At 64.2% G+C, this 55,110-nt stretch carries 55 protein-coding genes and 4 pseudogenes (1 of these 59 only partly in view); 22 read left to right on the top strand and 37 right to left on the bottom strand.

Features of this window, described 5'->3' with window-relative positions; genetic code table 11:
* Window positions 1-1,754, top strand: the 3' portion of a protein-coding gene (locus tag BLR51_RS18485; RefSeq protein WP_089849742.1) for a type IV secretory system conjugative DNA transfer family protein. It extends 202 nt beyond the left edge of the window; 1,754 of the gene's 1,956 nt are visible here — the last part of the coding sequence; its start codon lies off the left edge, out of view; the stop codon is at window positions 1,752-1,754.
* 276 nt (window positions 1,755-2,030) lie between these two features.
* On the opposite strand, the gene BLR51_RS18480 is transcribed toward BLR51_RS18485, so the two are convergent.
* The gene (locus BLR51_RS18480; RefSeq protein ID WP_224953406.1) at window positions 2,031-2,387 is read right to left on the bottom strand and encodes a c-type cytochrome; all 357 of its coding nucleotides are present in this window, start codon (window positions 2,385-2,387) and stop codon (window positions 2,031-2,033) included.
* Window positions 2,388-2,559: 172 nt separating this feature from the next.
* On the opposite strand from BLR51_RS18480, the gene BLR51_RS18475 reads away from it, so the two are divergent.
* The 6 genes from BLR51_RS18475 (at window position 2,560) to BLR51_RS18455 (ending at window position 9,085) form a co-directional block, all read left to right on the top strand.
* Window positions 2,560-2,955 carry a hypothetical protein gene (locus tag BLR51_RS18475; protein WP_010141886.1) on the top strand — a complete coding sequence of 132 codons (396 nt, stop codon included), beginning with the start codon at window positions 2,560-2,562 and terminating at the stop codon, window positions 2,953-2,955.
* A gap of 74 nt (window positions 2,956-3,029) precedes the next feature.
* Window positions 3,030-4,574: a multicopper oxidase family protein gene (locus tag BLR51_RS18470; RefSeq protein ID WP_089849739.1), complete on the top strand. Its 1,545-nt coding sequence runs from the start codon at window positions 3,030-3,032 to the stop codon at window positions 4,572-4,574.
* 121 nt (window positions 4,575-4,695) lie between these two features.
* Complete coding sequence (locus tag BLR51_RS27800; protein WP_165616879.1) at window positions 4,696-4,833, top strand: hypothetical protein; 138 nt, start codon at window positions 4,696-4,698, stop codon at window positions 4,831-4,833.
* Window positions 4,833-6,185, top strand: a complete 1,353-nt coding sequence (locus BLR51_RS18465; RefSeq protein ID WP_010139851.1) for an APC family permease — start codon at window positions 4,833-4,835, stop codon at window positions 6,183-6,185. The genes BLR51_RS27800 and BLR51_RS18465 overlap by 1 nt, the downstream gene beginning before the upstream one ends.
* 49 nt (window positions 6,186-6,234) lie before the next feature.
* A complete protein-coding gene (locus BLR51_RS18460) occupies window positions 6,235-8,568 on the top strand; it encodes a heavy metal translocating P-type ATPase (protein WP_066707454.1) in 2,334 nt (777 codons plus the stop codon).
* A 31-nt stretch (window positions 8,569-8,599) separates the two neighbouring features.
* The gene (locus tag BLR51_RS18455) at window positions 8,600-9,085 is read left to right on the top strand and encodes a DUF411 domain-containing protein (protein WP_036745186.1); all 486 of its coding nucleotides are present in this window, start codon (window positions 8,600-8,602) and stop codon (window positions 9,083-9,085) included.
* 35 nt (window positions 9,086-9,120) lie between these two features.
* Here BLR51_RS18455 and BLR51_RS18450 read toward each other — a convergent pair whose 3' ends face one another.
* Genes BLR51_RS18450 through BLR51_RS18385 form a run of 14 tightly spaced genes read right to left on the bottom strand, consistent with a single transcriptional unit; the run spans window position 9,121 to window position 20,391 of the window.
* Window positions 9,121-10,146: a TrbL/VirB6 family protein gene (locus tag BLR51_RS18450; protein ID WP_089849735.1), complete on the bottom strand. Its 1,026-nt coding sequence runs from the start codon at window positions 10,144-10,146 to the stop codon at window positions 9,121-9,123.
* On the bottom strand, window positions 10,146-10,565 hold the full coding sequence (locus tag BLR51_RS18445; protein WP_089849732.1) for a hypothetical protein: 420 nt from the start codon (window positions 10,563-10,565) through the stop codon (window positions 10,146-10,148). Before BLR51_RS18445 ends, BLR51_RS18450 begins: the two co-directional genes overlap by 1 nt.
* Window positions 10,566-10,580: 15 nt before the next feature.
* Window positions 10,581-11,615 carry an ATPase, T2SS/T4P/T4SS family gene (locus BLR51_RS18440; RefSeq protein ID WP_089849730.1) on the bottom strand — a complete coding sequence of 345 codons (1,035 nt, stop codon included), beginning with the start codon at window positions 11,613-11,615 and terminating at the stop codon, window positions 10,581-10,583.
* A gap of 1 nt (window position 11,616) precedes the next feature.
* Window positions 11,617-12,942 carry a TraB/TrbI/VirB10 family type IV secretion system protein gene (locus BLR51_RS18435; protein ID WP_089849727.1) on the bottom strand — a complete coding sequence of 442 codons (1,326 nt, stop codon included), beginning with the start codon at window positions 12,940-12,942 and terminating at the stop codon, window positions 11,617-11,619.
* Window positions 12,939-13,640: a TrbG/VirB9 family P-type conjugative transfer protein gene (locus BLR51_RS18430; RefSeq protein ID WP_164213297.1), complete on the bottom strand. Its 702-nt coding sequence runs from the start codon at window positions 13,638-13,640 to the stop codon at window positions 12,939-12,941. Before BLR51_RS18430 ends, BLR51_RS18435 begins: the two co-directional genes overlap by 4 nt.
* Window positions 13,637-14,284, bottom strand: coding sequence for a VirB8 family type IV secretion system protein (locus BLR51_RS18425; RefSeq protein WP_089849825.1), 648 nt, complete (start codon window positions 14,282-14,284; stop codon window positions 13,637-13,639). The genes BLR51_RS18430 and BLR51_RS18425 overlap by 4 nt, the downstream gene beginning before the upstream one ends.
* 14 nt (window positions 14,285-14,298) lie before the next feature.
* Window positions 14,299-15,096, bottom strand: coding sequence for a type IV secretion system protein (locus BLR51_RS18420; protein WP_028095516.1), 798 nt, complete (start codon window positions 15,094-15,096; stop codon window positions 14,299-14,301).
* A complete protein-coding gene (locus tag BLR51_RS18415; RefSeq protein WP_089849725.1) occupies window positions 15,093-16,259 on the bottom strand; it encodes a lytic transglycosylase domain-containing protein in 1,167 nt (388 codons plus the stop codon). Before BLR51_RS18415 ends, BLR51_RS18420 begins: the two co-directional genes overlap by 4 nt.
* A 4-nt stretch (window positions 16,260-16,263) precedes the next feature.
* On the bottom strand, window positions 16,264-16,479 hold the full coding sequence (locus tag BLR51_RS18410) for a hypothetical protein (protein WP_089849723.1): 216 nt from the start codon (window positions 16,477-16,479) through the stop codon (window positions 16,264-16,266).
* On the bottom strand, window positions 16,476-18,860 hold the full coding sequence (locus tag BLR51_RS18405) for a VirB4 family type IV secretion/conjugal transfer ATPase (RefSeq protein WP_089849720.1): 2,385 nt from the start codon (window positions 18,858-18,860) through the stop codon (window positions 16,476-16,478). Before BLR51_RS18405 ends, BLR51_RS18410 begins: the two co-directional genes overlap by 4 nt.
* Entirely contained in the window at window positions 18,850-19,128 is a 279-nt protein-coding gene (locus BLR51_RS18400; protein WP_009574151.1) for a VirB3 family type IV secretion system protein, read from the bottom strand. Before BLR51_RS18400 ends, BLR51_RS18405 begins: the two co-directional genes overlap by 11 nt.
* A 9-nt stretch (window positions 19,129-19,137) precedes the next feature.
* Complete coding sequence (locus BLR51_RS18395; protein WP_054540759.1) at window positions 19,138-19,428, bottom strand: TrbC/VirB2 family protein; 291 nt, start codon at window positions 19,426-19,428, stop codon at window positions 19,138-19,140.
* Window positions 19,425-20,108, bottom strand: a complete 684-nt coding sequence (locus BLR51_RS18390; RefSeq protein WP_089849717.1) for a lytic transglycosylase domain-containing protein — start codon at window positions 20,106-20,108, stop codon at window positions 19,425-19,427. Before BLR51_RS18390 ends, BLR51_RS18395 begins: the two co-directional genes overlap by 4 nt.
* Window positions 20,065-20,391, bottom strand: coding sequence for a hypothetical protein (locus tag BLR51_RS18385; RefSeq protein WP_010138156.1), 327 nt, complete (start codon window positions 20,389-20,391; stop codon window positions 20,065-20,067). Before BLR51_RS18385 ends, BLR51_RS18390 begins: the two co-directional genes overlap by 44 nt.
* Window positions 20,392-20,636: 245 nt before the next feature.
* On the opposite strand from BLR51_RS18385, the gene BLR51_RS18380 reads away from it, so the two are divergent.
* Window positions 20,637-20,864 (top strand): hypothetical protein, encoded by a 228-nt coding sequence (locus BLR51_RS18380; RefSeq protein WP_057796709.1) that lies wholly within the window; start codon window positions 20,637-20,639, stop codon window positions 20,862-20,864.
* Between the two features lie 14 nt (window positions 20,865-20,878).
* Here the strand turns inward: BLR51_RS18380 and BLR51_RS18375 are convergent, their stop codons facing one another.
* Both BLR51_RS18375 and BLR51_RS18370 read right to left on the bottom strand, forming a co-directional pair.
* The gene (locus tag BLR51_RS18375) at window positions 20,879-21,199 is read right to left on the bottom strand and encodes a type II toxin-antitoxin system RelE/ParE family toxin (RefSeq protein ID WP_089849714.1); all 321 of its coding nucleotides are present in this window, start codon (window positions 21,197-21,199) and stop codon (window positions 20,879-20,881) included.
* A gap of 5 nt (window positions 21,200-21,204) precedes the next feature.
* Window positions 21,205-21,447 carry a type II toxin-antitoxin system ParD family antitoxin gene (locus BLR51_RS18370; RefSeq protein ID WP_089849711.1) on the bottom strand — a complete coding sequence of 81 codons (243 nt, stop codon included), beginning with the start codon at window positions 21,445-21,447 and terminating at the stop codon, window positions 21,205-21,207.
* A 461-nt stretch (window positions 21,448-21,908) separates the two neighbouring features.
* Here BLR51_RS18370 and BLR51_RS18365 point away from each other — a divergent pair, with 461 nt between their 5' ends.
* Complete coding sequence (locus tag BLR51_RS18365; RefSeq protein WP_226562355.1) at window positions 21,909-22,562, top strand: hypothetical protein; 654 nt, start codon at window positions 21,909-21,911, stop codon at window positions 22,560-22,562.
* Between the two features lie 232 nt (window positions 22,563-22,794).
* Window positions 22,795-23,637, top strand: a complete 843-nt coding sequence (locus BLR51_RS18360; protein WP_089849706.1) for a hypothetical protein — start codon at window positions 22,795-22,797, stop codon at window positions 23,635-23,637.
* A 341-nt stretch (window positions 23,638-23,978) separates the two neighbouring features.
* On the opposite strand, the gene BLR51_RS18355 is transcribed toward BLR51_RS18360, so the two are convergent.
* The 3 genes from BLR51_RS18355 to BLR51_RS18345 are packed head-to-tail and all read right to left on the bottom strand — an operon-like array spanning window position 23,979 to window position 27,396.
* Window positions 23,979-24,914 carry a plasmid partitioning protein RepB C-terminal domain-containing protein gene (locus BLR51_RS18355; RefSeq protein ID WP_089849704.1) on the bottom strand — a complete coding sequence of 312 codons (936 nt, stop codon included), beginning with the start codon at window positions 24,912-24,914 and terminating at the stop codon, window positions 23,979-23,981.
* Window positions 24,911-25,804 (bottom strand): ParB/RepB/Spo0J family partition protein, encoded by an 894-nt coding sequence (locus BLR51_RS18350; protein ID WP_089849702.1) that lies wholly within the window; start codon window positions 25,802-25,804, stop codon window positions 24,911-24,913. The genes BLR51_RS18355 and BLR51_RS18350 overlap by 4 nt, the downstream gene beginning before the upstream one ends.
* Window positions 25,798-27,396, bottom strand: a complete 1,599-nt coding sequence (locus BLR51_RS18345; RefSeq protein WP_278184866.1) for a recombinase family protein — start codon at window positions 27,394-27,396, stop codon at window positions 25,798-25,800. The genes BLR51_RS18350 and BLR51_RS18345 overlap by 7 nt, the downstream gene beginning before the upstream one ends.
* 103 nt (window positions 27,397-27,499) lie before the next feature.
* Between BLR51_RS18345 and BLR51_RS18340 the strand changes: the two genes are divergently transcribed.
* From BLR51_RS18340 to BLR51_RS18320, 5 genes and pseudogenes are all read left to right on the top strand, one after another.
* Window positions 27,500-27,802, top strand: a complete 303-nt coding sequence (locus BLR51_RS18340) for a helix-turn-helix domain-containing protein (RefSeq protein ID WP_089849698.1) — start codon at window positions 27,500-27,502, stop codon at window positions 27,800-27,802.
* A gap of 112 nt (window positions 27,803-27,914) precedes the next feature.
* A complete protein-coding gene (locus BLR51_RS18335; RefSeq protein ID WP_089849696.1) occupies window positions 27,915-28,169 on the top strand; it encodes a ribbon-helix-helix domain-containing protein in 255 nt (84 codons plus the stop codon).
* A gap of 4 nt (window positions 28,170-28,173) precedes the next feature.
* A complete protein-coding gene (locus BLR51_RS18330) occupies window positions 28,174-28,485 on the top strand; it encodes a type II toxin-antitoxin system RelE/ParE family toxin (RefSeq protein WP_089849693.1) in 312 nt (103 codons plus the stop codon).
* 359 nt (window positions 28,486-28,844) lie between these two features.
* A complete protein-coding gene (locus BLR51_RS28535; RefSeq protein ID WP_199672162.1) occupies window positions 28,845-29,060 on the top strand; it encodes a hypothetical protein in 216 nt (71 codons plus the stop codon).
* Window positions 28,954-29,409 (top strand): annotated as a pseudogene (locus tag BLR51_RS18320) (IS5 family transposase); the annotation flags it as partial. The gene BLR51_RS28535 and the pseudogene BLR51_RS18320, both read left to right, overlap by 107 nt.
* A gap of 39 nt (window positions 29,410-29,448) precedes the next feature.
* On the opposite strand, the gene BLR51_RS18315 reads toward BLR51_RS18320, so the two are convergent.
* Window positions 29,449-29,946: a type 2 periplasmic-binding domain-containing protein gene (locus tag BLR51_RS18315; protein ID WP_089849690.1), complete on the bottom strand. Its 498-nt coding sequence runs from the start codon at window positions 29,944-29,946 to the stop codon at window positions 29,449-29,451.
* A 91-nt stretch (window positions 29,947-30,037) separates the two neighbouring features.
* Between BLR51_RS18315 and BLR51_RS18310 the strand changes: the two genes are divergently transcribed.
* Both BLR51_RS18310 and BLR51_RS18305 read left to right on the top strand, forming a co-directional pair.
* Entirely contained in the window at window positions 30,038-30,865 is an 828-nt protein-coding gene (locus BLR51_RS18310; RefSeq protein WP_089849687.1) for an IclR family transcriptional regulator, read from the top strand.
* 10 nt (window positions 30,866-30,875) lie between these two features.
* The gene (locus BLR51_RS18305) at window positions 30,876-31,499 is read left to right on the top strand and encodes an isochorismatase family protein (RefSeq protein WP_018065867.1); all 624 of its coding nucleotides are present in this window, start codon (window positions 30,876-30,878) and stop codon (window positions 31,497-31,499) included.
* Window positions 31,500-31,535: 36 nt separating this feature from the next.
* On the opposite strand, the gene BLR51_RS18300 is transcribed toward BLR51_RS18305, so the two are convergent.
* From BLR51_RS18300 to BLR51_RS18270, 7 genes are all read right to left on the bottom strand, one after another.
* Window positions 31,536-32,129 (bottom strand): MarR family winged helix-turn-helix transcriptional regulator, encoded by a 594-nt coding sequence (locus BLR51_RS18300; RefSeq protein WP_242656776.1) that lies wholly within the window; start codon window positions 32,127-32,129, stop codon window positions 31,536-31,538.
* A gap of 99 nt (window positions 32,130-32,228) precedes the next feature.
* Window positions 32,229-33,989, bottom strand: coding sequence for a thiamine pyrophosphate-binding protein (locus BLR51_RS18295; protein ID WP_018065869.1), 1,761 nt, complete (start codon window positions 33,987-33,989; stop codon window positions 32,229-32,231).
* A gap of 35 nt (window positions 33,990-34,024) precedes the next feature.
* Window positions 34,025-34,954 carry a DMT family transporter gene (locus tag BLR51_RS18290; protein WP_018065870.1) on the bottom strand — a complete coding sequence of 310 codons (930 nt, stop codon included), beginning with the start codon at window positions 34,952-34,954 and terminating at the stop codon, window positions 34,025-34,027.
* Window positions 34,955-34,976: 22 nt separating this feature from the next.
* Entirely contained in the window at window positions 34,977-35,420 is a 444-nt protein-coding gene (locus BLR51_RS18285; protein WP_018065871.1) for a hypothetical protein, read from the bottom strand.
* Window positions 35,421-35,433: 13 nt separating this feature from the next.
* Entirely contained in the window at window positions 35,434-36,426 is a 993-nt protein-coding gene (locus BLR51_RS18280) for an ABC transporter substrate-binding protein (protein ID WP_018065872.1), read from the bottom strand.
* 11 nt (window positions 36,427-36,437) lie between these two features.
* Window positions 36,438-37,601, bottom strand: coding sequence for a Gfo/Idh/MocA family oxidoreductase (locus BLR51_RS18275; RefSeq protein WP_018065873.1), 1,164 nt, complete (start codon window positions 37,599-37,601; stop codon window positions 36,438-36,440).
* Window positions 37,602-37,611: 10 nt separating this feature from the next.
* Window positions 37,612-38,553, bottom strand: coding sequence for a PDR/VanB family oxidoreductase (locus BLR51_RS18270; protein WP_018065874.1), 942 nt, complete (start codon window positions 38,551-38,553; stop codon window positions 37,612-37,614).
* 112 nt (window positions 38,554-38,665) lie between these two features.
* Here BLR51_RS18270 and BLR51_RS18265 point away from each other — a divergent pair, with 112 nt between their 5' ends.
* Window positions 38,666-39,943, top strand: a complete 1,278-nt coding sequence (locus tag BLR51_RS18265) for a Rieske 2Fe-2S domain-containing protein (protein WP_018065875.1) — start codon at window positions 38,666-38,668, stop codon at window positions 39,941-39,943.
* 100 nt (window positions 39,944-40,043) lie between these two features.
* Here BLR51_RS18265 and BLR51_RS18260 read toward each other — a convergent pair whose 3' ends face one another.
* Window positions 40,044-40,835: a helix-turn-helix domain-containing protein gene (locus tag BLR51_RS18260; protein ID WP_089849683.1), complete on the bottom strand. Its 792-nt coding sequence runs from the start codon at window positions 40,833-40,835 to the stop codon at window positions 40,044-40,046.
* Window positions 40,836-41,174: 339 nt separating this feature from the next.
* On the opposite strand from BLR51_RS18260, the gene BLR51_RS18255 reads away from it, so the two are divergent.
* Window positions 41,175-42,161 (top strand): 3-hydroxyacyl-CoA dehydrogenase family protein, encoded by a 987-nt coding sequence (locus BLR51_RS18255; RefSeq protein WP_089849681.1) that lies wholly within the window; start codon window positions 41,175-41,177, stop codon window positions 42,159-42,161.
* 61 nt (window positions 42,162-42,222) lie between these two features.
* On the opposite strand, the gene BLR51_RS18250 is transcribed toward BLR51_RS18255, so the two are convergent.
* The 7 genes from BLR51_RS18250 to BLR51_RS18220 form a co-directional block, all read right to left on the bottom strand.
* The gene (locus BLR51_RS18250; protein WP_089849679.1) at window positions 42,223-43,683 is read right to left on the bottom strand and encodes an aldehyde dehydrogenase family protein; all 1,461 of its coding nucleotides are present in this window, start codon (window positions 43,681-43,683) and stop codon (window positions 42,223-42,225) included.
* 56 nt (window positions 43,684-43,739) lie between these two features.
* Window positions 43,740-45,050, bottom strand: a complete 1,311-nt coding sequence (locus BLR51_RS18245; RefSeq protein WP_089849677.1) for a TRAP transporter large permease — start codon at window positions 45,048-45,050, stop codon at window positions 43,740-43,742.
* Complete coding sequence (locus BLR51_RS18240) at window positions 45,043-45,552, bottom strand: TRAP transporter small permease (RefSeq protein ID WP_018065880.1); 510 nt, start codon at window positions 45,550-45,552, stop codon at window positions 45,043-45,045. The genes BLR51_RS18245 and BLR51_RS18240 overlap by 8 nt, the downstream gene beginning before the upstream one ends.
* Window positions 45,553-45,666: 114 nt before the next feature.
* Complete coding sequence (dctP, locus tag BLR51_RS18235) at window positions 45,667-46,668, bottom strand: TRAP transporter substrate-binding protein DctP (protein ID WP_018065881.1); 1,002 nt, start codon at window positions 46,666-46,668, stop codon at window positions 45,667-45,669.
* Between the two features lie 189 nt (window positions 46,669-46,857).
* Window positions 46,858-47,133: a putative antibiotic biosynthesis monooxygenase gene (locus tag BLR51_RS18230; RefSeq protein WP_089849675.1), complete on the bottom strand. Its 276-nt coding sequence runs from the start codon at window positions 47,131-47,133 to the stop codon at window positions 46,858-46,860.
* Window positions 47,134-47,211: 78 nt separating this feature from the next.
* Window positions 47,212-49,119, bottom strand: a complete 1,908-nt coding sequence (locus BLR51_RS18225; RefSeq protein ID WP_089849673.1) for a TRAP transporter permease — start codon at window positions 49,117-49,119, stop codon at window positions 47,212-47,214.
* Complete coding sequence (locus BLR51_RS18220) at window positions 49,116-50,099, bottom strand: TAXI family TRAP transporter solute-binding subunit (protein ID WP_018065884.1); 984 nt, start codon at window positions 50,097-50,099, stop codon at window positions 49,116-49,118. Before BLR51_RS18220 ends, BLR51_RS18225 begins: the two co-directional genes overlap by 4 nt.
* Before the next feature lie 433 nt (window positions 50,100-50,532).
* Here BLR51_RS18220 and BLR51_RS18215 point away from each other — a divergent pair.
* The 3 genes and pseudogenes from BLR51_RS18215 (at window position 50,533) to BLR51_RS18205 (ending at window position 54,394) form a co-directional block, all read left to right on the top strand.
* Window positions 50,533-51,560, top strand: a pseudogene (locus BLR51_RS18215) (IS110 family RNA-guided transposase).
* Between the two features lie 390 nt (window positions 51,561-51,950).
* Window positions 51,951-52,804 (top strand): annotated as a pseudogene (locus tag BLR51_RS18210) (IS5 family transposase).
* Window positions 52,805-52,954: 150 nt separating this feature from the next.
* The gene (locus BLR51_RS18205; RefSeq protein WP_024099412.1) at window positions 52,955-54,394 is read left to right on the top strand and encodes a hypothetical protein; all 1,440 of its coding nucleotides are present in this window, start codon (window positions 52,955-52,957) and stop codon (window positions 54,392-54,394) included.
* Window positions 54,395-54,824: 430 nt separating this feature from the next.
* On the opposite strand, the pseudogene BLR51_RS18200 reads toward BLR51_RS18205, so the two are convergent.
* A pseudogene (locus BLR51_RS18200) lies at window positions 54,825-55,110 on the bottom strand (IS5/IS1182 family transposase); the annotation flags it as partial.

Here is a 55,110-nt window from a genome sequence, read left to right as displayed (position 1 = left end):
GCGGCTTCGGCCTGGCATCGCTGATGCTGAGCGTCACGCTTCTGGGGGATGCATTGACCCGCTTCGGGACGACGCATTGGCAGACTCGCAGCGAGATGAAGAGGAACGGCTTCTTTGCCAAGCCCGGCGGCGGCTTCCTTCTGGGCAAGCTCGGCTCCCCGAAATCCAAGCGCCCGTTCCTAGTTTCAAAAACCTTCCCCCACGCGCTGATCGTGGCGCCTACGGGCCGGGGCAAGGGCGTGGGGTTCGTGATCCCGAACCTGCTGACCTACAAGGGCTCCGCCGTGGTGCTCGACGTGAAAGGCGAGAACTTCCGCGAGACCTCGCGCTTCCGAGCCAGCATGGGGGACAAGGTTTTCCGCTTCGCGCCGACCGACTGGGACCGACCGACACATCGCTATAATCCGCTGGCGCGCATTGCTGCCATGACCAACCCCGACCGGCAGCAGATGGAGTTGAAACTCACCGCGAAGCTCTTCCTGCAGACCGACAATGAAAAGCTGAGCGGGCTTCTGGCCGGGGGCATCGACTTGTTCGTGGCGGCCGGTCTTCTGGCCTTCGAGCGCGGCGTGCCGACCATCGGCGAGATCTATCGCATCACAGCCTCGGGGGGCGACAAGCAGAAGGAATACCTGAAGCGTTCGCAGGAGGTGAAGAACAAGTCGGCCAAACTGATCTTCGAGCGTATGGCATCGACCAACAACGACACCCTCACTTCCTACCTCTCCCTCCTGATGACATCGGGTCTCGACACTTGGGACAACCGCGCGATCGACGCGGCCACCGCGACCTCTGACTTCTCATTCCGGGATATCCGCCGCCGCCCACATGCGATCTATCTTGTGGTCGAATCCGAGATGATCCGACCGCTTGCCCCGCTGATCCGTCTCTTTTTCTCGGACCTGATCGCTTCGCTGCAAGCACAGGAACCTGGCGATGACGAACCTTGGCCGGTCATGATCATACTCGACGAGTTCGACCGGCTCGGGAAGATGCCGATCGTCGCCGAGAGCATCAAGACGCTGCGCTCGTTCGGCGGCAACCTCGCGATCGTGACCCAGACCATCCCCGCGCTCGATGAGATCTATGGCGAAAACACCCGCCGGTCGCTGCAGGGCGGCGCCGGGGTAAAGCTCTACCTCACCCCGTCCGAGCAGAAGACCATCGAGGAATTGAGCCAGGCTGTCGGCAAGACCACCAAGCGTGTGGTGACCCGCTCCCGTGCTGTTGGACGCAATCCATTCGAAGGGCGCAGCGTCTCGGAGAGGACAGAAGATACCCCGCTCCTGACCGAGGATGAGGCCCGGCGCATGGACCTAGACGAGGTCATCCTCGTGATCGACGCGCAGATGCCGATCCGGGCAAGAAGGGTGAAGTATTTCGAGGACCCGGTGTTGAAGGTTCTGCACGCCGGTCAATCGGGAAGCTTCCCGTATCCGGATGAGGAAGGCCTTCGGCGGGACCGACAGATGTCCGAGACTCGCGAGACGGTCGAGAAGCTGAAGCAGGAATTGCAGGAGGTTCGGGCGGCTGCGGGACCGCGGGAAGTCGACCCGAATGCGCCTAACGCGGCGAAAACTGACCCTGTCAGCGCAGCGAAGGTTCGAGGCCGCGCGGCTCGTGCTGCTGGAAGCGGAGGTGGCCAGGGACAGCTGTCGCTCGATCTCGCAGGAATGGGTCTCAACCATGCAGGCAGATCAGAACTGGCAGCGGCAGTGCAAACGACGCGGGCGATCATTGAAGCGCATGGATGACTAATGGCCGCCGCCTCTCTGGCGGTATTATGCTGGCTCCCAGAGACGTGCACACGGATCGCACATCGCCGTCACAGGGCGTTGCGAAGTCGGTCCAATCTGCCCGAAAAATCCGAGGTTTCCCTGCAACAACGATTTGCTTGGCGACCGCAGGACGGGATGGACCCGATATCCAACCAACTCCACGTTAAACTATTGTTTCTGAATCGCTTCCCAAAACGCTCCGCCCACCACTGACGTTGTGACCATGCCCCGCATCAGCTCTACTTGGAGCATCTAGTTTCCCTGTGACATGCTTTCTTGATAGTTCCGCTCGCCCTCTGGCCATGTGCTCTTGATGTAGGCTAGCACCGCGCGGATTTCCGCGTCGCTCAGAACGCCTCCGAACCCCGGCATGTCGCTCTCGTAGCCGCCGCCGACGATCGCGGCCGTGCCTTCCTTTACGATGCGGAACAACACATCGTCGGGATGGTGCCAGGTGTGACCGCTGGCGTCATGGGGAGGCGGCGGCAACCGGCCCGAGGGAAGCGGCGAGCGCCAATCAGGTTGGCCTTCGAGATCCGTTCCGTGGCATGCGGCGCATTGATCGGAATAGATCTGCCGTCCTTGCGAGACGACCTCTACCGAGGCGATACCGCTGGTTGAAGCACTGCGATAGTGCCAGCCCGCAATCACAATGCCGCCAGCGGTCACACCTGCCACCGCTATTCGGACGCCTCTTCTCAAGTGTTCGGTCCCGATCGCTTTAGTAATTTATCGCCTTCACGCTGAGGCCGAATCAGCCAGAGATCTATCGCCGGCGGCAATGGACATTTTTGCGAGCAATGTCTATCTTTCTGGCATGTTCGCCCGAGTCCTCTCCATACTTGCCATAATCTCGATCGCCGTGGTTACGACGATCGGCGCAGCCCATGCTACGCGAATGGGCGGTATGCAGCTGGACCATACGGATCATCTTGGTGCGATGATGCACGCGTCCGGCGACGCTCATCCATCCTGTGACGGCAACCAGCATTGTGGAGCGACCGACGCCTCCATTTGCGAGTTTGTTTGTACAGGTCTGTCGGTTTTCCTGGCGATGCCGGGGGTGGAGACCGGACACGCCTTCGAGCCCGCGGACCACGACTCTCCCGCCGGGGCCGTCCACGTCAGCCATATGCCAGGACTGAACGAACGACCTCCCAAGCTCCGTCTCCTCTGATAGCGCCCGGGCCGACGCCCGCGGCGTCCCCATAGGCATTTTTGTACGGGACGGAATGTCCCGAGGAGACGACCATGAACACCCTTTCACGACGCGGTTTTCTTGCCGCAAGCGCGGCCGCCGTTGCAGTTGCGCACATGCCCCGGTTTGCCCTTGCGCAAACCCCTGACTCACTTCGCCTAGCCGCGGCCACGCGCACGCTCGACATCGACGGACGCGCGGCTTCAGTCTTCGGCCTTGCCGGTTCCGGCGGCCAGGGACTGGTGCTCGATCCCGGACAGCGGTTCCGGGTCGATCTGACCAACGATCTCGACATCGGCACGATCATACACTGGCATGGGCAGATCCCGCCCAACGCGCAGGACGGCGTGCCCGACATGCCGATGCCCCTGCTCGCGCCGGGCGAGACCCGATCCTACGACTTCGAGGCGCGGCCCGGCACGCACTGGATGCACAGCCATGTGCCAACCCAGGAGATGCAGCTGCTCGCCGCGCCGCTGATCGTGCGCTCGGCCGAGGATGTCGCCGCCGACCGGCAGGAGGTCGTGATGTTCCTGCACGACTTCTCGTTCAAGTCCCCGGAAGAGGTTCTGGCCGAGATAAGCGGCGGTCACGCGGGCGGCGGCCACGGCGCACACGCGCATCACGGCGGTGCTCAACCCATGCAGGGGACGCCCATGGGCGGCATGGGCGCCATGCCGGGCATGGATCACGGCGCGATGGGCGGCATGCCAATGGACCAGATGCCGGGTATGGGCGGGATGATGGGCATGGGCGGCCAGATGGGCGGCATGGCCATGGACCTGAACGACTACGACTGGGACGCCTATCTCGCCAACGATCGCACGCTATCTGACCCCGACGTGGTGCAGGTCGAGCGCGGCGGTCGCATCCGGCTCCGCGTCATCAACGCCGCGGCGGCCACGGTGTTCTGGATCGATACCGGGGCGGCCGGGGCGCGCCTCGTCGCGGCGGACGGTCACGCGGTGCAGCCGCTTTCCGGCAACCGTTTCGGGCTCGCCATGGGACAGAGGCTCGATCTCGAGATCGACCTGCCGAACGAAAACGGAGCCTGGCCGATCCTCGCGCTGCGCGAGGGGGCGAGGGAGCGCACCGGTCTGATCCTCGCCACGCCCGGTGCCGAGGTGCGGCGCGTCGATGCCGTGGCGGAGGCTGAAGCGCCCGCGTTCGACACCGATCTTGCGCAGGAAGCACGGCTGATCGCGGTGGACGCCCTGCCGGAGCGCCCCGTGGATCGCAGCCAGATGCTGATGCTGGGCGGCTCGATGCAGCCCTATGTCTGGACGATCAACGGCGCCGTCTGGGGCCAGCACCAGCCGGTCACGGCGCGCAGAGGCGAGCGGGTTGTGCTCTCCTTTCACAACATGTCGATGATGGGGCACCCGATGCATCTGCACGGCCACGTGTTCCAGGTCGTCGGGTTGAACGGACGCCGCGTGGCAGGCGCCTTGCGCGACACGGTCTACGTGCCGCCGATGTCGATGGTGGACGTGGCGCTGGACGCGGGCGAAGCCGCGCGCTGGATGCTCCATTGCCATCACATGCCGCACCTGGCGACCGGCATGATGACCGAGTTCGCGGTATCGGCTTCGGTCTGACCGCAGGCGGGGCGTTCGCTTCGAGCGCCCCGACGTCCCGATCGCTGCGGTTTCGCTCCACCACCTTCTCGCGAGATCCGCAGAGACGGGCCTCTCGCAGCCCGGAAAACAGGAGGACGACATGATGAACTGGAACGACATGGGCACCGGTATGGGGTTTGGCTGGCTGTTCGGCCTGCTGATCCTTGTGCTGCTGGTTTTGGCCATAGCAGCGCTGATCTGGGCCGCGACGCGAGGGAAGGCAGAAAGGAAGAAGTGATGGCCCAGCAGTATCAGAAGAACAGCCTGTCGCTCTTCGACACAGTGGCAATGGGAACCGGCGTGATGATCGGAGCGGGCATTCTCGCACTGACCGGGCAGATTGCAGAACTTGCGGGTCCCTTGTTCCCCCTTGCCTTCGTCGCTGGCGCCGTGGTGACGGGATTCAGCGCCTATACCTACGTCAAGATGTCCAACGCCTGGCCGTCTGCGGGCGGGATCGGGATGATCCTGACCAAGGCCTACGGTCCGACGACGGTCGCGGCCGGTGCCGCGCTGCTGATGGCGCTGTCGATGGTCATCAACGAAAGCCTCGTGGCGCGGACATTTGCGACCTACCTCCTGCGGGGGCTCGATCTGAAGCCCGAGGGCTGGCTGGTCCCTGCCATCGGCGTGGGCCTCATCGTCTTCGCCTACCTCGTGAATGCGGCAGGCAACCGCTCCGTGGGTCTTCTGTCGCAGCTCATGGCGGTCCTCAAGGTGGGCGGCATCGCGGCCTTCGGCATTGCCGCGCTCTGGGCCGGCGGCTTCTCTTTCGAGGCGGCGGAAGGCGCGGATGGCGGTGCGGTTGCGGGCTTCCTTGCCTCGGTGGCGCTCGCGATCCTGGCCTTCAAGGGCTTCACGACGATCACCAACAGCGGCGCCGAGGTCACCGACCCGCACCGCAACGTCGGGCGAGCGATCATCATATCCATCGCGATCTGTGTCGTCGTCTACCTTCTCGTCGCCTTCGCCGTCGGCGCCAGCCTGCCGCTCGATCGGATCGTGGCGGCAAAGGACTACGCGCTCGCCGAAGCGGCCGAGCCCGCCCTCGGGCGGATCGGCTTCTACCTGACAGTCGCGCTCGCACTGGTCGCGACCGCCTCGGGCGTGATCGCCAGCATCTTCGCTGTGTCGCGGATGCTGGCCATGCTGACCGACATGAAGCTGATCCCGCACAGCCATTTCGGTATGCCGGGCACGATCCGCGACCATACGCTCGTCTATACGGTGGTGATCGCCAGCGCGCTGACGATCTTCTTCGACCTCAGCCGGATCGCCTCGCTTGGCGCCTTTTTCTACCTCGTGATGGACATCCTGATCCACTGGGGTGTCTGGCGGACTCTGCGGGAGGAGATCGGCGCGCATGGATGGGTCCTGCTGACGGCGATCGGACTGGACGCGGTGGTCCTTGCGGCCTTCGCCGCGCTCAAATGGCAGAGCGACCCGCTGATCGTCGTCATCGCGATCGCCGGCATGACCGCCGTTTTCCTGTTCGAGCGCATCTTCCTCGCGCTCAACCCGCCATCGCACGAACCGGCGCATGGCAGCCACCATTCCGCACAAGAAGAAAGACACGAGCCCACCTCTTGACCTTCCAACGACTGGAGGCCGCACACCGGGACAGAAAGGACATCAATCCATGGCCAACCATCATCACCATCACGCTACCTCCGACACCAAAACCGGCGCAAAGACCGCGACCGACCCAGTCTGCGGGATGCAGGTCGAGATCAAGGAGGGCGCGCGGACGCGCGACTACGGCGGCGAGACGTTCCACTTCTGCTCCGCCGGGTGCCAGGAGAAGTTCGACGCCGATCCGTACTTCTACGCCTCCGGCAACGCGAAGAAGGCCGGACAGAAGGCCCAGCCCGGCACGCAATACACCTGCCCGATGCACCCCGAGATCGTGCGTGACGAGCCGGGGAGCTGCCCGATCTGCGGCATGGCGCTGGAACCCATGGTGCCTTCGGACGAACCGAGTCACGAGCTCGTCGATTTCACGCGACGCATGTGGATCTCGGCGGCGGCGGCGGTGCCGCTCATCATCATCACCATGGGCGAACTCGTCGGGCTAGACGTGCGTGGGTGGATGGGGCACCGCCTCTCGGTCTATGCTGAGTTCGTGCTGGCGACCCCGGTGATCCTCTGGGCCGCGCTGCCGTTCTTCCGGCGCGGGATCGACTCGATCCGCAATGTCTCGCCGAACATGTGGACGCTGATCTCGCTCGGCGTCGGCGCGGCCTATCTCTACTCGCTGGTCGCGACCTTCGCGCCGGGCGTGTTCCCGGCCGAATACCGGATGGGCCACGGCGTCGGTACGTACTACGAGGCGGCCGTTGTCATCGTGGCGCTTATCTTCGTCGGTCAGGTGCTGGAGCTACGCGCGCGGGAGCGGACGGGCGACGCGATCCGCGCGCTTCTGGACCTCGCGCCCAAGACCGCGCGGCGCATTTTGGCAGACGGGTCGGAATACGACGCACCGCTCGAGAACATCGTCGAGGGCGACCTTCTGAGGGTCCGGCCCGGAGACAGCGTGCCGGTGGACGGCGAGGTGGTCGAGGGCCGGTCGTCGGTCGACGAGAGCATGATCACGGGCGAACCGGTCCCGGTGGAGAAAGTCGAGGGCGACCGCGTCACCGGCGGCACGATCAACAAGAACGGCACGCTGGCGGTGCGCGCGACGCAGGTGGGCGCTGACACGGTGCTGTCGCAGATCGTAGAGATGGTCGCCGGGGCGCGGCGGTCGCGGGCGCCGATCCAGGGACTCGCGGACAAGGTCTCCTCGGTTTTCGTGCCGACCGTCGTTGTGATAGCCATCATCGCCTTCGGCGTCTGGCTCTGGGCCGGGCCCGAACCGGCGCTGGCCTTCGCGATCGCCTCGGCCGTTTCGGTCCTGATCATCGCCTGCCCCTGCGCACTGGGGCTCGCCACGCCGATCTCCATCACCACGGCCGCCGGCCGGGGCGCGCAGGCGGGCGTCTTGATCAAGGATGCCGAGGCGCTGGAACGCATGGCGCGGGTCGATACGGTGATCGTCGACAAGACCGGCACGTTGACCGAGGGCAAGCCGCGACTGACCGATGTGGTGGCGCTTCATGGCGACGAGGCGGAGGTACTCGGCCTTGCCGCTGCGCTCGAGCGCGGGTCGGAGCATCCGCTCGCCGAAGCGATCGTGGCCGGGGCGAAGGACCGCAGCCTGTCGCTCGAGACTGCGGAGGACTTCGAGGCGGTCACCGGCAAAGGGGTCCACGGCACTGTCGGGGGACGCAGGGTCGCGCTCGGCAATGCGGCGATGATGACCGATCTCGGGCTGTCGACGGACGAGGCCGAGGCAGAGGCCGACACGCTGCGCGCGGACGGCAAGACAGCGATGTTCGTCGCCGTGGATGGCACGCTCGCCGGGATCGTCGCCGTGGCGGACCCGATCAAGGAGACGACCGAAGCGGCGATCCGCGATCTGCACGCGCTGGGTCTCACCGTCATCATGGCCACCGGCGACAACCGGCGAACGGCCGAGGCGGTGGCCTCAAAGCTCGGCATCGACGAGGTCCGCGCCGGCGTCCTGCCGGAGGACAAGCAGAAGCTGGTCGAGGAACTGCGCGCCAAGGGCAAGTCGGTCGCCATGGCCGGTGATGGCGTGAACGACGCTCCTGCGCTCGCGGCCGCGGACGTCGGCATCGCCATGAGCACCGGCGCCGACGTGGCCGTGGAAAGTGCCGGGATCACGCTCATGCGCGGCGATCTCGTGGGGCTTGTCCGCGCGCGGAAACTGGCCGTCGCGACGCTCAGGAACATCAAGCAGAACCTGTTCTTCGCCTTCGTCTACAACGCCGCAGGCGTGCCCGTCGCCGCGGGGGTGCTCTATCCCCTGACCGGCCTCCTGCTCTCGCCGATGATCGCGGCGGCGGCGATGAGCCTCTCGTCGGTCTCGGTCATCACCAATGCGCTGCGGCTCAGGCGGATCGACCTCTGAGCGCACCTGACTTCAACCCATGGAGAACGACATGACACAAGACACCCTCACCCGACGCGGCCTGCTGATCGGCAGCGCGGCCCTTCTTGCAGGGCTCCCCCAACTGTCGCTGGCGCAATCCGGAGGACCGTCGATACACGTCCTGAAGGACCCGAATTGCGGCTGCTGCTCGGCCTGGATCGAGATCCTGGAGGGTGATGGCTTCACCGTCACGACCGAGGCGAGCATGGGCACGATGCTGATGCGCTACAAGTCCGACAATGGCATCCCGCAAGAGATGGTCTCCTGTCACACCGGCCAAGTCGAGGGCTACATGATCGAGGGCCATGTGCCGGCCGCTGATATCCGGCGGCTGCTGGCCGAGCGTCCCAGCGCCGTGGGTCTGGCCGTTCCGGGCATGCCCTACGGTTCCCCCGGCATGGGGCCGGAGAGCGAACGCGAGGCTTACGACGTGTTCCTCATCCTTCATGACGGCAGCACCGAGGTGTACACGCGCTACGAGGCAGCAGGTCTCTAGCTGGATCATCAGCCGTTGCTCAGTCGCGCTGTGCTTCACCGCCCCAGCCTTTTCGCCCTCTCGGCCATCCTGACCACCTGCGCGCTCGCCGTCGCCGCTGCACTCCGCACAGCAGCGGGGGCCTGGACAGTCCCCCGCCCGATCGCCTCACCCGTCGTGAGCGCACCGATCCGCGCCCTGCCCTTCACGCCGTCGGTATTGAAGATCCCCCGCAGGATCCCGGTCGATCCCGCGACCACAGCGGGTGCCGCGGCCACCATCAGGTTCCCCGAGATCCCCCGCACGATCAGGGGCGTGGCCGCGACGAAGCCCTTCGCCAGGAACACCATCACGAAGAACGGCACCAGCGAGCCGATATTGGTTGCGGAGTTTGGGTCACCGAGCTGCGCTAACAGCGAATTCGCCATACCGACCACGGTCGAGAACATGGCGGCGATGACGATGGGGTAGAAGGCGTAGCTAATCGTCGTCGAGACCCATCTGTGGAAGAAATCTTTGGTCGCGTCGAAGAGCGACAATGCAATCATGATCGGAGCAAGGCCGAGCATGAGGGTCAGCATCATCTTGGCGAATATGAGGACGATGCCGGTCATGAAGCCAAGGAAGCTCAAAAGAATAAGCCCGATTCCGCCTAGGATCGCGCCCGTCATCCAGTTCAGGTTGCTGCCGATGGCATTCAGGTACTGGCTGAATTTTTCGATCAGGATGTCGAATTCGCCGGCAAAGTGTGTGGCTCCGGCTCCTCCGCCGCCAACCGAAGACACCAGTGCGCCAGCGACGTAGTCCAAGCCTCCAATGACTGCGTTTGCTACTGCATTGAAGTTTGCCCAATTGAAGGCGAACAGACCGATAAGGGTCAGCTTGATCAGGTACCAGAAGAAGCTGGCCCCATCCATGCTGCGGAACTGGAATGCCATGTTGATGCAGACGCCGATTAGCGAAAGCGTGACCATCAGCAGGACGATCGTGCCGGTATTGCTTGCCACGGCCCCGAACTGGGACTCAGCCGCATCGACAAGGAACGCGTCTGCCGTTCCGACCATCCAGCTGACGACGCCCATTACCAGTTGCCTTGAGCTTCGCAGATTGTACGCACGCTCGGCTCGAGTTGCTTCCTTACTTCAATCCAGTCGCGGCGAAACGCTGAATGCTCGGCTTGGCTAAGGCCTGCATACCTTTCATAATATTCGCCATCGGAGCTATCCCAAGCGGGAAAGCGGGTTTCACAGCTGCAGTCGCCAGATTCTGCAATCTCCTCCCAGGCACGAATTTCGTACAACTCCATCAAAGCTGCTGCCTTGTAAGCTTCACGCGGATTGATTTCGTCCATCCAGGTCGGGCGCGCCGGACGTTCGTTGCAGATCCGGTATTGTTGCGGCGACATATTGACTGTGAGATCGTTTGAGACCTGCGGCGAAGTCTGCGCCACAAGAGGGCCCGCCAAGGCGGCAAGCATGAGTGCGAGAATTAGTTTTCGCATCTGGGGGGTCCTTTTTTACTCAGCGGCAACGGAGGGGCTCTTGTTGACTCTGCCGTCGACCGTGTCGAGGTTCAAATCTGTGGTTTGACCCGGCAGGAAGAACTCGGTGATTCCACGCGCGCCTTCATGGCGGCCTGCCTGAATGATCACGTCGATCGAGCCCTCAATGTAATCGATCATGTCGGCATAGGTCATCGGCACATCCGTTTTGAGGGCGGCGAAGGCGAGGCGACGAACAGCAAGTTGTGGGGTCTCGGCATGGAGCGTAGTCAGCGATCCACCGTGGCCGGTATTGATTGCCTCGAGAAACGTCATCGCCTCGCGCCCGCGGACTTCGCCTAGGACGATCCGGTCAGGTCGCATGCGAAGCGTTGAGGCCAAGAGCACATCGGCACTGCGGGCATCCGTGTCCCGGTCCGCGATCAACGTCACGGCATTGGGCTGCTCGGGGCGCAGCTCGGCCGCCTCCTCGATGGTGATGATCCGCTCTTCGGGCGGAATCAGCGAAAGGATCTTGCGCGCCGCAACCGTCTTGCCGGTCGACGTGCCACCCGAGACGATCATGTTGAGCTTGTTCTCGACGCAAAACCGCAGCGCGGCGCCGATGTCGCCGGATGTCACCACATCGCGCAGCGCGGCGTTTCGTTCGCGCCGCAGACCTTCGAGGCTGCGCTCCTTTCCAAAGAGGAAGCCGAGCCGGATTGCCTCTAGCGGCAGGGAGGAGAAGAACCGCAACGATATGGAGAACCCGCCTTCCACTGCCGGGGGTTGGATCACCTGCGCACGGATCGGGCGATCTCGATATAGGATCGAGACAGAGACGATGGGCTTCTTCGTGCTGAGCGTGGTCGAGGCGGCGGAGGCGATCTGGTTGCCGAGGTCCTTGATCTCGGTCTGGCTCAACGGGCTGCCGAGACCTCGCATGAAGTGATCGCCCTGGAATTCGCCCCAGACTTGTCCGTCGGGATTGATGCAGATCTCGATCGTGTCGTCGTGCAGGACTTTGGGACCGAAACGGTCGAGCGACGCCTCCAGATAACTTGCAGCCATGTCAGAAGATCTCCAGGTCACGATCGACCATGACCGTGATCCGTGTACCCTGATCGACATGTATCACTGGCCGGATCGCCAGATAGTCCTGCATCACGCTTTGCGTGCTATCGCGCAGATCCGTGCCGACATCGCTCGCAACATCGGCCGCCGCCTCGCTGTCGATTTGACCCGCCGCAGCCGCAGGCAAGGCGCCGATCAAGGAGATCAGCGCGGCGGAGCCGAAGCGTTGCGCGAAACGGGTGTCGACAAACCCGGTGGTGCCAGTACGGCCGAGTTCGTCTCCACCGAAGGCGCTGATCTGCACGGTCTGATTATCGGGCAAGATGATCCGGTCCCATGCCACCATGACGCGCGATTGGGCAAGTGCGACATCGGAGCGGTAGCGCCCGATCAGCCGCGCGCCGCGCGGGATCAGGATACGCGTTCCATCGAAAGAATGGACGTCTTCCGAGACGATGGCGCGGATCGCGCCGGGCAGTGTGCTGTCGAGGGCCGTCTCTGTCACAGCCTGAATCATGGTGCCTTGAACAACCGTGTTCGATGGGTTCGCGATCACTTCGGCACGTGTCACCTGTGCTGGTTGCGCGCCCGAACGAACAAAGGCTTCATCTGCATTCAGACGCGCGGCTTCCAGCGTATTCTCCCTATCCGCACCCGCGCCCATCCCGGAGAACGCGATCATAGGAGACGCGATGCGCTCTGCGCGGGCCTCAGCTTCGGCTGCGCGCCGCCTTTCGAGTTCGGCCAGCCGCAATTCTTCTTCACTTGGTCCCAATGAGGTCGGCTCTGGTGGTGCAAGCCGTGCAAGTTCCAAGTCCATGCGGAGCTGATCCAATTCGCGATCCCGCTCGGTCAGCTGACGCTCGAGGGCACGCTGCGCCTCGGCGGATGCTTCATGTAAGTTGGCAATTTGCGCCGTCAGGTCTGCAATCGCCTGCTCCGCCCCGCTATCTGCGGCCTCGGCCGGTCTTGCGCGCAGGTCCTCGAGTTCCGCTCTCAATGTCGCAAGACTTTCCATCAGCGCGAGTTCCGACTCGCTCGGACCTGTGTCCGCAGGCGGGGCTTGGCTGGGCTGCGGGGCAGAAATCGGCGCCAGATCTCCGAATCCGGGGCCGCTGCTCTGGAACTCCTCCGGCGCGGCGGTCGCCATTGGTGCTTCTGCTGATGGCTGCAGGGCAGCCCATGCCAGACCGCCTGCTGCCGCGATGCCGACGACCCCAAGGATCGCGGCAAGCGGCGCAGGCCGCTTGCTTGCCTTCGCTTTGCCTGTCGAGCCTTCGAGAGCCGCGAGGCGCGCGGCGAGGTCTTCCGTACCTTCGGTCATGATGTGGCCTGCCCTGCGTCCTGGACGCAAACCACATCTTCGCCAAGGCGAAGGACCCATTGTCGGTTGACGCCAGACACGCGAATGACGCCGTCACTCGAGGTGTGGCTGTTCACCGCGCGTTCCCTTCCGTTCGAATATCGGAAGATGGCGGGCACCGGCGCGTTCCGTGCAAACCGGAAATACGTGAAGGTACCATCATCCCAGATGGCCGTCGGCGTGAACTCTTCTCGGGCGCTGACCGCATAGTTCGCATTCGGCGCATCGGCCGCAACCGCCCTAGTGGGTTGCACGCGGTTTTCAGGATAGCGGAACTGCACGACATAATGCGGCGTCTCCCGGGCTTCGACGACATGGAAGTAGTAGGAGCGGCGGTTGGTGTAGACGGTGATGTTGGTGGCGACGCCAGATGCTGTCGGCTTGATGGCGAAGGCACGGCCACCCGGGACACCGTCGAATTGAAACCCGACCGTATCGCCGGCGATGATCGAGCGGATGGTTTCACCCTCACCGAATTCGACTGTGGTGACGCGGGTCAGAGTCGTAACGACACGGTAAACCTGGCCTTCAGTCCAAGTCGCGACGCGCACGCGGTTGTCATGAGAACCTGGGCGGGGCGTGGTCTCGGCCAAGGCAGTCGATCCCGCGAACGTGAGAAAACTGGCGGCCAACAAGGTAAAGATTGGAGTGCTAGTCATTCGGAACGGTCCGATCGGATGGCATATTGGGTGACGGTGAAACCGAAAGGGTTTTGCCAGACATCGTCGATCGCGCGGGTCCGCTCGGGCCGGAATTCGAACATCAACGTGGCAGTGAACGATCCATCCTGTACCCCCTGCGGACTTGTCAGGCGCTTTCTGAGCCGCACCTGTGCGCGGTTCTCGCCAATAAGGTTGATCGATGCGATCTCAACGGCCATCTCGGCCGCAGCCCCGTATCGCGTCGGCGGATAGTTCTCCTGACCCGATGTCCACATCGCGCGCATGCTGGCCTCGGCCGACCCGGAAGACTGTGCCAGGACACGGCGGACACGAAGATCGTTGTCGAGCTGGTTGTAGGTTTCGCGGTCGAGAATGTAGCGGTAGATTTGCGCTTCGATCACGGCAGGCCGTTCGGAGAGCGACACGGTTTCAACCGTGGCATTGGGGAGCGCCATCCCGGTCGCGGGATCGTAGGGCACAACCACGGGAGGCGGCGTTTCGATCATCAGCGCGACAGCCGCAGCCGTCAAACAGCCGAATACGCCAAAGCCCGCCCCGGAAAGGCCGATCACTCGCCAAAGCTGTTCACGGCGCAGGGCACCGTAAACAAGTTCCTCTTCCACGAGTTCGCGCGCAGTCATCACGCCTGCCCCACTCATGGCTCAAGATCCGGCAAGGTGAAGTCCATGTAGCGGCGCTCTTCGGCGACGGTGGCGGCATCAACCACGCCTGCATTGCCTGCGCCGAGGGTCTGGATCGCTTCCAGCTCCCACATCCGGGTCATGGCGATGGCGAGTTCCGCCGTGACGCGTGTGTTATGATCCATCGAGGCTTTGAGATCTTCCATGTCCGGGATCATCTCGACCAGACGTTCCACCCGTTCGAGCGACTGTTCCGCCTCTGCGTGGCTGTTCTGCGCCGCCGCCGACATCACAGCACCTGTGGTTGCCCGCGTAGCAACGCCTTCGGCGCCCGGATTGCCGCTGGTGGCGATCTCGCGGAGTGAATCCTCGTCGAACCCGGCGCTTGCCAGCGCCTGTTCCATCTGCGTGCGCATGGGCCCGGCATTGGGCCCGATGAGCGCGCTCCAATCGCCCGCCTGGATGCCTCGGATCAGGCCGGGGATGTCTTCGAAGTTGGCCTCAAGCAAGGTGTCGAGGTCCCCGCCCATGGCAAGTCCGAGGATGCTGCGCGGCCCGGTGAGCGAGGCATACATCTCGTTCAGCTGATCGAGTTGGCTTTGCAGCATGTCCAGTTGCTCCAACGCATTGTCCAGAAGATCGGTCTGGATCCCGAAATCCTGCAGCATCTGTTGAAGCTGGCGGATTTCCTGAGCAATGTTCTGAGTGTCCACCGTGGGCACACCCTGTGCCGCGACAGGTCCGGTGACATTGAGGGCAAGCGCGAGAGCGATGCTACCGGCGAAAAGGGAACGGGGCAGGCGCAGGTTCAACGCAAATCCTCCTGACTAAAATCCATGTATTGCCGTTCGGCAGCCTGCGCTGCCGCCAAGGCGAACTGCTCGGCGCTGAGTGGCTCGGTTCGTGCGGCCTTGATCCGGGTCCGGATTGCGACCAGCCGGGCCAGTTCGGCCCGGGCATAGGTGTTGAGCGCGATGGCCTCGTGGAGATCCTCGGTCTCACCAATGCGGGTGATGATGTCCTGAACCCGCAGGGCGGCGGCACGGACCGAGACCAGCGAATAGTCGCCATAGACCCCTGCGCCGTGGGCCGAGAGGCTGAAACTCGCGTTGGCGAGGAGCACAGGGTCGATGGTGCCGAGGGCATCGATGCCGCCTACGGCCGCGAGGTAGCTGTTGTACTGCTGCGGGATCACCACGACATAATGCTGGGTTTCCGCGAAAGGCGGCACACCGCCATAATCCTGCACATTGCCCGGCCCGGCGTTATAGGCGGCGAGCGCATGGATAATGTTGCCATCGAACATGTTCAGCATTTGTGCGAGGTATCGCGCACCGCCGGTGACCTGCAGATAGGGATCGTCGTAATAGGCCGGGTAGATCCCGAGATCCCCCGCGGTACCGGGCATGATCTGGGTAAGTCCGAAGGCCCCCACGGGTGAGCGTGCCCCGATCTGGAAACGGCTTTCCTGCCAGATCAGCGCCTGCAAGAGACAGCGCCATTGCACGAGCGAAAGACCTGCGCGGCCGACCCCGGACAGACTATGGGTGTCGCGTGCTGCGCGGATGATCAGCTCCTCGATCCCCTCCCGGGCATCGCCGAACATCCGCGCTGCCGCTGGATTGGCGTCCTCGGGCGCATAAAGACTGGCGGCCGCGCTTTCGACGTTGTCTACCGCCCCCTGCCCCGCCTCGAGCCCCGCCACGGTTCCGGCCACGTCTCCAGCGCCAAGCGACATGGCATCCATCAGCCCTTCGAGGGAGGCGAGTTGCTGGCGCTCGATTTCGGCCAGTTCCTCCTCGCGGCTTAGCCGGTCCTGCTGCAGTGCCAGGTCACGATCGGTCTGCTCAAGGATGGCCTGCCGCTCCGCGAAGAGGCGCAGGTCGAAGGTCGGCACGCCCTGGGCGATCGCTGGCCCCGCCGTGGGACCTGCCAGCGCAAAACCGATCATCGAGAGAGGAAGCCAGGTCCGCATTGGCTTAGCCGCTCGCCCCCAAGAGGACAAAATCGCAGGCCGTGTCGCGGCGCGTGACCTCCGCCCCCATGGTCGAGATCGTGGCGGTGGCGGTTCCTGCCTGCACAGGAGCCTCGCGAAAACTGAAGCAGTTGGCTTGCGGGGCGTTATGCTGCGCACAGGCTGTCAACGTCAGGCCGAGCCCGAGCAGCACGACGCTGCGAATGATGGTACGGGTCATGTCACTCTCCAGAAATCAGGACGTTCGCGATAATCGGCGCCGACAAGCGCTTCGCCCTTCTCCATTCCGCCAAGGATGGTCACGAGCGGGCCGAGCGCGCTGAGATCGGCATCGATCACGACGGAACCACGGTCGTCGCGTACAAGCGCGAGCCGCGAGGCCGAGCCGACGCCTAGAAGCACGTCGAGCTCTTTCTCGGTCAGGCCGAGCATCGCGTAGTCAGCGGCGGAAGCACGAATGTTGGGCAAGAGCACCTGGGTTGGCACAGCTTCCACGATGGTCTTGCCGGTGCGCGTGCGCTCGAGCTGGCTGGCATATTGCGTCATCATCACGACGACGGCGTTCTGCTTGCGGGCGGTCACCAGCCAGTTGCTGAGTCGCTCCGCAAAGTAGGCGTTGTCGAGGGCTTTCCATGCCTCGTCGATGACGATGATGGTGGGCTTGCGGTCCTCGATCACCCGCTCGACCCGGCGAAAGAGGTAGGACAGGACGGCCATGCGTTCCCGCTCACTCTCGGAATCGAGAATGCCAGTGAGGTCAAAGCCCGCGACGTCGCCATCGATGCTGAAACTGTCCTCGGCATTGGCCCCGAAGATCCAGCCGTAGCGACCCTCGGCCGTCCATTCCTGCATACGCTCGAAGAGATCGCCCTCGTCATCGGTCGAGACCAGCAGCGAGGCGAAATCCGACCAGTTTCGTAGGCCCGCATGTCCTGCGCTTGCGTTCTGGCGCACGACTTCTTGCAATCGGTTGGTCTGAACCGGGGTTAGCGGTCGATCGCGCCGCTCCAAGAGGCTCGCGAGCCAATCAGCAAGCCATGCCTGGCCCCGCACGTCGATCTCGGTCTGGAGCGGATTGAGGCCCGTGGGGCGCCCCGCCCGCACGGTCGAATAGCTGCCTCCGAGCGCGCGGACGGCCATCTCCATCCCCGCGCGATAGTCGAAGACGAAGACCCGCGCACCTGCCCGCCGTGCCATGGTCATCAGGAAGGCCGCCAGGACGGATTTGCCGGAGCCGGGACGGCCGAGGATTAGCGTGTGGCCTCCCGTGGGTTCGCGATCCGGCGCGCCCTGTTCGTGGAAGCTGAAGCGAAACCCGCTGCGCTCCGGTGTCGGGAAAAGCGTGATCGGCACGCCCCATGGCACTTCCCTACCGGTCTTGCCGAGCGGCGTGCGGTGGAAGGTGGCGAGATCGGCGAAGTTGTGGTTCGTGATCGCGGCCTTTCGGCTGCGCGCCCCGGTGTTCCCGGGATGCTGCGCCATGAAATGCGCCCGCCCCCCGAAGGCTTCCGAGATCAGGTTGATGCCGGAGGTGGCCGAGATATTGCGGATCTCGGCCGCGATGTCGTCGAGTGCCGCTTGGGTCCGCGCATAGACCGCCACCGTCATATGATGTTCGCCGAAGATCAGGCGTTTCGATTCCAGATCGTCTTGGGCCAGTTCCAACTCCTGCGCGAGGCTGACGGCCCCGTCATTGGCGGCCTGCATGAGGCGCAGCTGCCGCTTGATCCTGCCGGCCATGATGTTGGCGTTGATCGGCACGAAAGAATGGGTGACCACCATGTCGACGGGCAGGTTCAGCTCGTCGAGCATCAGGCTGTCGGTCTTGGCGGGGTAGTTCTTCACCGCGAAGATCGCGCCGAGCTTGTCGCCCACGGCACCGTCGGAGAGCGCGATGGTCGTGCCGCGGAAGGTGACGCGGGTATTGGCTACGTCCTCGGCGATCACACCGAGGCGCGACCGGGGGAAGAGCGGATGTTCTTCGCCGGTGTTGAGGGAGCCGAGGAAGCCCAGAAGCTCGCCGCCGCTGGCGGCCAGCAGGCGGGGCTTCAGCTCATCGAAGGACGACAGCAGAAACCCCACCACCTCGTCGAGCTTGCGCAAGCGTCGGGTCGTGTCCGCCGCATGCCGGGCGCGGGACGCGCCCAGACCGAAGGGCAAGCGGCTGCCGGTCTCGGGTCGCTTCAGCACCGTCAGGGTCAGCGTCTTGTCGCGCAAACCCGCGCGGCCGAGATGCGCGTGCCATCGTTCGTCGACGGCAGCCGCAAACCCTTCGCCCGGAACGGGCGGCAGGGTCACATCGACCGCTTTCGACACCTTGTGCAGGTAGAATGAGAACTCGGTCCCGACCTGCGCCACGATGCCAGCCAGCAACCCTCCGATACGGTCGAGATGCCCGTCCTCGCTCGTGGTGCTGTTCACCCCTTCGAGGCGGATGCACTGCATCAGTTCGTTGCCGCGTGTCCGGATCGTTCGGTCGTTCACGAGGCTCACATAAGGCAGCATCATTGAGAGCCGCTTCTCGCCCTTGACCCATGCGGGTAGCGCGGTCAGCGGATCGCTGGCGTTCTCAACCTCATCGGCAAGTCCATCACGGGGCATAGCTGTCGCCTCCGTGCAGCTTGCGGTTCGTCGTGGGCGGGGTTTCCTGCAGGGTGATCACCAGGACATCGAGGAAGTTCGGATCCCAGTCTGCGGCCTTCCAGAGCGCCGGCCAGGCCAGCCCCGCGAACACAGCGACCACCCAGCTCTGCACCCAGAGGAACAGAAGCGTCGAGCCGAAGAGCCAGACCATGGCGTACATGATCGGCAAGCCCATCAGCTTGGGTGGCCTGAGAAGGCCGATGAACACGCGGGACTGGTCAGCCATGGACGGAGCTCAGGTGGTCCAGATGGCGGCGACGATGGTGGGTGCTGCGGCGATGCCCGCGATTGCAACCACGACCCAGAGCGCCTGACGGAAGTCGAGGATGCCAAAGAGCCAGGAAAGGAACACCCCGATCAGCGCAAGCGTTCCGATCACGATTCCCAAGGGGCCGGTGATCGCATCGACAATTCCTTGAAGCAGGGTCTGTACCGGCGAGAGGTCGATGCTCTGTGCAAGCGCTGGACCCGCCAGCACGATAAGGGCCATCGCGCCGAGCGCGACGATCGAAGGTCTCGATGTCATGAAAGATCTCCTCTGAGCCGCTCAAACACGGCAGTCACACGGGCCACATGCCCTTGGGTTTCTCGAAAAGGGGGGATGCCGCCGTGGCGTGTGACCGCCTCAGGGCCAGCGTTGTACGCCGCAAGGGCCAGAGAGCCCTCACCGAACTGGTCGAGCATCATCAGCAAGTAGCGGGCTGATCCGTCGAGGTTCTGCGCAATGTCATGTGGGTCCACGCCGAGGTCGCGGGCGGTATCCGGCATAAGCTGGCCAAGGCCTATCGCACCGACAGGGCTACGTGCAGCCGGATTGTATGCGCTCTCGACTTCGATATTGGCCCGGTAAAGGAGCGCCCAATCAGTGACTGAAAGCCCCGCGCGACGCAGCGCACCATGCCCGGCATACCGCAGAGCCGTGCTCTCGATCGCATGGAGGATTTCTGGGGTGGCGCGGGCGGCGGATCGAGCCGGGATCGCTGTCTCGCTCGTTGCGTCAGGAACGCGAGGTTCTGCGAAGAGAAAAAGGCGCCCGTTTGCCTCTTGAGAAGTGGAAATCAATTGGCCGTCTGGGCCAACCGAAAAGATGAAACCGTCGGCCAGGGCCGGGGGCGCGGAACAAACGCCTGTACCCAAAGCAACGACGAGCGCAGTCGCGCAGTCAGCTGCCTTTGACCGGAGGCGCGGCGTGGCGTTCGCGGCCACCTTCTTCAAGTGGGATGCTAGCGGTCGTACAGCCCATGTCGGCCAGGAAACTGACAAGGCCAACGATGGTTTTGAAGTCGCGGAGCTTGAGGACGCTTCGGCTGGTGACGAGCATCTTATCGTCACGCCCATCAGTGGCGACGGCGCGGATGACCCACGAGCCGTACCAGCTGTTATGGCGCTTCTCTGCTCTCTCCTTGCAGACCACCTCAATGAGGTAGCCCTCGGCGAGCAAGCCGCGCAGTCCGTCTTCTGTAACCACATTCGGGGCTTCTTCTATCATGGCCTTCCCTTGGGTCCTTGTTCTGCCTGGGTGCAGTATCAGGCCCACGGGGTCGCAACACCGCGAGCGATACAAAACAACATTAATGATAGCAAGACAATAATAACGTGTTGACGAAGTTCGCCTTGCTCCGATAAGGGTGATATCCGACAGAATGATAATCTTAAAGGCGGCAAAGGAGTTTTGCCCTGCGCTTGTTTATTGCGCGCAACGCACCGTTGCTGTTCGCGTTCCTGCTTAGAAGCATGCCGGTAGCCGCAGCTGCGGATTGCATACCACCCGAGCGACCGTTCTTGCCCCAGTCGCAAGAAGACATGCGTGCCTATGCCGATCTGCTGCGTTCTGATTTCGAGGGCTACATCGCCGACATCCAGGAATACTTCCGTTGCCTTGATGCCGAGCGTCAACGCGCGTTTCAGGAGGCACGCGAGGTCAGTGAAGACTATGGGAAACTGGTCGAGCTATTGGAATGAGGAAACGCAAGGGCTTAACCGCCGTCGAGATCCTCGTAGTAGACGAGCGCGGGCATGTTGCGGCGCAGGTGCACGATGCGCAGGATGACTGCCGCCCCGTCCGCCGCATCTAGCCGCTTGTAGAAGATCACGTGACGTTGGCAGTTGACGGACCGCATCCCCGGAACGAAGAGACTCCTGTCCCGACCCCGGTCGGGATCCCCGGTGATCTGCTCGAAGGCGTTGACCAACTGGCGGTAATAGACGAGCCATCGGTCCCTACCCCAAGTTTCGACGGTGTAGGCACGGATCTCTTCAAGGTCGGCCCTGGCCCGACCGGAAAGCCGAATTGTCATGTGGGTCAGCGATCAAACGCATCCGGTTCGAAGGCATGAGCATCGAACTCGGCGAAATCCCCATTTTCGGCCAGGGAGGCTGCTTCCTCTAGGTCGGCCTTGAGGGAATAGAACTGCCGGGCGCCATCCCGCTCCATCAGCATCCTGACGCCGGCGCGCACGACTTCGCTCAAATTGGCGTAGGCGCCGGACTCGATCTGCGCCTGCACATATTTCTGCATCGGTTCGGTCAGGTGGACGTTTGGCATCAGACTCTCCTATCCATGCTCAATCGTATCAGATACTGACATAAATCTTCAAGGTCATGTTCGGTCCCAACATAGGCTCGTTGCTCCACCCCGTCCTTCTGCGCCCGGATTCCCGCCGGGGAACCAGGCGAGACAGTTTTCCGTTCTGCCATTCCTGAGACCATGAGCGCTGCGACTCTCCGTGTGACGGGCTCATGCGGCCTGTTCTTCCATGACCGCTTTCGTGGCCGCATTGAAATGCTATATTTGTATTTTTTTACAGATATTTGAGTGAAAGTTAACATGAAAGAGGTCCGCAATTTTGGCCACTTTCAAGACGCCGAAGCAGCCAGAACCGACGTCAGTTCTTGGAAGCCATCAAGCTAGACAAGCGAACAATCGCACGCAACCATCAATCAAATCTCCTTGCTATCATTAATGTTGTTTCGTATCGCTGCACCATTATAGATGGAGTCGGCATCATGAAGCACGTGATCCACGGCGTGGCAACAGCCACGGCAATAAGCATATCCGGACTAATGGCCTCGTCAGCTCCGGCTCAGGCCTATCAGGTGGATTGTGCGATCCTCCTCTGCCTTGCGGGCGGTTGGCCTGCCTCTGCGCCCTGCGCGCATGCCAGAGCGGTCTTCATTCGGCGGATCACGCCATGGCCGATCGAGCCGCCCTTACAAATCTGGCGGTGCCCAATGGGTGTGTCGTTCAAAGACCCCAGTCCAATGTCGCCTATGGAACGCCTTTATGACATCACGTTCCGCAATCCGCCCGAACCGCAGGCCTCGAATCCAATTCCCCTAGTCCGCGTCCAAGCGGATGAGCAAGCCGACATCGACATTTCGGGCGACGCCTTTGATTTCGTGCGCAGCATTCGCGTCTATCACATCGAGTATAGCCAGTACGAGAACCGAGATGGCACATGTCATCATAGCGATCTCACGCGATTGGGGTCCTACGGCGTGCAGGGCGATTACCGATGGACAAGATCCAACGTTGGCCAAGTGCCGGCCGCAGCTGGCCTGAGCATCCCTGATCGGTGTGGCAGCTATTTATACCGATCCGTCTTCGTCGACTGGCGAGATAACGCAGGCAGCTACGGATTCGAAGAAGTTCACTACTGACAAACCGGCCCGCGCTTCGTCGTTCTTGCCCTGACGACCAAGCGTGGCACCCCTTAACCCCCAAGAAAAGGATACGACGCCAGACCGTGAAGCCTGACGCCGCGCTAGAAAACTCCGTGAACAAGAGTTTCCTAGCGCACCGCTAAAACACCTGCAACCAGCAAAGTTGTTTTGCTGGCAAGAATGTTGTTGTCTCACGACATGGCGTCGGATCTCCAAGGAGACCTCGACTATGGAACCTACGACCGGCCTGATCCTGCGACGGATTACACAGACAAATCTCTCTGTCGCAGCGCACAAGCTTGCCACCCTCATCCTCGACGCCATCGCCTGGAAGGATGGCTACAACGGTTTGTCGCGCGGAACGGCAGCCTTCACCCTCTCGGCCCTGGCGGAGAAGATGGGTGTCTCACGGCAGTATCTTACGGTTCTTCTGAACGAACTTGAGGCTTCGCAGTTGCAGCTCGAGCGGGCGAAGCCGAATGGCAAGTTCGCGCCCTGGATCTTTCGGTTTTCCGCCTTCGACGAGGAGCGTGAAACCCATGATCTCGTGTCAGGTGAAGGCGACACATCACTATCTAGAGATAATAATAACAAAACTATCTTCTCAGGGCTGATCGATATCACCGCGAGTTCGAACGTTTTTCAGACCAGTTGGGCAGAGCTCATCAAAGCAGTGAAGGCCACGTTGCCCTGCTGGAACATCGACACCCAGGTCATCTGGGATCGCTTCCTCGCCTTCAACCGGTCGCGAGGCAACGGCAGGGTGCCGGCCGGCTTCCTGCTTGGCTTCATGCGCCGGTGGCGAAATTCGTCGGGAACTCCAACTCGTCCCGCGGTCAAGCCGCCCGCGAGACCAACAACGGACCCCAAAGAGCGCGAATTGCTGAGACAGATGCAAGCCGCACCAACGGCGAACCGCCAGTTCCACGCGTCCGACTTGTGTCGCTTGATTGGACACGCTGCCTACGAAGCGCGGGTCCTCGATGTGATCCGCAAGTTTGAGTGCCAGAGGTTTTCAGCGACCTTGGCGGTGCACGGACTCGCGGTGCTGGCCGGCGAGATATCGAGATGACTTGCGGGCCCAATCCATTCTGGCCTGCCCTGCATCGCGGCAGACAGGCATTGAGTACCGAAGTGTTGGCCAACCAAAACGTGGTCACTCGCGGGCGCGCCGCCAACCCAACTGGCACCCAATATCCGGTCGAATGCAGCGCGCCCGTCAAACATCGCAGATAGTCATCGCAAAAGAATACCTGCGTGGTCGGCGATATGTCCGCCGACCTTGGTGGGCTCCGAACGGGTTCGCCGCCATCCCCACCTCCGCGCTTGATCCGGCCCACAGTCCGGCGTCTCCCGCGGTCCCCGCGCTTGAACTGGGTCCGGGTCCCCATCGTCAGATTGTTCCAGAATCCCTTAATCGTCCGCCTCGTCGGGCCCTTCCGAAGACGGTTCCGGTCGAGACAGGCCCGCCACGATTCGACCTAACTCGCCGAGGATCTCTCCATGGTTCTTTTCGAGATAGCGATTGATCCGTTCATTCGTGAGCAGCCGTTCGACGTAGCGACCCGCTACCACAAGGCGTAAATGATCGGGGCCAAGCGTCCCCTCGATCAACTTGATGTTCTTCTGCAGGCTGGCCATTTCGGCCTTCATCCGCTCCGCCTGTTCGCGCGTAATGCCAGAGGTTTCTTTTTTCATTTCCGGATCGACAAGGTCTTCGGCATCGGTCGCGGTAAGGATGGCCTCGGTATAGGCCACCGTGTAGTTGTTCGCGGCGATCATAAGTTCCGCCGCTTGAATCTGCCGCAAGGGCTTCATCTTGCGCAGGGACCTGAAACTGTTGACCGGGCAATGCTTGTCCTTCAGGAGTTCAGCAGCCTCGGGGCAGATGCCGTTCAGCAATGTCCGCTTTCGCCGGATCAACGCCACATCCACATTCAGTGCAGCAGCAATACGGGCCTCTGGCACGCCACGCTCAATGGCCCGCAAGATCATCTTGTGTTCCTGAATTGTCGCGAGACGGCTGATGCGCTTGTTGTAGGTGAAAGACTCGTCGTCTGTGGCGACCAGGGAGGTGACGGTTTCCTCGCCCATTTCCTTCAAGACATGCAGACGGACATGACCATCGAGCAGGATGAACGTGCCGTCCTGACCAGGAGCGCGCGCAACCACGAGCGGTTCGATCAAGCCGGCCTCGCGGATCGATGCGGCGATCTGTGCATACTTCTGGCCCTTGGGAACCGTGATCGGCAGTTGCTTCACCGGCAGGATGGTGGCGATCGGGATCTGACGCAGGGTCGGCTCAAATCCTGGCCCCTTGGGCGGGGGCGTTTTGCCCATATGTGTCATGCCCGAGGTTCCTTGAGACCGTCGACCACCATGCTCGGCAGGGAATCCAACCCCTCGGCACGGAGCAAAGTGAGGAAATTCTCATCCTTGAGCAGGGACTGGAACGCTGCGTCGAGGAACAGCAGGTTGCCGCGCGTCGACTGGGCCCTGCGGATCATGTCCTGCTGGCGTTCTGCCTCGATACGATAGGCCCGGACCAGCGCCGCCGATGTCATCCGCACCCCAGATCGTTTTGTGCGTGTGGCACCCTTTTTCTTGCCGTGCCGGTGGCGCAGTTCCACCAGCCGCCGTGCTTCAAGCAGCTTCTTGCCGCGCAATTCACCCGAGGCATAGGCCGCTTCCAGCGCCTTCTGCACATCCTTCTCTTCCGCCCTCGTGATATACAGTGCGACGCTGAGGGGCATCTGACCGGTCTCGACCGCGATCAGCAGTCGTTCCTCGCCGTTGGCGATCAACTCGCCGATTTCGTGAACGTACGACCATGACAATCCGGTTTTCTCGGTGATGTCGTGGTCCGAGTATCCTCGGTCGCGCAGGATGGCGATGTCCTGCAGCAGCTCGAGCGGTCGCTGCTGACGGCGGGCGATATTCTCGATCACGCTACGCAGAAGTCGTTCGACCTCGTTCGCGTCCACGACGATGGCCGGGATGTGGGTTTCGCCCAGTGCAACATAGGCCTCCATCCGCCCCTGACCGCAGACCAGCCGATAGGCATCCCCTGACGCCGTGTCATCCTGCGCGACGGTGATCGGCTTCTTCAGCCCGACCTTGCCGATACTGTCCACCAGCGCACGAAAGGTCTTTTCAGATCGTTCTCGCGGATTTTCCACGGTGATGGCCGCAATGGGGATAATCTGAACCTCGGCGTGGGTTTCGATATCGCTCACCATGGTGTCACCTCGGAAACGGAAACGCGCCGGGCCATGTCGAAGAAAAAGTTCAACGTTTCAAAGCGGAAGGCGTCCAGCATCAGGCCATTCTCCTCTGCAAGCCCCAGAGGTTTGCTCCGCATCTCGAATTGGGGCAGCAGGTAGTAATCGAGCGCGTCAGTGTTCGTGCGGTTCATCCTGATGGCGATGGTGATGTCGGGCGCGAGTCCGGTGTCGAAGCGGATCTTCCAGCGCAGGCCGCCTGAGGAGGTTTCGCGGCAGCGGGCGACGACGACGGATGCCGTGAATTCGCCGTTGATGATCAGCAGGTCCGTCGCAGGGTTCCTGATCACAGCACCGCCAAGCAGGGTGATTTCGTGGATCACGCGCTCAATCTCGTCGCCGTGAAATTGCCGCAACAGGCGGTTGGCTTCGATGTAGCGATAGTCGCGATCCGGGGTGAACCCGACAAGGGAATAGGCCCTGAGCAGGCTGCCGAAGCGATGGGCATAGGCGCCGCTGGACGGCATGCCATCTGCTTCGTCGATCACCAGCCCGGAAATGTAACCATGACGCTGGAAGAGCCGGGCAAGGCGCTCCAGCATCACCTCATCCGAGAAGCGACGGTTGCGTGCCGCGATGATGGCCTGGGCCTTCTGAAACTGTTTCGGCTCGACGATGGCATCGAAGGCGCCGTCCGAGCGGATCCACATCTCCGGGCCGTTTGCGACCCGCTTTCGCTTCAGCTTGAACGAGCGCCGGTTGTAGACGTTGTTGCCGATGTATTTCTCATTGGTCAGGATCTGATGGACGGTCGCGCGGGTCCAGGCCCGCCCGAGATCGGTGAGGATGCCGCGCGCGTTCAGTTCTGTCGCAATTTCGGTTTCCGACAGGCCCTTCTTCAGAAACTGGCTGTAGATCCAGCGCACCGTCCGGACCTCATCGTCTGGTCCGGGAACCAGGACGACGCGATCCGTCTGAAGGCTCTTGTGCTCACCGCGCTTCAGTTCGGTTTTTACTTCGCCCCGCTCATTGAGCAGGGCGCGACGCAACCCGAAGCCCGCCGGGCCGCCCTGACGATAGCCGAGCTCAATCAGACGGCATTGGCCCGCGAAGACCTTCACTGAAAGCTCACGGCTGTATTCGCCCGCCATTGCCCGCTTGACGCTTTTGACGATGGTAGAGGTCGGAGAACCATCGTTCTCGAATTGCTCGGCGCAATAGGCGACCTGCATTCCCGCCTTTCGGCAGCGATATTCGTAATAGGCAGATTCGTCGGTGTCCTGAAAACGTCCCCAGCGGGTGACGTCATAGACCAGAATCACGCTGAAGTCGGCCACGCCGGATTCGACATCGGCGATCATCTGCTGCAATGCCATCCTGCCGCCGATGATCAGGCCGCTTTTCGCATCATCCGAATAGGTTTTGACAATCCTGATGCCGCGGCGTTCGGCGTATTCGCGGATCGTCTGCGCCTGGTTCTGGGTTGAATACTGTTGATGCTCGGTCGACATCCGGACGTACTCCGCAGCCAGCAGCTGCGCGGACGGCTCGGTTTCTCCTTCGGATAATGGTGCTTTTCCCCGAGCCACGCCCGCCTCCCAAGAAATCATGTGGGCTGCTTCGAGCTGATGGCCCTCTACCGCAGATTGGGCGCAAATACGAACTGCCGCTTTTCATGTCCTTCCCAGAGTATTATCGAAGGAGGACGCAGAGATGCGGACCAAGACGGGCACATTTGTGCCGAAAACGGGCACAAATGTGCACCTTGAAGCCGATGCCGCCGACTACCGGACCGCCATTGCCGCGGCGCTTCGGGACGAACTCGGCTTGACGCATCGAGCAGTCAAGACGGCGATGCGGTGGACGGGCGCCAGCGAGCGAACCGTGAAATACTGGATTGCGGGCGAGCGTGGACCCAGCGGCGAGCATCTGATCGCACTGGCCAGGCACTCGGATATCGTGTTCCACATGGTCTTGCTGCTGGCCGATCGGCACGACGGCGCGGATGCCGAATAAGGTCAAGCCGCCACTGAGGCGGCGGGGAGGCCAAATTGCTCCACCGCCGCCAGACTTGATGTGTAGTGTTTTTTGGTTATATTGAATACGCGCCAAGCATGAGGAGCCTTCCATGTCCCGCACCACGACCATGACCGTCCGTCTGAGCGGTGCGCTCAGCGATTTCGTCGCGGCCAATGTCGGCGAGAACGGCTCCTACGAGAACATCAGCGAATACGTGCGCGACCTGATCCGGCGAGACAAGGAGCGGGCCGAGCAGGAGGCTTTCGACCGGCTGAAGGCCGAGCTGACCCGCGCCTTCGCAGCGCCCGAGACCAGCTACAGGCCGCTGACGGCCGCCGAAGTCATCGCTCGCAACCGGGCCTGACCAGATGGCGATCCGGGTTCAGGAGGCGGCATCACTCCGCCTCGATGACATCTACCGCTATACGCGCGACCGATGGGGCGAGGTCCAGGCGGACCGCTACATCACCGGCATGTTCGAAGCGTTCGAACGGATCGAGGCCCATGGCGTCGCCTCAAAGCTGATCCCGGCAGAGTTCGGCGTCGAAGGGTTCTTCTTTCGGTACGAACACCACATCGTCTATTGGCGCCGACTGTCCGACGGCGATATCGGTATCGTCGCGATCCTGCATGAGCGCATGCATCAGATCGACAGATTCAAGGAAGATTTTCACGGCTGAACGCGCAGGTATCTGCGTCGGCGACGCCCACATAGATCAGCCTGATCGGTTTCCTTTGTTTGCGGAAGATATCTGTTCGCCTCGTGCCGCACGGGTCCGTCATACAAGGCGTTTCGCAGAGACTTTCAGCCAATCCAGCAATTGCGCCACTGCCGGGCGCATGCCATGCCGCCCCAGATGTACGGCGTGGATCACGCTTGGCATGGGCGCCAGATCCAAGTTCAACACATCGAGGCGTCCGATCCCGGTCATGAAGTTCGAGGTGGGGGCGCGAGCCCCCAATCCCGGCCCTTGGTTCCAATTGAGTGGAGACGCCGAGCGCCGGCTGAAAAACTGGCCGCTGAAGAGGTGGCTGCTCAATGCTCGACCTACTGCACGAGCTCGAGGTGTTCCCGACCGTGATCGGTCTCAAGCGGATCGACCCGGCCGTCAACATGCGGCGCTTCTACCGAATGAGCGTCCAGAGCGATCCGGGCGGTCGAGGTCATCTCAAGCAATGTCGGCGACGCCCCGATGCTGCCGAACCTTCTCGCCCAGATCTCGGCGAACGAGGACATCGCCACTGTCTCGGCTGACGGTGCCTGCGCCACACGCGCCTGCCACGATGCCATTGCGGCCCGTGGAGCAACAGCGATCATTCCACCCCGTCGAAACGCCCGGCCTTGGAAGCCGGACACGGCAGGAGCTCGCGCACGCAACGAGATCCTGCGAGCATCGAAGCACCTGGGCCGGGCACTCTGGCGGAACTGGAGCGGGTACCGCCGGCGCAGCAGGGTCGAGACGAGAATGAACTGCGTGAAGCTGCTCGGCCAGCGGCTGATGTCCCGGGAATTCGACCGCCAGGTGGCGGAGGTCCAGATCCGGGTGGCGGTCCTCAACCGCTTCACGGCACTCGGCATCCCGATGACCGTGGCCGCAGGGTAAGTGTGCCCGGGGAAAGGGGGATTGCGCTCGCCAGCTGATTTATCCAACAGCGCCCGACGGATAGGCCAGAACGCCCAGCACGCGCGCGTCGTTGCGCTCGGCGAAATGCGCGTCGAGAACCGGCGCCCAGGCTTCGGACACGGCGCGGGCGCTGGCCAAGTCGGGGGCGATGCCGGCCAGGTCGATGGCTTCGCTCATCGGGTCGTCGGCAGCCAGGTAGCTCAGGATCGGCGTCGCTGCATCAGCCACGCCTTGCTGCAGCAGGCGCAACAGCTCGGTGCCGTTGAGGCCGGCCTCGTTGAACGCGTTGAACGGGCGCACGTCGGCGGTGATGAGCCCGTCGGATTCCTCGGCCAGGGTCTGGGTCCAGAACGGCATCTCCCGCTCGGCATAGAGGGGCATGAAGCTGGCCGAGCCGATGATGTTGAGATGCCCTTCGATCAGCTCCTGCGCCAGCGCGGGGCCGGTGAAGGCACCTGCGAACAGCACGGACGAAAGCGCGGTGGTGATAAGGGGCTTTCCGGTATGGCGGATCATATTGACCTCCCTTGTTCTATATTGTAGAAAGCTTGTACCGTAATTTGCGACTAATTTTTCACATTTCTTTCCGTCAAGTAAGGCGTGCGGCATGACCGACGAAAGCCCCGATCTGCCCAACAATAAGGCAGGTCTCGACAAGTCCTTCTCGAAGGGGCTGATCCTGTTGCGGCACCTAGCAACCTGCGAGGCGCCGGCGGGCATCAGCGACCTGTCGGCGGCTCTCGGCATGACCAAGAGCAACGTGCACCGCCTGTTGCAAACCCTTGCGGCGTATGGATTCGTCCACAAGAACACCAAGTCCCGCTACAGCCCTTCGCTGCGCTACTGGGAGATGGGCTACGAGGTATGGCTGCACTCGCGCGCAGGACAACTTGCGCTGAATGACGCGGACGGGCTCGCGCTCAAGGCGAACTGCCTCGTGCACATCACTTTGGCAGCCGAGGAACGCCAGGAACTGACCCTCTATGATCGGATCGGTACGCCGATCGCCCATCCCATGCGCAGGCTTTGGCCCACGGGCACCCGCGTGCCGATCTGGCGAATCATCTACGGCTGGTCCGATTTCGTGGCCTTCCAGATCGCCTATATCGCCGCCAAGCCCGAGGTCGAGCTGACCTCGCGCCGCGATGAGATCAGCCGCCACCTGGAAGACAGCGGCCTGACCTACGAGGGTCTGGCCGAGCGCGTCACCGCCGCCCGCGACCTGGGTTACGCCGAGAACCTCGGCAGCGGGCTGGAGAACATCGAGGGCACTGCCTGCGCCTTCCGCGACGAGACCGGCGCGCCGGTGGGCGTGCTCAGCACGATCTACGACCGCGACGGCAGCCGCGACGGCCGGCGCGAGGATACCGGGCGGCTCAACCGCCTCTATGCCCATTCCATATCCCGATCCCTGGGCTTCCGGGATCCAAACTGAGAGAAACTTCATGGACGAACAAGCCTTCAAGGCCCGTGGCTTCGGGCAGACCATCGGTTTCGGCCGCCGCTCGGCGCTGGTGGTGATCGATGTCATCAAGGGTTTCACCAATCCCGACCTGCCGCTGGGCGCGGACCTGTCGTCGCAGATCGTGGCGATCAACGCACTGATCGCCGATTTCGCGGCCCGCCGCGAGCCGGTGTTCTTTACCACCGTGCGCTACGACGAGCCGGATCTGTCGGACGCCGGGATCTGGCCGCTGAAACAGGGCGGATTGAAGACGCTGGCCGCCAGCGGCGACGGGGCCGAGCTGGACCCGAGGCTGAGCCTCGCGGCCGGAGAACGCACGCTGGTGAAGAAATACGCCTCGTCCTTCTTCGGCACCGATCTGTCGAGCCGCCTGGTAGCCGAGGGTGTCGACACGCTGGTGATCACCGGCTGCACGACCTCGGGCTGCGTGCGCGCGACGGCGGTGGACTCGCTGCAGAACGGCTTCCGTCCGATCGTGGTGCGCGAGGCGGTGGGCGACCGCAGCCAGCCCGCACATGAGCAGAGCCTGCTGGACCTGCAGGCAAAATATGCCGACGTGGTCTCGCTCGACGCGGCGCTGATGCGCGAGATGGCGGGCGCCTGAACGGCGCCCTGCCCCACCAACCCGCCTGCGCCCCGGTCAGAAGCTCGACCGGGTCGCGGGCACCTTGATCCCCTGCTCGGCGGCGGCGTTCTCATCCGCCTCGAGATTGGTGATGATCGCCAGGAGACCCTTGCGCAGCACGCGCACCTCGTCCTCCTCCAGCCCCTTCAGCGAAATCAGGTTGACGTCATGCGCCATCGGCTCCAGCCGGTCGCGCAATTCCCAGCCCTTGGGCGTCAGGAAGATCTGCAAAGTCCGCTTGTTGCCGTCCATCTTCTGCCGCGTGATCACGCCCTGCTTCTCCAGCTTGGTCAGCGCGGCGTGCGCGGTGGGTTCGGTCAGATGCGCGCGCTGGCTCAGCTCGCGCTGCGACAACCCGTCATTGTACCAAAGGATGCGCAGGAAGATCCATTGGCCGAAGGTGATCCCCTCGTCCTGAAGGCGCATCTGCAGCGAGCGGTTGAAAGCCCTGGCGGCGAGACGAACGAGACGCGCGAGGCGTTCTTCGGTCAGCTTGGGATCGAAGTCTTCATGCCCCGAGGGCGCGGTTTCATCCATGTGGAACGGTCTCAATCGGCCAGAAACGAAAGCCCCGTCGCCAGCGCGATGCCGGCGACGGGTCGCTTCCATTTGTGCTGATTTCCCGTGCAGGACACAAGGGTTAGATGTCTTTTCAACCGTTTCGTGTCACCCGTTGCCCATCCACGACGCCCCGCATAGCCATTCTGTTCAGCCGTCCTGTTCCGCGGTCATGCCTTCGGCCATCTCCTTGACGTAGCCGCGCAGGATGCGGGCGTCGATCACCACCGACTTGCCCGCGCGCACCTGCGCCACGGCATCGGCCAGCGCGGCCTCGAAGGCGGCCACCGTCGCGACCGGGCCGATGCCCACCGCGCCCTGCGCCCGCGCGAGGCCGGCGATGTCGATATCCGGCTCGTCGATCGCCTGGCCGATATGCTTGTTCTCGACCGGGCGGTCGCGGTCGCGGGCGACGCGTTCCTGGTGGATCTCGTCGTTGAAGAACGAGCGGTTGTTGGCCACCACGATCAGCATCGGCACGCTCTGATGCGTCCCGGTCCACAGCGCGGTCGCGCCCATGATGAAATCGCCGTCGCCCAAAACCGCGACCGGCATGCGGCCCGTGTCCTTCAGTGCCAGCGCCGCGCCCACGACCATGCCGGGGCCCGAGCTGATGCCTGCGCCGCCGTCATAGCCCAGATAATCGAGCGGCCCGGTGAAATCGCAATGGCGACCGTCCCAACCCAGGGGCAGACGCACCAGCGTGTGCGGATCCTCGGCCAGCCCCGCGCGCAGCACATGCGAGAGCGCGTCGAGCGACAGCACGGCATCGGGCTCCTGCCCGTGCGGCGCGGGTGCCGTGCGGGGCGCGGGTGCGGCGGGTTCCAGCCCCAGCCGTTCGCACAGCGCCGCGACCAGCGCATCGGCCTCGGTCAGGATGGTGAGATCGCTCGCCACCACGTCCTGATGATCCATCGACCAGCCGTTCGTCAGCATCGGCTCGAGCGTGGCGTTGACCACCTTGGCCCCGGCGCCCAGCTTGCCCTGCGCCAGCGTGCCGGCCGGGTCCACCCAATCGAGGCACAGCACCAGATCCGCGCCCGACAGCGCCTCGACCGATTCAGCCGACAGGAAGAACCCGGGCGCGCCCGCGTGCAGTTTGTGGCGCGTCGGGAAGGCGGCGCCGGTCTTGATGTCGGTGATGACGCGGGCGCCGAAATACTCGGCCAGCGCCACGCGCCGCGCCCAGTCCCCTTCATCGCGCGAGACGCGGCCCATCAGGATCACCGGCGATTGCGCCTCGGCCAGCATGTCGGCCAGGGCCGAGACCTGCGCGGCACTCGCACCCGGGGCCTGAGGGGCTGCGAAACGCGCGGGATCGGGCAGCGCGGGCATGGCTTCGATGGCGGTTTCCTGCACCGTCACGTCGAAGCAGACATAGGTGGGCGCCATCGGGGCCGAGGTGGTAATCTGCATCGCCCGCATCAGCGACGACAGCGAGGCGGCCAGCGACGCCGGTTGATCATCCCATTTCACATAGGGCCGCACCACCGCCGCCTGATCGCGCGAGGTATGCAGCCAGTCGATCCAGGGCCGACGCTTGGCCGCGTCGACCGGGCCGGTCGCGCCGAGGATCAGCATCGGCACGCGGTCGCACCAGGCGTTGTAGATGGCCATCGCGGCGTGCATCAGGCCCACATTCGCGTGCAGCACCACGGTCATCGGCTTGCCGGTGATCTTGGCCCAGCCATGGGCGATGGAAACCGCGTGTTCCTCATGCAGGCACAGCAGCATGTGCGGATCCTGGTTGCCGAGGTAGTTGACCATGCTGTCATGAAGGCCCCGGAAGCTCGAGCCGGGGTTGAGCGCGACGTAGGGCGTGTCGAGCCGGCGCAGCATCTCGGCGATGGCGTCGCTGCCGTAGAGCGTCTTCACCTCGCAGGGTGTGGGGCGGTCGGTTTCCCTGGTCATCTGTCTCTCTCCCGTTTCGGAATTCTTGTGTTATTTCAGGTGCGCACCAGCGCCAGCACGATCACGCCTGCCATCGCCATCAGCGAAGCCAGCGCGAAGATCGGGCCGGGGCGATCCTCGGTGCGCAGGACCCAGGCGGCCAGCCAGGCCGCGAGGAACATCTCGATCGTGCCGATGATCGCCACGGCGGTGACGGTGGTGAAACTGAGCGCCACGAATTGCGCGGTCTGGCCCAGCGATACGAAGGCGGCCGCCACCAGCTGCCAGCCGGTCGGGCGGCGGAACAGTTCGCTCAGGTGGCGGCGATAGGCGGCGCTGAACAGGGCTGCGACGGCGAACCACACGAAGGCGGCTACCGCGCCAATGAAGGCGCCGATCAGCGGATCGGGCAGCCAGCGCATGGCGAACTTGCGCGCCACGTAGGATCCGCCATAGCTCGCCGCCGACATCAGCGCCAGGACACGGCCGGTGTTGCGCTCGCCGGCCGCTCGCCGGGCGTCCTCGTCATCGGCGACGATCTGGCCCCTGTTCGACAACACCACCAGCGCCACGGCGGCGAAGACCAGCACGAAGGCCAGCGCGCTGGCGATGGTCAGGCTCTCGCCCAGGAACAGGATCGCCAGCACGGCGGCGAACACCGGGATCAGCCGGCGGATGAGCCCGGTCTCGATGGCGCCGGCCAGCTCGATGGAGCGGAAGAAGAAGATCCGCCCCAGCACCGTGGCCAGCATGCCGGCGACGACGAAGATCGCCACGCCGATCCAGAAGCCTGTGTCAATCGGCGGCAGCGACGGCCCCATGATCAGCCACAACCCGCCCGAGAACAGCGCCGTCAACACGATCGACAGCAGCACGGCATTGCCCCGCCCGCCCTTTTCGCGCGCGTTCTTGGTCGCGGCGACCGAGCCGAAGGCATAGCAAAAGGCGGCGAGGATGGCGAAGATCTCGCCGATAAAGGGGATCATGGGGACCTGTCGTGTTTCGTGCTCAGGCCGGGGCCTGCAATTCCTGCAGCAACCTGGCTGAGGACATCACCTCGCGCAGCGGCAGGCTGTCCTGGATCGCGTCCAGCTCGACCGAATAGCTCAGCCCTTGCCCGTCCCAGAACCACCAATAGACAATCTCGCCCTGCTTGTCGCGGATCGGCATGCGGAAGGTGGGGAACTTGCGCTCGTCCTCGGGCAGCGCGGCGCTGCCCGCCTTTTCATGCGCCAGCCCCAGCCGGTCCAGCGCCTGTTCCAGCGGGATCATCGCCGTCAGGCGCGGAGCCTGCGCGACATGCGCCTCCAGATCGGAGGGGCGGCTGTCGCTCAGCCCCCGGAACAGGCGCACGACGGGCGGGTAGCTTTCGTGCTCATGGGTCAGCTGGGCATAGGCGAGGCCCTGCTCCAGCCGGATCTCGACGATATCGCCGGGTTGGTAACGGCTCATGGGGCCTCCTTGCTCACAGGCTGTAGGCTTCGAGGGTCGAGGGGTGGAACAGCTCGTCGACCTGCACCCGGCGCGGCGAGAGGCCCTGCGCGAAATGGTAGTCGAGGAATTTGTCGAGCACATGCGCATTGGCGCCGACGCCATAGCTCCAGGGATCGGGGCCCATCAGCGCGCGGGCACGGTTCAGCGTGTCCTCGACGAAGGGCATCGTCACCTTGGTGGCCGAGGTGTCGTTCAAGGCCTCTTCGGCCAGCTTCTTCGACTCCGAGAACGCCTTGAGCAGCGCTGCGGGCAGAAAGGGGTATTCCTCGACCAAGGTCCGGCGCACGCCCAGAACGTGCATCACCGGGAAGATGCGGGTCTGGCGGAAATACTCCTCGGCCGCGCCGATGCTGTCGCGGAACAGGCGGCCGACATGGGGATGGCCCTCGGCAAAGCAGCGCGGCCAGCGCGGGCCGATGAAGCCGTCGATCTCGCCCGCCGCCAGCATGCCGTTCAGCGTGGCACCCTCGGGCGCCTGCTCGATGGTGATGTCGTCGGGCAGCGTCAGCGCGATCTTTTCCGGGCGGCCCGGCGTGTCCATGCCGCCGCGCACCCAGGTCACGTCCGAGGGTTTCACGCCGAAATGCTCTTCCAGGATGCCGCGCACCCAGACGTTGGCCGACAGCTGGTACTCGGCGATGCCGATGCGCTTGCCCTTCAGATCCTCGGGCCGGTCGATGCCGCGGTCGGTGCGGATATAGACCGAGGTATGACGGAACGCGCGGCTCAGGAACACCGGGATCGCGACGTAATGCGGGTTCCCGCGCGCGACCGAGATCGAATAGGACGACAGCGACAGCTCCGAGATGTCGAAGGCCTCGTGCCGGAAGGCGCGGAAGAACATCTCTTCGGGCGACAGCAGCATCGGCACGGGATCGACGCCGTCGATCTTGACCCGGCCGTCGACGATGGCCCGCGTGCGGTCGTAATTCCCCATGGCGAGGGAGAGTTTCAGATCGGACACGTGTTCCTCCTTTACGTGATGCCGCATTGGCGCTGCAGATCCACCGGCTGGCCCGAGGCCGCCGATTCCAGGATCGCGTGACAGATTTCGAGGCTCGCGCGGCCCCAGGCGCCGGTCTGGGCGGGCGCGCGATCCTCGCGCACGGCGCCGACCAGCGCGTCGATGACAGGTCCGCGCGGGGCGGGGCCGAAGGGCACCTCGACGAAGCGGCGCTCGATGTCGCCGAAGACATCCAGCCCGGCAGGCGTCAGCCGCAGGTCGGCGCGGTCGCACAGCGCGATCACCGGGCCGAAATGCTCGTTGTTTTCCGCCTCGATAAGCCCGGCCCCGCTGCCGTAGGTGCGGGTCTGCTTGAGCGCGGCTTCGGCCTCGGCGTCGAGCCCCTGCAAGGCGCGACGCGCCTTGCCATAGGCGGCGGGGTCCTTGCGCTGGCCCAGCTCGCCCACATTATCCATCCAGACGTCGCTGTCGAAATGCGCGTAGCCGGAATAGGTCAGGCTGGCGAAGGATCCATTGGCAAAGGCGATGAGCGCGCTGAACGCGCCTTCCGTCGGGCGCGCGGGATCCCAGGCGCCGGTCATCGCGGTGACTCGGGTGGCAAGGCCACCGGCCAGCCGGCGCACCACGTCGATCTGGTGGATCGCCTGGCTGAACAGGATGCCGCCGCCCTCTTCGGTGCGCAGTTCCTCGGGGCGCCGGGGGCGGTAGAGGAAATCGGTGTAGTTGAACGCCTGGATCATCCGCAGGGATCCCACCTCACCGCTCTCGATCAGGCGCGCCGCGGCCTCGACTGGCGGGTCGAAGCTGTGGCTGGGGCCTACGATCAGATGCTTGCTCGAGGCCTCGGCGGCCGCGACCATGCGGTCGGCATCCGCCATCGAGATGGCGATCGGCTTGTCGACCAGCACATGCTTGCCGGCGGCCAGCGCGGTGCAGACGTGGTCGGCGTGCATCTGGTGCGGCGTGGCGATATAGACCGCCTCCACCTCAGGATCGGCGCAAAGCGGCACGATGTCGTCATAGGTCCGACCGCCGAACTCGGCCTCGAACGCCGCGCGGCTTTCGGCGCGGGGGGCGGCGGCGGCGACCAGTTTCACGCGCGGATCGGCGGTGAAGGTCGGGATCATCAGCATGAAGCCGCGACCCAGCCCGACGACGCCTAGCCTGACGGGCATTTGCGCGGGCTCAGAGGTCAAGGACCAGCCTCCCGCCCGAACAGGCGCGCGAGACGCAGATCATGATCTTGTCGGCCTTTTCCTCGTCCATCAGCACCATGTCGCGGTGATCGGCCTCGCCCTCCAGGAGTCGCGTCTTGCAGGTGCCGCAGGTGCCGCTCTCGCACGAGCTGACGGTCGGGAACCCGGCATCGCGCATAGCCTCGAGGATCGAACGGTCGGCGGGCACGGTCAGCGTGATGCCGGTCTTCTTCAGCTCGACCTCGAAGGCCTCGTCATCGGCGCGCACAACGTCGACGGGCTTGAAATCCTCGAAGTTGACGCGGCCTTCCGGCCAATGGCCCGAGATCGCCTCGATCTCGTCCATCAGGGGCTTTGGCCCGCAGCAATAGACATTCAGCTTCTGCGGCTCGGCAAAATGGTCCCAGAAATCGTAGATCTTCTCGGGGTCGCCCTCGTCGTGATGGGCCAGGACACGGTCGCCGTAAGCGGTGGTCAGGTCTTCCAGGTAGGCCGCCTCTTCCGCGCTGCGGCTGAGGTAGATGATGTTGAAATCCTTGCCTTCGCGCTCAAGATGCGCGGCCATGGCCGAGATCGGCGTGACCCCGATGCCGCCCGCGATAAGCAGGTAGCGCGGCGCGTCGGCCATGGGGAAGTCGTTTTCCGGCGCCTCGACGTTCAGCTCGAACCCCTCGACCGCCTCGTCATGCATCGAGGCCGAGCCGCCCCGGCTGGCCGGCTCGCGCTTCACGGCGATCTTGTAATGGTCCGGCGCGGTGCCGTCGTTGACCAGCGAATAGCGCCGCATTGCCCCCGAGGGCGTCTCGACCGTGACATGCGCGCCGGGCGTGAATCCGGGCAGCGCGCCCTCTTCCATCGGAACCAGCGTGAATTCGGTGATCTGCGGGGTCAGCGCGCGTCTTGCACCGACGCGCATCCTGATGAGCTCCATTCGCCCCTCCCAAAAAACGTGTATCTGCCCTTGCTCGTTTAGATAGCTAAGTATATGTTGTCAAGCATTCGAGATTGGCCTTCACGGGCCCGGGCCGCAGGAGGAGTACGAGATGCTGACCCCCGAAGAGAACGAAGTCCTGACCCGCGTGACGGGTGACGCGCCGATGGCGAAACTGATGCGTCAGCACTGGACGCCGGTCTGCCTGATGGAAGAAGTGGCGGAGAACGACGGCAAGCCGCTGCGCGTCGAAGTGCTTGGCGAATCCTACGTCGCGTTCCGTGATACCAAGGGCCGTCTCGGCATGCTCGACGAGCTCTGCCCGCACCGCAAAGCCTCGCTGGTCTACGGTCGCAACGAGGATTGCGGCCTGCGCTGCCTGTACCACGGATGGAAGATGGATGTGGACGGCAACGTCGTCGCCATGTCGTCCGAGCCCGAGGGAAGCCCGCTGATGGACAAGGTCAAGGCCCGTTCCTACCCGGTGCGCGAATGGGGCGGTTTCGTCTGGGCGTGGCTCGGCGACAAGACCGACATGCCGGAGTTCCAGCCCCCCGCCTTCGCCCCAACCGAAGACACCCCGGTCGCCATCCTGAAGATCCGTGTCCCCGCCAACTGGGCGCAGATCCACGAAGGACAGATCGACAGCGCGCATTCCTCGTCGCTGCATTCATCAACGATGAAACCGGCCCGCGTGGAAAGTGCCGCAGCCGATGACAAATCGTGGTACCGCCCGTCGACCGACAAATCGCCGCGCATGCAGACCGAGACCACCAGCTACGGCTTCCACTACGCAGCGATCCGCAAGCCGATCAAGAACGCAGCAACGCATCATTACCTGCGCATCACCGAGTTCGTGGCGCCATACTACTCGCTGATCCCGCCCAACAACGCCTACAAGGTCGCCAGCGTCATCGTGCCGATCAACGACGACGAGACTGCGTTCCACTTCCTCGCCTTCGGCGGCCCGAAAGTGCCCTCGACCGAGGAATGGCGCGCCTTCAACCACGCTGTTCCGGGCAAGGACCTGGATGAGAAGTGGCGCACGCTTCGGACGCTGGACAACGACTTCAAGCAGGACCGCGAGCTGATGAAGGAAGGCCACTTCACCGGCGTTCCGGGCATCCCGAACGAGGACATCATCATGTGGGTGTCGATGGGCAGCCGCGTGCAGCGCCATACCGACGTGCTGGGCGCCTCGGACCTCGCCATCGTCGAGTTCCGCCGACTGATGACCGACGCCGCGCAGAAGGTGGCCGAGGGCGGCCCGGCGATCGGCACCGCGAGCTTCGCGCTGCAGTCGCGCATCGCCTCGCACGAGGGGGTCTATCCCAAGGATGTCGACTGGCGCACGCTGGTCGCCCATGACCCGGCCGAAGCGGCCGAGTGACGCGCTGGCGCTTTCCTCCCAAGGCGCACGCAGGGAAGGCCCGCACGAGCAATCGTGCGGGCCTTTTTTCATGGTCTTGTTCAGAGTTGCGCGCGCCTCTTCAGACGGTTTCGAGGCGCGCCGCCAGCTCCGCCGACGTCCGGCGCAGCAGCTCGGAGAGTTCATCCGCGCGGCGTGATATGCGCTCCGTCGGCCCATGAATCCCGATGCCCAGCGGGCGTGCGTGCCCCGGCGGCACCGGGATCAGCGTCGACATCATAGACGCATCCCAATGCACCGTGCGGTGCGTCGGAATGTCCAGCAGGTCGCGCGCGTGCAGGATCGACACGTCGGTATCACGATTGGCGTCGAGCACCGCCTCGAAGGCCGCCTGGGGGTAGTCGCGCGGCGAGATCAGCCCCTCGGCCACGGTGCGACGGTAGATCTGCAGCGCCACCGGCCGCGGCGCGCGCGCCAGCATCAGCCAGCCGGTGCCGTTCTGCACCATCAGCCGCCGGTCGCCCGCGCGGATATGGGTGTTGCGCCCCTCCTGCCGGTGCAGCGAGGTGACGTAATCGACATGCAGGTCGGCGGGCGCGGCCAGCACCACCGGCTCGCCCGCAGCCTCGCGCAGACGGCACAGGGCATCGAACAGCACGGTCTGCTCATAATCGTCGACCTGCATCCAGCCCGTCAACGTCTGCAGCCGGGGCGCGGGGAGATAGGCATGGGTCGCGGGATCGAGCGTCATGTAACCCATGTCCAGCATGGTACGCAAAAGCGCGGTCAGGCTGGAAACCGGATAGCCGAGCGCGGCGCCCAGTTCGTGCAGCCGGGCAGGCTGTCGGTGACTGGCGAAGAACTCGAGGATCTCAAACACCCGCGCAGCGGATTTCACCTTGTCTGCGGTCATCTCCCCTGCCCTTCCGATTCACACGGCTCGGCGACCCGTACCGGCCCGCTCCGCCCTGTCACAATCTAGGCGAATCGGGGCGCTGCGGAAAGGGTTCGCGACGCGGCCCCGGCGGATGTCCCGCAGCCGGCGCGCGGGCCTTCGGGCAGAATTCACATCCTCGAAATATCCGCCATGCGGGGCGGTTCGCGTTGACCGGGGGCCCGATTTCGCAAGGCTGTCGGCAAGGGAGACGGCAGGATGCGCGCGCGATTGCGCAGTGGCACGGCCCTCCCCGTTCATCCCTTTCGGCAGGCGGCGGGCACGCCCCGACCGCGCCCTGACACCAGACGAGGTTCCATGCCCGACACCGCCCCCTCCATCCCCCTCCCGCCGTCGTCCGGCACGATCTGCGTCGTCGGCGCGGGCTTCATGGGCTGCGTGATCGCCACGCTCTATGCCCACCACGGCCATGATGTCGCGCTGTGCGACATGAATACCGAGTTGCTGGCCAGCTTTGCCGAGCGCGCGCGCCCGATCGCCGCGACCTTCGCAGACGACTCGGCCGCCGTCGACGCGATGCTGGCACGCGTGCGCACCGAGCCCTCGCTGGCCGAGGCCGTGAAGGGCGCCTTCATGGTGCATGAGGCGGTGCAGGAGAAGCTCGAGACCAAGCAGGCGCTGTTCGCCGAGTTGGACGCGCTCTGCCCGTCGGAGGTGGTTCTGGCCACCAACACCTCGTCGCTGTTGCTGTCGGACATCGGCGCCAGGGTGAACGGCAAGGAGCGGATACTGGGCCTGCACTATATCACGCCCGGGCACATCATCCGCTCGATCGAGGTGATCCACGCCGATTTCACCCCGGCGTCGCTGGTGGAATGGGGCCGGGCCTTCGTCGAATCCATCGATCACGTGGGCGTCGCCTGCGGTGAGCGGCCGGGCTTCCTGATCAACAAGATCCAGTTCGCCATGCTGACCGAGATCTATCGCCTGATGGACGAGGGCATCGCCAGCCGCGACGATATCGACGCGGCCGTGCGGCTGAGCATCGGGCCGCGCCTCGCGCTGTGGGGGCCGCTGCTGACCGAAGATCTGATCGTGTCGAAGGCGACGGCGCTGGCGGTCACGGACTCGCTGTACCACCAGACCGGGGACGAGAACTACAAGGGCCGCAAGGCGCTGCGCGACCTGGCCGAGGCCGGGCACATGGGCGCGATCACCGGACGCGGCTGGTACGAGTACGACGCGCCCTATGCCGAGATCGTCGAGGAGCGCGACCGCCAGCTGACAGACCTCCTGGACTGGCTGCGGGAGCGCGACCCGGTGGGCCGGCTGGCGCCCCGCTGAGACACGAAAAAGGGGGCGGATGATCCGCCCCCTTTCCTTTTCCCACAGTCCGGATAAAGGCTTACTGGCCGCCCAGGTTGATGTGGATGTTCTTCTCCTGCGTGAACGAGATCAGCTCGCCGATCCCCTCCTCGCGCCCCAAGCCCGACTGCTTGTAGCCGCCGAAGGGCGCACCCAGGAAGTGCCGCCCGACCTCGTTGATCCAGACGAAGCCGGCCTCCGCGCGGGCCGCCGCGCGATGCGCCGTGGCCAGGTCCTTCGACCAGATCGAGCAGGTCAGGCCCACGTCGAGGCCGTTCACCTCGTCCATCATCGCCCCCTCTTCCGACCAGCGGCGCAGCACCAGAACCGGGCCGAAGATCTCTTCCCGGGCGACGCGCATGTCGGGCGTGACATCGGCAAAGATCGTCGGTTCGACGAAGCAGCCGTCCGCCATCGCGCCCTCGGTCACCGCGTTGCCGCCGGTGACGACGCGCGCGCCCTCTGCCTTGCCCGAGGCGATGTAGCCCATCACCCGGTCGAAATGCTCGCGCCCGACCAGCGCGCCCATCGTCGTCGCGGGATCGGTCGGCATGCCCGGCTTGAAGCGCGACACATCCGCCTCCAGCCGCTCGACGACCGCGTCGTGCAGGTCGTCATGCAGGAAGGCGCGGCTGGTCGAGCCGCAGCTCTGCCCGCACCAGCTGAAGTTCATGCCCGCGACGATGGCGTTGGCCACCTTGTCGGGGTCGCTGTCCGGATAGGCGATCAGGGCGTTCTTGCCGCCCAGTTCCAGCAGCACCGGCTTCAGCGTGTCGCTGGCCGCGCGCATCACCGCGCGCCCGGCCCCCACCGAACCGATCAGCGTGACCTTGTCGATACCCTTGTGCGAGGCCAGCGCCGCGCCCGCCTCCGTCCCGCCGGGGAGCACGGTGAAGACACCCTTGGGCAGCAGGCCGTCGATCAGCTCGGCCAGCCTCAGCGCCGAGAGCGGCGCCTGCACCGGAGGCTTGATGATGACCGCGTTGCCCGCAGCCAGCGGTGCGCCCATCTTGCCGCCGCAGAACATCAGCGGGTGGTTGAACGCCAGGATCCGCGCCACCACGCCCAACGGCTCGCGCAGGGTCATGTTGATGCGCTCGGGGCCCATCGGGATGGTGTCGCCCTTCATCTCGGTGACGAGGCCGGCAAAGAATTCCATCTGCGCCGCGGCGACGCCCGCGTCGCCGCGCATTTCGGTATAGGGGTTGCCGCAATTGGCGGAATCCAGCAGCGCCAGCTCGTCGCCGTGCTTGCGGATGATGGCGGCGATCTCCTTGAGCACGCGCGCGCGCTCCAGGGGCGCCACGTCGCGCCATTCGCGGAACCCCGCGCGGGCGCTTGCCACGGCCGCGTCGACATCCGCCTCGCCCGCCGTGGCCACCTGGGCCAGCACCTTGCCGGTTGCCGGGTCGAAGGTCGGATCGGTGCGCCCGGATTGCGGCGCGTGCCAAGCATTGCCGTAGTAGAGGCCCAGGTTGTCGGGCAGGATCGGTTCGAGCATGGAGCCCTCCTTGTCTTGCAGGGGGCGGGCGACCGGGGCCGCCGCGCCGAGGGTTGTCACAGCATCGACGGCAGCAGCGTCGTCAGCCCGGGAACCAGCGCCAGCACGATCATGCCCAGCAGGTACAGCAGCACGAAGGGCCAGGCCGAGGAGAAGACCTTGCCGAGGCTGGCATCCTCCCACGCGCTTTTCAGCGCGAACAGCGTGTAGCCGAAGGGCGGGGTCATGCCCCCCACGGTGATGTTCACCAAGAACAGCAGCCAGAACCAGATCGGATCGAATTGCAGCTCCTCGATGATCGGCAGGTAGATCGGGATGACGATCAGCATCAGCGCGATCTGGTCGATGAACATGCACAGCACGAAGGGCAGCAGCATCAGCAGGATCAGCATCACCCAGCGTGACTGTTCCAGCCCCACGACCCATTCGGTCATCGCCGAGGCGCCGCCGGTAAAGGCCAGCAGCTGGCTGAACAGCTTCGAGCTGGCCATGATGAACAGGATCATCGCCGCCACCTTGGCCGAGGAGACCAGCGACTCGCCGATCATCTTCAGGGACAGGTTGCGATAGATCGCGGCGGTGATGAGCGAGCCGATGACCCCCATCGCGCCCGCCTCGGTCGGCGTGGCGATCCCGGCCAGGATCAGACCCATCACCATCAGGATGATGATCGAGAACGGCACCACCCGCAGCAGCGCCCAGCCCTTGTCGGCCAGCGTGGCACGGGTGCCGTCGTCGGGCTCGTCGGGCGCCAGCGAGGGGTTGAGCCAGACCCGGATGAAGCAATAGCCCAGGAAGATGCCCGCGAACATCAGCCCCGGGATGATCCCCGCGATCAGCAGCCCGGCGATCGACACGCCGGCCAGCGTGCCAATGATGATGACCAGGACGCTAGGCGGGATCAGCGGCGCCAGGCTGGCGCCGGCCAGGATCGTGCCGGCCGACAGCCGCGCGTCGTACCCGCGCGCGATCATACCCGGCAGCAGCGAGCGGCCCAGCATGGCCGCCACGCCCATCGCAGCACCCGACAGGGTGCTGAACACCGTGGCCAGCAGGATCGACAGCACGTACTGGCGCCCCTTCACCCGACCGACCAGCGTGTCGATGGACCGGAACAGCACCTCGACCGAGTTCGAGCGGAACAGGATCTCGCCCATCAGGATGAACAGCGGGATGGTGACCAGCGATTGCGTGGTCGTCGTCTCGTAGAGCGAGTTGACGAACATGCCGTAGCCCATCGGTCCCATGATGACCGCGACGGCCAGCAGGTTGACCAGCAGGAAGGCCGCGAAGACGGGCAGGCCTACGGCCATGAAGCCCAGAAGCAGCCCCACGCCGGTCGCGACGGCGGCGATACCTTCAACCATGGGTCACCTCGGGTTGGGAGTCGGTCTCGGAAAGCGCCTGGCCGAAGGCGAGGCGCAGAAAATACAGGCCGGAATTGGCCACGCCATAGGTGATGAAGGCCACCAGGATCCATTTCGGAATGCGCACGGTGGTCAGGGTCGCCGTCCCGCGCGAGGCCAGGTGCTGCACCTCGCCGATGCAAAGCCAGGCAGCCCAGAGACAGGTCGCCGCCGCCACCAGGAAGCCCGCGCGCAGGATCACCTGGCGCAGCCGGCCGACCAGGTCGGGCAGGATAGTCACGGCCACGTGCCCGCCTTCGCGGGTCAGCCAGGGCGCGGTGCTGAACACCGTGATCAGCAGCAGGAAGGAAACGAAATCGCTCGCCCAGAGGGTCGGCGCGCCGAAGGCATAGCGCGAGACGACCTCGAAGGCGTAGATGAGCACGATGGCTGCCAGCGCACCGACGCCGATGAAGAACATCAGCCGGGTCAGCACGTCCTGAAGCGTCAGGATCGGTCGCATGGAGGGAAGCTCCTGGAACGGAAAGGCCGAAGAGAATGGGCCGAGAAGGACGACCGGGGGACGGAAAGACGCGCGGCACCAAGCGGCCGCGCGTCGGAAGGGGCCGGGCCCCGATCAGCCGTCGAGATCGGCTTCGGTTGCCAGACGGCGAATTTCCTCGATCGCCTCGCCCGATTGCGTGGCCGCGAGGTCCATCACGCCCGAGAACCAGGCCGAGCTGAGCGTGCCCGCCAGTTCCTCGGACAGCTCGGTCACGCTCATGCCCTCTGCTTCCAGGGCGGCGCTCTCTTCGGCGACTAGCGTGTCGAACAGGCCATTGGCCTCGATCTCGAACTCGCGCGCGGCGGTCTCGATCTCGGCCCGGGTTTCCTCGGACAGGTCGTTCCAGGTGTCAAGGTTCATCAACACCAGATGGCCGACCTGGCCGAAGGTCGGGCGCATCATGTAGTCGGCGACCTCGAACCAGCGGTAGGACAGAGCGCCGATGGTCGGCCAGGCCGCACCGTCGATCACACCGCGTTCCAGCGCCGGGTAGATCTCGCCGCCCGGCAGCACCACGGGCGAGCCACCCAGCACGTTGATCGCCGGGTGGTAGATCGGCGTGCCGCGCACGCGACGTCCTTCGAGGCCGTTCTCGCCGACCGGCTCGTTCAGCATGATGTGGTAGCCATTCAGGTCGTAAAGCACAGCGATCAGCTTCAACCCCTGCTCCTGGTAATCGGCATCCACCGCGTCCCAAATTCCGGCTTCGCGCAAGGCCTCGGTATCGCCCGACAGGCCGTCCAGCGCCATTCCCACCGAAGTCTGGTTGAAGTGATAGGCACCATTGGTGAACAGCAGGTCGAACAGGCCGCGCGACACCGGGTCGAACTGCTCGAACGGGGGCACGGTCTCGGGGCCCATGACGTTGACGCCGAAGCCCTCGGTTACGGCTTCGTCGAGCGTCTCGATGAACGACGTCAGCACGTCGACCGCAACATAGCTGGAATCCCAGCCCGACAGCAGGCGGAAGTCGCGTGCCTCGGCGGCACCAGTCAGGCCCAGCGTCGCGGCCGACAGCGCCGAAGCGCCCGCAAGGGCACGCAGTTTGTTGGTGAATGTGGTGGATGAAGTCATGTCGCTCGCTCCTCCCGTAGCGTTCCGACTGCGCCGCCCCTGGGCGGACAGTCTGGTCTGGATTGGCTGCTCAACCTAAAGGGTAAGCTATCTAAGCTTATTTGGCGGAGAGCACCTTGTCTTGATTGCCGGCGGGATCATTGCGACATTTCACATATATGAAATCGTACCGCCCTGCCCGTTCCGGCTTCAGCGCGCAGCCAGCCAGCGCCCCAACTTCCTGTTCAGGAATGGCAGGATCAGCCCGACATTCAATCCGGTCAGCAGCAGCGCCACGATGAACAGCGAGACCGCCATTGGCATGCCCTGGGTGAAGGGCCGCGTGGCCAGCACCAGGACGATAAGCGCGGGATAGACGGCCAGCATGCTGACCGCCCAGCGCTTCCAGAACTTCGGTTGTTGCGGCGGCACGGCGGAGGGGCTCTGCGTCGTGAGTCGCTCTGCGGTCTGGGTCGGATGGGTCACGTCGGTCTCTCTTGCAAAAGGACGCGCGGCCCGGAGGGGTCCGGGCCGCGCGATCTGTTAGGCTGCGCCAGGGTGGCATCAGCCGGCGGCGTTCTGTTGCACGCTGGCCCGGCGCCCCGCCACCAGGTGCCGTGCCAACATGGCTGCCCCGAGCGCGATGCCCGCGACCGCGAGCAGCTGGAAGGGCGCGACCGCCGCAACCGCACTGCCTAGCAGAAGTACCCGCTCCGCCGGCGATACCGGCTTGCTGGCGAAGGCCTCGACCGCGGTGGCCACGGACAGCGTGGCAATCACGCCCCCAACCACGGCCAAAGTATTCGACAGCGGGTCGGCCAGCAGCATCAGTGCCGGGTTCCAGACGAAGGCGAAGGGCAGCATGAAGCCGATCGAGGCCAGTTTCACCGAGGTGAAGGCGATCTTGAACGGGTCTTCATGCGCAATCGCCGCCGCCGACAGGGCCGCCACCGCAATCGGCGGGGTCAGCGCCGAGAGAACGGCAAAGTACAGCAGGAACATGTGGCTCTGCAGCACCGGATAGCCCAGTTGCGCCAGCGCCGGACCGACCAGCACGGCAGCCAGGATGTAGGCGCTCGGGGTCGGCATGCCGAGACCCAGGATGATCGTCACGACAGCGGCGATAACCAGCGTCAGGATCGGCTGCGAGTTGCTAATCACCAGGATCAGGTTCGCGGCCTTCATACCCAGCCCCGTCATCGACAGGCCCCCGATCACCAGACCCGCGGCGGCACAGGCGCCAGCCACCGGCAGGATGCGCAGCGTGGTCTCGCCCAAGCCCTCGATCACCTGCCACGGCGACAGGCGCGTCGCCTTCAGCAGCGTCGAGGCGATGATGACACCCATCACGCCGATCCCGGCGGTGAAGGTCGGAGAATAGCCCGAGAGCAGCGCCACCACGATGCCGATGATCGGCAGCAGGAAGACCCAGCCCGTGCGGAACGTCTGCGCTACGGTCGGCATCTCGTCCTCGGACGGGCGCAGGTCTTCGCGCACGGCGCGCAGGTGGACCTGACTAAAGACGCCGAGGTAGTAGAGCAGTGCGGGCACCACGGCGGCGACGACCACCGCCTTGTAATCCACGCCGGTATATTCGGCGAGAATGAAAGCGGCCGACCCCATCACCGGAGGCATCGCGCTGCCCCCCGTCGAGGCCGCGACCTCGACCGCGCCGGCGAAGCGCGCGCTGTAGCCCAGTCGCTTCATCACCGGGATGGTGATCGAGCCCGTCGCCACCACGTCCGAGGTCGGGCTGCCCGACATCGTGCCGTAGAGCCCTGAGGAAATCACCGCGATCTTCGCCGGACCGCCGCGGGTGCGCCCGGTCAGAAGCGCCGCGAGGTTGAAGAAGAACTCGCCCCCACCCGCTTTCGACAGAAAAGTGCCGAACATCACGAACAGGAAGACGTAGCTGGCGACCACCTGGATCGGCACCCCGAACACGCCATCCGTGGTGAAGACCAAGATATCGAGCAGGTAGGTGAAATCGTCGACGCCATGCCCGAAGGGCGGCGGCAGCAGGTAGCCGAACCAGTTGTACGCCAGGAAGGCCACGACCACGATGGTAAGTCCCATGCCCGTGGTCCGGCGCGTCGCTTCGAGGGTCAGGAGCAGTAGCGAGATGCCGAAGAAGAGCTGCGCGGGCGTGAACGGATCCAGCAGGCTGATGCGGTCCGCAATGGCGGTGGCGTTCACGAAGAAGAAGATGCCCGCTGCCAGGCTGAGCAGCGACAGGGCGATATCATAGAACGGGATGCGGTCGGGAGCGTTCGGCGTGGCACCGATCGCCGCGAACATGATCGCGTAGATCCCCGAAACGAAGAGGATGCCCAGAACTAGCGGATCCGAGATGGTGAAGAGGTTGGCGTAGATCACCCAGGCCGAGAAGATCGCGGCCACCACGACGATGGCCCGTTGCTGGCCGGCCGCAAGATCCCTCCTGCGGCCAGTGGAGACGAGTGTCCCGATCATTGCGACAGCCCTGCCTCACTGTAGGCACGGGCGGCGCCGGGGTGGAACTCGAGCACGCTGGGCGTGGCGAGCAACTCGGGCGTCAGGGATTGCATCGCGCTGTGAACCGCGCGCACCTCGTCGATGTTGGTGATTAGGGCGTTGGTCAAGGCATAGGCGTCGTCGTCGCTCATCGCGTCGGTCGCGGCCAGCAGCGCCCCCAGCGTCACGGTGTTCACGTCCGCCTGCTGGTTCGAATAGCTGCCAGCGGGAATGACCATCTGGCCGGTGCCGAAGCGCTCGTTGGTGGCGTCGATGACCTCCTGCGGGACCGACAGCAGCACAACGTCAGCATTCGTGTCCACCGCGCGAAACGACGAGTGGTTGATGAAGATGCCGTTGGTAATCATGTCGAGCCGTCCGTCCTGCAGCAGCTCGCCCTGCTCATTGGCGCCGGCGCGCACGAACTGGCCGCCAGCTTCGGCCAGGGATTCGTCGGTCACCCCCACCAGCTCGAACATCATCAGCGCGATGTTCGAGGTGATGTTCCCCGAGCGATTGATGCCGATGCGGATCGGCGCGCCGCTGCCGGCGATGTCGTCCAGGCTGTCGATGCCGTATTGCTCGGCCATCGAGCGGTCGAGGAAGAAGTGCATCGGCGCCCAGTTGTACATGTAGCCGATGGCCCGCATGTTCGTGATCGGCCCGCGGAAGGGCTCTTCGCCTCCCAGCGCGAGCTGCGCCTCGGCGTCGTGCACCAGGCCCAGATCCGTGCGCCCGGCGCCCAGCAGGCCGATGTTGGCGAACCCGCCGCCCGTAGCCTGATAGGTCACCACGGCCGAGGTGTCCGCCACCTGCGCGGCGCGGTCGATGCCGGCGCCCAGCAGCGACCAAAGGCCGCCCGGGTTCCCGCCTGAAAGAGTGAGGTTGAGCGATTGGCCGTGACCAGCCGTCGCCGAGACGGCGAGGCCGGCAGCCATCGCGATTGCAGTGAAACGCATAATCATGTCCTCCCGTTTGGCCCTGCGTCGCGCCCCTCTCCCGTCCGACATCCGGAACACGGGGGCCGGATCGGTGGTTTGCGAAACATAGCTTAGACATCTATCTTTAAAGCCCTCGCTAGGAGATTGTCAACGATTAGATACCAAAGCTTGCTATCCCCCCACTCAAGCTCGACGCGGAAGGCGTTACGGTCCCCCGCGGCGCTGGAAACCGGGTAATGCCGACACTCACGAAGGCAACATACATCATGACGAAGACCCTGTGCGGGCGGGCGCCCTCGCCCATCCTGCAGCAGCACTATTGCGCCTACCGGTGCTACGACGCCGAGGCGGGCCGCGCATTTCATGAGGATTTGCGGCTTTGATGGTGTGCCCCCCCGACGGCATCGATGTGCCAAGGTGGGTCTGCAAGGATCCACAAAGGAGAGCGGTCATGTCGGAGATTATCACGGTCGGGCTCGATCTGGCGAAGAATGTGTTTCAGGTCCACGGTGCCGACGCTACGGGCCGGGCGGTGCTGCGCAAGAAGCTGCGAAGAGATCAGGTCTGGCATTCTTTGGACAGCTGCCGGCCTGCGTCGTCGCGATGGAAGCCTGCGGTGGCGCCCATTTCTGGGGGCGCGAGATCGGGAAGATCGGGCATGACGTGCGGTTGGTCCCACCCGCCTACGTGAAGCCATTCGTGAAGCGCCAGAAGAATGATATGGCTGATGCCGAGGCGATCTGCGAGGCGGCGACGCGCCCGACGATGCGCTTCGTGCCGGTGAAGAGCGAGGAGACCCAAGGCGCGGCGATGGTCTTTCGCATCCGCGAGTTGCTTATCCGGCAGCGAACCCAGACCATCAATGCCCTGCGCGGGCATCTGGGCGAGTTCGGAATGATCGTTCCGCAGCGCGCGGCCAACATGTCGAAGCTGATTGCCATTGTGGAAGACCCGGAAAGCGGTCTGCCTGCCGATGCCATCCCCACGCTCAAGGTGTTGGTGGCGTCACTCGCCCATCTCGGAGCGGAAATCGGCAAGCTCGATGCCGAGATCGCCCGGTGTGCCAAGGAGAATGAGGTGGCGCGGCGCCTGATGACAGTCCCGGGGATAGGTCCTCTGATTGCCACGGCCATAGCGGTTCTGGCTCCGCCCCCCGAGACGTTCCGCAAAGCGCGCGACTTCGCGGCCTGGCTCGGGCTCACGCCCCGTCAGCATTCCACAGGAGGCAAGCAGCGTCTCGGGGCCAACACGAAGATGGGCGAACGGTCGTTGCGGCGATTGCTGATCATCGGGGCCAACAGCGTCATCATCAAGCGGCATGTTCATGCCGCTGCCCGGCCGGGCACATGGCTTGGCGAGATGCTGACGCGCAAGCCGCCGATGCTGGTGCGGGTCGCGCTGGCGAACAAAATGGCGCGGATCGTCTGGGCGCTGATGGCCCGAGGCGGCGCCTACCAGTCTCCGACCGCTGCGGCGTAAGCCGTCACTGGTCGCGAGGACGTCGGAGCGGAAGAGGGCAAGGAGACGTTTGGCGCACGGTCGTGAGACGGGATCGGGAGGACCAGAGCGCAACAGAGTGCCATCGAGCACGCGGCTTTGATCTGGACCCGACCTGCGAACACCATACGGGCCCGCGGCGTGATGATGGCCGCAACAGAGGCCGGATACATGTCAGCACCCGACACCGCGCGAAACTGATCCAGAAACCCTCTTGCGCAAGGGGCGGTTATACATGTTGCGCAAATGCTGTGAAGGTTTCACCTTGCGAATCCAGTCTGTTAGTCAGGCTGCATGAGCAGACCCATACCCCCGACCTACAAGACCAGGAACTGGCCAGCCTACAATGAAGCAGTCAAGCGCCGGGGCTCGCTGACGATCTGGTTTGACCCCGAGATGAGCTGGGATGCCGCGCCGACAGGCAGGCGTGGCCGCCAGCAGACCTACAGCGATGCCGCTATCCAGACGTGCCTCTCGATGAAAGTGCTGTTCGGCATGGCGCTCCGGCAGACGACCGGGTTCGTCGAGAGCCTGCTACGGCTGGTCGGCCTGAACTGGACGGTGCCCGACTTCAGCACGCTATCTCGCCGCCAGAAGACCTTGGCCGTGAACATCCCCTACCGCGGCTCCAAGGGGCCGTTGCACCTGCTGATCGACAGCACCGGGATCAAGGTCGAAGGTGAAGGCGAGTGGCACGCACGCAAGCATGGCGGCCCGAAACGGCGCGTCTGGCGCAAGCTCCACCTTGGGATCGATGAAGAAACGTTGGAGATCCGGGCCGTCGAAGTCACCGGGAGCCACATCGGTGATGCGCCCATCCTACCCACCTTCTCGACCAAATCCCGCAGGACCAGGAAATCGGTAGCGTTACGGCTGATGGCGCCTACGACACGCGCAAATGCCACGATGCGATTGCAGATCGCGGTGCCCATGCCGTCATCCCGCCCCGCAAGAACGCGAAGCCCTGGAAGACGATCACCGCCGGAGCCGTGGCGCGAAATGAGGCCCTGCGCGCGGCGAAATACCTGGGCCGCGCGCTCTGGCGACGATGGAGTGGATACCACCGCCGAAGCCGCGTCGAGACAAAGATGCATTGTATCAAGTTGCTGGGCCAGCGGCTCATGGCACGGGACTTCGACCGACAGGTCGCCGAACTCCAGGTCCGCATCGCCGTCCTGAACGGCTACACCGCGCTCGGAATACCCGTCACGGAAGCTGTGGGATAAGTCCGTCCGGGGAAAGGGGAACCTCGGCCTTAAGCCGATTTGTGCATCAGAGCCCTTGACACTAATAATTAGCTATCTATGTTTTTTCCCGGCGATGGTTCCCCGGAAGAGGAGCCGGATTTCATCGCTGCATCAAACTGGAGGAAATTCATGTCACGGACAGCCAATTTGGCCGGCCCGCGTTCGCGGACCGGAATGGTGGTGCTTTGCCTCGCTCTGACCGCGGGCTTCGCCCCGCTCGCGTCGGCGCAGGAGCAGCCCGCCTTCAACGAACATGCGGGAACCCTGCCGGACGGGACGGCATGGCTGATCCGCGTGCCCGAGAACTGGAATGGTCGACTACTCAGGGATCTGGATTTCGCCAGCAACGTTTCGGTCGCGTCAGCGGTCCAGCGGTATGACGACCTGCTCGGTCGTGGCTATGCCTTCGCCGGGCTCGCCCGGCACCCGCTGCGCCTGTGGCAATACGATCCGCAGCGTGAAATCCTGAATCTACAAGCTGTTCAGGACATTTTCACGGACCTGGAGCGCGCTCCTGACATGGTGCTGCAATACGGCTGTTCTGGCGGAGGGCTCGACAGCCTCGCTTCGGCCGAGGATTACCCGGACAGGATCGACGGTGCCGCCGTGCTTGCCGCCCATACGCCGGTCTGGATCATGAGCAGTTTCCTGGATGGCTGGTTCGCCATGCAGACCCTGCTGGGCGAAAGCTATGAGGCCGCTGGGCACGGTCCGGCCAGCGATCTCGCCATCGTCGGCCTGCCCAATGCCGGAGCGGGTGGCGAGCGCAGCCTTGACGCGATCCGTGCGTCCTGGATGGCCGCCATCGAAACGGCGGGCGAAAGCCCGGAGGGCCGCGCGCGGCTGGCGCTTGCCTTCGCCATCGGACAGTGGTCGCCGTGGATGGTCGAGGGGACCGAACTACCCGACACCGCGGATGCCGGCGCCATGGCCGACATGATCGTGGCCTCGGCGCTGCGCATCGGCGGTAATGTTGGCGGGTCCTCGCGGCTTCTGTTCGAAAACGCCGCATCGGGGCAGCAACTTTCCGGGAACGAGGGGGTCGACTATGCCGCCTTCTACCAGAATGCCGCACCCGCGATGGCGCGGACGGTTGAGGCGCTCTACGAACAGGCCGGTTTGGACCTTCAGGCCGACATTGCCAGGATCGACGCCGCCCCCCGCATCGCGGCCTCGGATTATGCGCGCGATTTCTGGGCCGCAGACGGGCGCACGACGACCGGCGATCTGCAGGTTCCGGCGATCCGCATCCACATGCTGGGCGACTGGGCCATTCCCTACACGCTGATGGAAGGCTACGGCGCGCTGGTGCAGGAGCAGGGTACCGGCGATCTGTATCGGCAGTCGCTGGTCCAGGGCACGGGCCATTGCGAGTTCACGGCTGCCGAAAGCACGGCCATCGTCGAGACCCTGGTCGAACGGATCGAAACGGGCGCCTGGCCCGAGACATCGCCCGAGGCGCTGAACGCCGCAGCCGAGGCGCTGGAAACCGGGAGCGCCCCCCGGTTCATCGAACACGGTGATTGGCGCGTGGCAGCCTATAACCGGCCCTGGGTTCCGGCAGAATGAGCCGATGGGGAACTGGCGCTGCGCCGGTTCCCCCACAGGTCCGGTGGCGCAAGTCATTGGTGGACCGTCGCCAACGCGCAGTGGGCATCTCTGGCGAGGGCAAGTGTTCCCATGTCTGGACGACCCCTGCTGCGCAAGCTGGGAATTGACGCGCCTATGCCGAAAGCAGTCATGTCTACGGCCTTTGTGGTGCGGTCTAGCCGCTGGCCCAGATGAAGTCCGCGGATCGGGTCCCAATCAAAATTGCGCGCTTTCTGCGCCTTGACCCCCTGGGGTGTCCCGATCCCCGGTTCGACCGGTTTGTCATCTCTTCTCAGCTTCACGCATTCCGTCAGCGGTTCCGCGCTCAGGAGACAGGGGCCGCGTAGATCTCGTTGGCGTTGTTGCAGAAAGTCGGCCTGAGTTGTGAGTGCCCCTTTCCCATTCAGTTTCATGCCACGCGGACGACGTGGGCGGTGCCGAGCGCGTTGAAGCGATTGACAAGGGCGACCCGGATGTGGATTTCGGCGGTTTGGCGATCTGGATCCCGCGCGGCGATGCGCTCACCGAAGGCCTTCAGGCATCGCATCTTGGCCTCCACTCGGCTACGGGCGTGGTATCCGGTCCACCGCTTCCAGAATGCCCGACCGTAGTGACGCGTGGCGCGCAGGGTTTCGTTGCGCGCCTTGGCAGCCGGGCAGTCCTCTTTCCAAGCTCGACCGTTCCTTCGGGTCGGT

The organism is Salipiger marinus (assembly GCF_900100085.1).
Taxonomy (GTDB): Bacteria; Pseudomonadota; Alphaproteobacteria; order Rhodobacterales; family Rhodobacteraceae; genus Salipiger; species Salipiger marinus.
This window is presented reverse-complemented; position numbering and strand designations above follow the sequence as displayed.

What these genes read in the sequence shown, in the direction of transcription:
- BLR51_RS18260 (WP_089849683.1), bottom strand. Translation starts at nt 40,835, where the DNA reads ATGACCGCAGACAAGGTGAAATCCGCTGCGCGGGTGTTTGAGATCCTC.
- BLR51_RS18290 (WP_018065870.1), bottom strand. Translation starts at nt 34,954, where the DNA reads ATGATCCCCTTTATCGGCGAGATCTTCGCCATCCTCGCCGCCTTTTGC.
- BLR51_RS18465 (WP_010139851.1), top strand. Translation starts at nt 4,833, where the DNA reads ATGGCCCAGCAGTATCAGAAGAACAGCCTGTCGCTCTTCGACACAGTG.
- BLR51_RS18315 (WP_089849690.1), bottom strand. Translation starts at nt 29,946, where the DNA reads ATGATCCGCCATACCGGAAAGCCCCTTATCACCACCGCGCTTTCGTCC.
- BLR51_RS18340 (WP_089849698.1), top strand. Translation starts at nt 27,500, where the DNA reads ATGCGGACCAAGACGGGCACATTTGTGCCGAAAACGGGCACAAATGTG.
- BLR51_RS18410 (WP_089849723.1), bottom strand. Translation starts at nt 16,479, where the DNA reads ATGACCCGTACCATCATTCGCAGCGTCGTGCTGCTCGGGCTCGGCCTG.
- BLR51_RS18265 (WP_018065875.1), top strand. Translation starts at nt 38,666, where the DNA reads ATGCTGACCCCCGAAGAGAACGAAGTCCTGACCCGCGTGACGGGTGAC.
- BLR51_RS18305 (WP_018065867.1), top strand. Translation starts at nt 30,876, where the DNA reads ATGGACGAACAAGCCTTCAAGGCCCGTGGCTTCGGGCAGACCATCGGT.
- BLR51_RS18415 (WP_089849725.1), bottom strand. Translation starts at nt 16,259, where the DNA reads ATGCGGACCTGGCTTCCTCTCTCGATGATCGGTTTTGCGCTGGCAGGT.
- BLR51_RS18345 (WP_278184866.1), bottom strand. Translation starts at nt 27,396, where the DNA reads ATGATTTCTTGGGAGGCGGGCGTGGCTCGGGGAAAAGCACCATTATCC.
- BLR51_RS18240 (WP_018065880.1), bottom strand. Translation starts at nt 45,552, where the DNA reads ATGCGACCGATCCTGACGCTTCAGGACGTGCTGACCCGGCTGATGTTC.
- BLR51_RS18455 (WP_036745186.1), top strand. Translation starts at nt 8,600, where the DNA reads ATGACACAAGACACCCTCACCCGACGCGGCCTGCTGATCGGCAGCGCG.
- BLR51_RS18380 (WP_057796709.1), top strand. Translation starts at nt 20,637, where the DNA reads ATGCCGGTAGCCGCAGCTGCGGATTGCATACCACCCGAGCGACCGTTC.
- BLR51_RS18220 (WP_018065884.1), bottom strand. Translation starts at nt 50,099, where the DNA reads ATGCGTTTCACTGCAATCGCGATGGCTGCCGGCCTCGCCGTCTCGGCG.
- BLR51_RS27800 (WP_165616879.1), top strand. Translation starts at nt 4,696, where the DNA reads ATGATGAACTGGAACGACATGGGCACCGGTATGGGGTTTGGCTGGCTG.
- BLR51_RS18430 (WP_164213297.1), bottom strand. Translation starts at nt 13,640, where the DNA reads ATGACTAGCACTCCAATCTTTACCTTGTTGGCCGCCAGTTTTCTCACG.
- BLR51_RS18435 (WP_089849727.1), bottom strand. Translation starts at nt 12,942, where the DNA reads ATGACCGAAGGTACGGAAGACCTCGCCGCGCGCCTCGCGGCTCTCGAA.
- BLR51_RS18270 (WP_018065874.1), bottom strand. Translation starts at nt 38,553, where the DNA reads ATGGAGCTCATCAGGATGCGCGTCGGTGCAAGACGCGCGCTGACCCCG.
- BLR51_RS18400 (WP_009574151.1), bottom strand. Translation starts at nt 19,128, where the DNA reads ATGGCTGACCAGTCCCGCGTGTTCATCGGCCTTCTCAGGCCACCCAAG.
- BLR51_RS18225 (WP_089849673.1), bottom strand. Translation starts at nt 49,119, where the DNA reads ATGATCGGGACACTCGTCTCCACTGGCCGCAGGAGGGATCTTGCGGCC.
- BLR51_RS18205 (WP_024099412.1), top strand. Translation starts at nt 52,955, where the DNA reads ATGTCACGGACAGCCAATTTGGCCGGCCCGCGTTCGCGGACCGGAATG.
- BLR51_RS18440 (WP_089849730.1), bottom strand. Translation starts at nt 11,615, where the DNA reads ATGGCTGCAAGTTATCTGGAGGCGTCGCTCGACCGTTTCGGTCCCAAA.
- BLR51_RS18450 (WP_089849735.1), bottom strand. Translation starts at nt 10,146, where the DNA reads ATGGGCGTCGTCAGCTGGATGGTCGGAACGGCAGACGCGTTCCTTGTC.
- BLR51_RS18255 (WP_089849681.1), top strand. Translation starts at nt 41,175, where the DNA reads ATGCCCGACACCGCCCCCTCCATCCCCCTCCCGCCGTCGTCCGGCACG.
- BLR51_RS18460 (WP_066707454.1), top strand. Translation starts at nt 6,235, where the DNA reads ATGGCCAACCATCATCACCATCACGCTACCTCCGACACCAAAACCGGC.
- dctP (WP_018065881.1), bottom strand. Translation starts at nt 46,668, where the DNA reads ATGACTTCATCCACCACATTCACCAACAAACTGCGTGCCCTTGCGGGC.
- BLR51_RS18350 (WP_089849702.1), bottom strand. Translation starts at nt 25,804, where the DNA reads ATGGTGAGCGATATCGAAACCCACGCCGAGGTTCAGATTATCCCCATT.
- BLR51_RS18335 (WP_089849696.1), top strand. Translation starts at nt 27,915, where the DNA reads ATGTCCCGCACCACGACCATGACCGTCCGTCTGAGCGGTGCGCTCAGC.
- BLR51_RS18365 (WP_226562355.1), top strand. Translation starts at nt 21,909, where the DNA reads ATGAAGCACGTGATCCACGGCGTGGCAACAGCCACGGCAATAAGCATA.
- BLR51_RS18245 (WP_089849677.1), bottom strand. Translation starts at nt 45,050, where the DNA reads ATGGTTGAAGGTATCGCCGCCGTCGCGACCGGCGTGGGGCTGCTTCTG.
- BLR51_RS18250 (WP_089849679.1), bottom strand. Translation starts at nt 43,683, where the DNA reads ATGCTCGAACCGATCCTGCCCGACAACCTGGGCCTCTACTACGGCAAT.
- BLR51_RS18370 (WP_089849711.1), bottom strand. Translation starts at nt 21,447, where the DNA reads ATGCCAAACGTCCACCTGACCGAACCGATGCAGAAATATGTGCAGGCG.
- BLR51_RS18425 (WP_089849825.1), bottom strand. Translation starts at nt 14,284, where the DNA reads ATGACTGCGCGCGAACTCGTGGAAGAGGAACTTGTTTACGGTGCCCTG.
- BLR51_RS28535 (WP_199672162.1), top strand. Translation starts at nt 28,845, where the DNA reads ATGCTCGACCTACTGCACGAGCTCGAGGTGTTCCCGACCGTGATCGGT.
- BLR51_RS18395 (WP_054540759.1), bottom strand. Translation starts at nt 19,428, where the DNA reads ATGACATCGAGACCTTCGATCGTCGCGCTCGGCGCGATGGCCCTTATC.
- BLR51_RS18375 (WP_089849714.1), bottom strand. Translation starts at nt 21,199, where the DNA reads ATGACAATTCGGCTTTCCGGTCGGGCCAGGGCCGACCTTGAAGAGATC.
- BLR51_RS18295 (WP_018065869.1), bottom strand. Translation starts at nt 33,989, where the DNA reads ATGACCAGGGAAACCGACCGCCCCACACCCTGCGAGGTGAAGACGCTC.
- BLR51_RS18405 (WP_089849720.1), bottom strand. Translation starts at nt 18,860, where the DNA reads ATGCCCCGTGATGGACTTGCCGATGAGGTTGAGAACGCCAGCGATCCG.
- BLR51_RS18475 (WP_010141886.1), top strand. Translation starts at nt 2,560, where the DNA reads ATGGACATTTTTGCGAGCAATGTCTATCTTTCTGGCATGTTCGCCCGA.
- BLR51_RS18360 (WP_089849706.1), top strand. Translation starts at nt 22,795, where the DNA reads ATGGAACCTACGACCGGCCTGATCCTGCGACGGATTACACAGACAAAT.
- BLR51_RS18275 (WP_018065873.1), bottom strand. Translation starts at nt 37,601, where the DNA reads ATGCCCGTCAGGCTAGGCGTCGTCGGGCTGGGTCGCGGCTTCATGCTG.
- BLR51_RS18300 (WP_242656776.1), bottom strand. Translation starts at nt 32,129, where the DNA reads ATGGAAGCGACCCGTCGCCGGCATCGCGCTGGCGACGGGGCTTTCGTT.
- BLR51_RS18445 (WP_089849732.1), bottom strand. Translation starts at nt 10,565, where the DNA reads ATGCGAAAACTAATTCTCGCACTCATGCTTGCCGCCTTGGCGGGCCCT.
- BLR51_RS18385 (WP_010138156.1), bottom strand. Translation starts at nt 20,391, where the DNA reads ATGATAGAAGAAGCCCCGAATGTGGTTACAGAAGACGGACTGCGCGGC.
- BLR51_RS18355 (WP_089849704.1), bottom strand. Translation starts at nt 24,914, where the DNA reads ATGACACATATGGGCAAAACGCCCCCGCCCAAGGGGCCAGGATTTGAG.
- BLR51_RS18470 (WP_089849739.1), top strand. Translation starts at nt 3,030, where the DNA reads ATGAACACCCTTTCACGACGCGGTTTTCTTGCCGCAAGCGCGGCCGCC.
- BLR51_RS18310 (WP_089849687.1), top strand. Translation starts at nt 30,038, where the DNA reads ATGACCGACGAAAGCCCCGATCTGCCCAACAATAAGGCAGGTCTCGAC.
- BLR51_RS18330 (WP_089849693.1), top strand. Translation starts at nt 28,174, where the DNA reads ATGGCGATCCGGGTTCAGGAGGCGGCATCACTCCGCCTCGATGACATC.
- BLR51_RS18285 (WP_018065871.1), bottom strand. Translation starts at nt 35,420, where the DNA reads ATGAGCCGTTACCAACCCGGCGATATCGTCGAGATCCGGCTGGAGCAG.